This is a genomic window from Pigmentiphaga daeguensis, from assembly GCF_039523035.1.
Taxonomy (GTDB): domain Bacteria; phylum Pseudomonadota; class Gammaproteobacteria; order Burkholderiales; family Burkholderiaceae_B; genus Pigmentiphaga; species Pigmentiphaga daeguensis.
Genome location: NZ_BAAAEN010000016.1, coordinates 1 through 54,559, shown reverse-complemented (window position 1 = coordinate 54,559; position 54,559 = coordinate 1). Strand labels below are relative to the sequence as shown.

Genomic DNA, 54,559 nt, shown 5'->3' with positions numbered 1-54,559 from the left:
GCTCCGGCGTCAGCGCATGCGAGTCCGGTTTCAGGCTGCGCAGGTTGAAGAACAGCTTGCGCTGGGCCTTGGTGGTCGCCACCTTGACCAGGCGCCAGTTCTTCAGGATGTACTCGTGGATCTCGGCCTTGACCCAATGGATGGCGAAGGAGACCAGCCGTACGCCGCGGTTGGGGTCGAAGCGCTTGACGGCCTTCATCAGGCCGACGTTGCCTTCCTGGATCAGGTCGGCGTGCGGCAATCCGTAGCCCAGGTATTGGCGGGCGATGGCCACCACCAGGCGCAGGTGCGACAGCACCAGTTCGCGGGCGGCGTTGAGGTCCTGCTTTTCCTGGTAGCGCAGGGCCAGGTCGTGTTCCTGCTCGGCCGTCAGCACCGGCAGGCGGTTGACGGCGCCGATATAGGCTTCGATCGTGCCAAGGGCGCCCGGGTTGGCGATGGCCAGGGCCAGCGCGCCCGGACCGCTTGTGGCGGGTGCGAGGACGTTGGACTGATTCGACGAACGTTTCATAAACGGCTTACCTCCATGTCTGAAGGTTAGCACTCTCGAACAAAGAGTGCTAATGGGTGTTTTTGATGGGTGCGATAAAGCGATTCGATCGCTGTGCAATGCAGCACGGCGAGCGGACCCGGTCGGGACGGCGCCGGAGGGGAGCCGATGGGGACCGGGCTTGGGCGGGCGATCAGGGTTTCATACTGCATAGACCATGAAATCGGCGTATCGTTCGCGGAAACCTGCATTTTCCGACCTTCTATATTGATGCGTCCCCAATAAACATGGCCCGCCTTCCCCGCCTGTACGCTCCGGATCTTCCCCATCTCGCCCAGGCCCGTTTCACGGTTCCCCTGTCGGCGGGGGGCGACGGCGGCGCCATGCTGGACCAGGTGGCCGCCTGGCTGGAGGCCGACGCCCGGCAGCACGGCGTGGCCGTTCATGGGTGGGCGCTTACTTTCGATCAACTGTTGCTGATGGCCACGCCCTCGGGCCCAGGCGGGATTTCGGCCGTGATCCAGTCCCTGGGACGCCGCCTGGCCGCCCGATTACATATAGGCAGGGTCTTTGCCGGCCGGTTCCGCTCCACGCTGGTCGAGCCGGGCGCCTGGGTGCTGCCCTGCCTGATCTGGCTCGAGACGGTCCCGCTGCGCCAGGGGCTGGCCGGCGATGCGGAATTGTGGCGCTGGTCCTCGGCCCCGGCGCACGTGGGGGCCGCGGCGGCGGGGCTGCTGCACGACCATGCCGACTATTGGGCCTGCGGCAATACGCCGTTCGACCGGCAGGCCAACTACCGCGCCAGAATGGCCGAGGGCGTGGCGCCCTCGGCGGCGCAGCGCATCGAACAGGCGCTATACGGCCAATGGGCCTTGGGTGGGCCGGCCTTCGTGCAGTCGCTCGAGGGCACCAGCAGCCGGCGCGCCGCGGCCAGCAAGCGGGGGAGGCCCCGGAAACAGCCGCGAGCAGAGGATGAAAACGCACGGTAATGGTGCGACCCCAATTTAATTTCCTCGATTTGTAGCCTGGATAATAATTGGGGACGTTCCCCTTTTTATTTTTCTTGCAGCCCCTGGTGCGCCGCAGTATCGTCGTTTTCCCCTGGCGCTGCTCCTGTGCGCGCCGGGTTCGGAATTCCCGATGTCCAGTACCCGGATTCGTGCCCGGCACGCGAGTCCTCCAGCGGAGCGCACCATGCCCCTATCCAGCCAGGATCACCTCTCGGCCCCGTCGTCCCGGACGGCCGTCATCGACGCTTCGCGCATCGGCCTGCCCGCGCCGCGCCAGCCGGACGCCCAGGGCCTGTACGACCCGTCCAACGAACACGACGCCTGTGGCGTGGGTTTCGTGGCCCACATCAAGGGCCAGAAAAGCCATTCCATCATCCAGCAGGGCCTGAAGATCCTCGAGAACATCGACCACCGCGGCGCGGTGGGCGCCGATCCCCTCATGGGCGATGGCGCCGGCATCCTGATCCAGATCCCCGATGCGCTGTACCGCGAGGAAATGGCCGCCCAGGGCGTGGTCCTGCCCGCTCCCGGGGAATACGGGGTGGCGATGGTGTTCCTGCCCCAGGAAATAGGGTCGCGGCTGGCCTGTGAGGCCGAGCTCGAGCGCGCCGTGCGCGCCGAGGGCCAGGTGGTGCTGGGCTGGCGCGACGTGCCCATCGACAAGGACATGCCGATGTCGCCCAACGTGAAGAGCATGGAACCGGTCATCCGGCAGCTCTTCATCGGCCGGGGCGGCGACGTCATGGTGCCCGACGCGCTCGAGCGCAAGCTGTATGTCATCCGCAAGATGGCCTCGCACGCCATCCAGAAGATGCACCTGAAGCACGGCAAGGAATACTTCGTGCCGTCCATCTCCAGCCGCACCGTGGTCTACAAGGGCCTGCTGCTGGCCGACCAGGTGGGCCGCTACTACCGCGACCTGGCCGACGCGCGCGCCGTCACGGCGCTGGCCCTGGTGCACCAGCGTTTCTCCACCAACACCTTCCCCGCCTGGCCGCTGGCCCACCCCTATCGCCTGATCGCCCACAACGGCGAGATCAACACGGTCAAGGGCAACTTCAACTGGCTGCGCGCCCGCGAAGGCGTGATGCAGTCGCCGGTGCTGGGCGAGGACCTGAAGAAGCTCTATCCCATCGTCTACGAAGGCCAGTCCGACACCGCCACGTTCGACAACTGCCTCGAACTGCTGGTCATGTCCGGCTATTCCATCTCGCACGCCATGATGATGATGATTCCCGAGGCCTGGGAACAGCATGCCGAGATGGACGAGGCGCGCCGTGCCTTCTATGAATACCATGCCGCGATGATGGAACCCTGGGACGGCCCGGCCGCCATCGCCTTCACCGACGGCCGCCAGATCGGCGCCACGCTGGACCGCAACGGCCTGCGCCCGGCGCGCTACATCGTCACCGACGACGACCTGGTCATCATGGCTTCGGAGTCGGGCGTGCTGCCGGTCCCGCAAAGCAAGATCGTCAAGAAGTGGCGCCTGCAGCCGGGCAAGATGTTCCTGATCGACCTGGAGCTCGGCCGCATCATCGACGACAAGGAACTGAAGGACCAGCTCGCCAACAGCAAGCCGTACCGCCAGTGGATCGAGCGCATCCGCATCAAGCTGGACACGCTGCCCGAACCCGTCCGCGAAGAGGTCGAGGAAGGCCGCTCGTCCGTGCCCATGCTCGACCGGCAGCAGGCATTCGGCTGGACGCAGGAGGACTACAAGTTCATCCTGCGCCCCATGGCCGCGCTGGGCGAGGAAACCACGGGCTCGATGGGCAACGACGCGCCGCTGGCCGTGCTGTCCAACAAGAACAAGAGCCTCTACAACTACTTCCGCCAGCTGTTCGCGCAGGTCACCAACCCGCCCATCGACCCCATCCGCGAAAACATGGTGATGTCGCTGGTGTCGTTCATCGGGCCCAAGCCCAACGTGCTCGACATCAACAACGTGAACCCGCCGCTGCGCCTGGAAGTGGCGCAGCCGGTGCTGGACTTCGCCGACATGGCGCAGATCCGCCACATCGAGCGCGTCACGAACGGCAAGTTCAAGAGCTTCGAGCTGGACATCACCTATCCGGCCGCCTGGGGCAAGGAAGGCATCCAGGCCCGGGTCGCGGCGCTGTGCGCCCAGGCGGTGGATGCCGTCAAGAGCGGCTACAACATCCTGATCGTGTCCGACCGGCTGGTCGACGCGAACCGCGTGCCCATTCCCGCGCTGCTGGCCACCTCGGCCGTGCACCAGCATCTCATCCGCGCCGGCCTGCGCACCAGCACCGGCCTGGTGGTGGAAACCGGCTCGGCGCGCGAGGTGCATCATTTCGCGCTGCTGGGCGGCTACGGCGCCGAGGCGGTGCACCCCTACCTGGCGATGGAGGCGCTGGCCCACGAGCACGAGCACGACGCCAAGGTGCCCGTGGACAAGGCCATCTACAACTACGTCAAGGCCATCGGCAAGGGCCTGCAGAAGGTCATGTCCAAGATGGGCATCTCGACCTACATGTCGTACACCGGCGCCCAGATCTTCGAGGCCGTGGGCCTGAACCGTCCGCTGGTCGAGCAGTATTTCCCGGGCACCGCCAGCAACATCGAGGGCATCGGCATCTTCGAGGTGGCCGAGGAATCCCTGCGCATGCACAAGGCGGCCTTCGGCAATGACCCGCTGCTGGACGGCGCGCTGGACGAGGGTGGCGAATACGCCTTCCGGATCCGCGGCGAAGAGCACATGTGGACGCCGGACGCCATCGCCAAGCTGCAACATTCCACCCGTGCGGACAACTACCGCACCTACAAGGAATACGCGCAGATCATCAACGACCAGAGCAAGCGCCACATGACGCTGCGCGGCCTGTTCGAGTTCAAGTTCGACCCTGCCCACGCCATTCCGCTGGCCGAGGTCGAGCCGGCCAAGGAGATCGTCAAGCGCTTCGCGACCGGCGCGATGTCGCTGGGGTCGATCTCGACCGAGGCCCACTCGGTGCTGGCGATCGCGATGAACCGCATCGGCGGCAAGTCCAATACGGGCGAGGGCGGCGAGGACGAACTGCGCTATCGCGCCGAACTGCAGCACGGCAAGGCCGGCATCAAGGACGGCGACACCCTGGCGTCGGTGCTGGGCGCCGACCGCGTGGTGGCCGACGTGCCGCTGAAGGCCGGCGATTCGCTGCGTTCGCGCATCAAGCAGGTGGCCTCGGGACGCTTCGGCGTATCGGCCGAGTACCTGGCCAGCGCCGACCAGATCCAGATCAAGATGGCGCAGGGCGCCAAGCCCGGCGAGGGCGGCCAGCTGCCCGGCCACAAGGTGTCGGAATACATCGCCAAGCTGCGCTTCTCGGTGCCGGGCGTGGGCCTGATCTCGCCTCCGCCGCACCACGACATCTATTCCATCGAGGACCTGGCCCAGCTCATCCATGACCTGAAGAACGCCAATCCCCAGGCATCCATCTCGGTCAAGCTGGTGTCCGAGGTCGGTGTCGGCACGGTGGCCGCGGGCGTGGCCAAGGCCAAGTCCGACCACGTGGTGATCGCCGGCCACGACGGCGGCACCGGCGCTTCGCCCGTGTCGTCGATCAAGCATGCCGGCACGCCGTGGGAACTGGGCCTGGCCGAGACGCAGCAGACCCTGGTGCTGAACCACCTGCGCGGCCGTATCCGCGTGCAGGCCGACGGCCAGATGAAGACCGGCCGCGACGTCGTGATTGGCGCGTTGCTGGGCGCCGACGAATTCGGGTTCGCCACCGCGCCGCTGGTGGTCGAAGGCTGCATCATGATGCGCAAGTGCCACCTGAATACCTGCCCGGTGGGCGTGGCCACGCAGGATCCCGTCCTGCGCGCCAAGTTCCAGGGCAAGCCCGAGCACGTCGTCAACTTCTTCTTCTTCATCGCCGAGGAAGTGCGCGAAATCATGGCCCAGCTGGGCATACGCAAGTTCGACGACCTGATCGGCCGTTCCGACCTGCTCGACATGCGTGCCGGCATCGAACACTGGAAGGCGCGCGGCCTGGACTTCAGCCGCGTGTTCCACCAGCCGCGCGTGGCGGCCGACGTGGCCCGCCTGCACGTGGATGAACAGGACCACGGCCTGGCCAAGGCGCTGGACCACCAGTTGATCGAGCGTGCGCGTCCCGCCATCGAGCGTGGCGAGAAGGTCTCGTTCATCACGACGGTGCGCAACGTGAACCGCACCATCGGCGCCATGCTATCCGGCATGGTGGCGCGCAAGTACGGCTACGAGGGCCTGCCCGACGACACCATCCACATCCAGTGCAACGGCACCGCCGGCCAGAGCTTCGGTGCCTTCCTGGCCCATGGCGTGACGCTGGACCTGGTGGGCGACGGCAACGACTACGTCGGCAAGGGACTGTCCGGCGGCCGCATCATCGTGCGCTCGCCCAATGATTTCCGCGGCCATGGGCCCGAGCACATCATCGTCGGCAATACCGTGCTGTACGGCGCGCTGTCGGGCGAGGCCTACTTCAACGGCGTGGCGGGCGAGCGCTTCGCGGTGCGCAACTCGGGCGCCGCGGCGGTGGTGGAAGGCGTGGGCGACCACGGCTGCGAATACATGACCGGCGGCACCGTGGTGGTGCTGGGCGAGACCGGCCGCAACTTCGCCGCGGGCATGTCGGGCGGCGTGGCCTACGTCTACGACCCGGACGGCGCCTTCCGTCTGCGCGCCAACATGGCCATGGTCGAGCTCGAGGAAGTCGTTCCCGCGGCGGTCCAGGAGAAGGAAGGTTCGCAGCGCCTGTGGCACAGCATGGTGCGGGGCGGCGAGCGGGATACCGACGAGGCCATCCTGCGCCGCCTGGTCGAGAACCATTTCCGCTACACCGGCAGCTTCCGCGCCCGCGACATCATGGATGCCTGGGAGACCGCCCGCACCCGGTTCGTCAAGGTCATGCCGACGGAGTACCGGCGCGCGCTGGGCGAAATGTGGGATGCCCGGAATCCGCAGAAGCTGGCCGCCTAGGCACGCCCTGCCGCCGGGAGGCGGCGTGAACCGTAATGAAGAATCGGAGCCGGCGCGGCGCACGCGCCGGCTCCAAACAGGATAGTCAGGAAAGAGCCATGGGTAAGGTCACCGGATTTCTGGAATACCAGCGTCTGCAGGAAGCCGCGGAAGCGCCTGAGCAGCGCGTCAAGCACTGGAAGGAATTCGTCCTCCATCTGAACACCGAGCAGGCCAAGCAGCAGGGTGCCCGGTGCATGGACTGCGGCATTCCGTTCTGCACGAACGGCTGTCCGGTCAACAACATCATTCCCGACTGGAATGACCTGGTGTACAGGCAGAACTGGAAGCAGGCGCTGGCGGTGCTGCATTCCACCAACAATTTTCCCGAGTTCACCGGGCGCATCTGTCCGGCGCCCTGCGAGGCGGCGTGTACCCTCAATATCAACAGCGATGCCGTCGGCATCAAGTCGATCGAGCACGCCATCATCGACCACGGCTGGGAGCACGGCTGGGTGGTGCCGGCCTCGCCCAAGGCCAAGACGGGCAAGAAAGTCGCGGTGGTCGGCTCCGGCCCCGCGGGGCTGGCCTGCGCGCAGCAACTGGCGCGCGCCGGCCACGACGTGACCGTGTTCGAGAAAAGCGACCGCATCGGCGGGCTGCTGCGCTACGGCATCCCCGACTTCAAGCTGGAAAAGTGGCAGATCGACCGCCGCATGGCGCAGATGGAGCAGGAAGGCGTCGTGTTCCGTCCCTCGACGTTCGTGGGGCGGCCCGAGGACGCCAAGGCGCTGGGCATCTCCGCCACCGTGAAGACGCCGCAGGAACTGCAAGCCGAGTTCGACGCCATCGTCGTGTCGGGCGGGGCGGAAACCCCGCGCGACCTGCCGGTGCCGGGCCGCGAACTGCAGGGCGTGCATTTCGCGATGGATTTCCTGCGGCAGCAGAACAAGGTGGTGGCGGGCGACAAGCTCAAGGACCAGATCATGGCCACCGGCAAGCACGTCATCGTGATCGGCGGCGGCGACACGGGCTCGGACTGCGTGGGCACCAGCAACCGCCATGGCGCGGCGTCCGTCACCCAGTTCGAGGTCATGCCGCAGCCCCCGGTATCCGAGAACAAGGAACTGACCTGGCCGTACTGGCCGCTGAAGCTGCGCACCTCCTCGTCCCACGAAGAGGGCGTGGACCGCGACTGGGCGGTGTCGACCAAGGCCTTCAAGGGCAAGAACGGCAAGGTGACCTCGCTCGTGGCCTGCCGCGTCGAGTGGGTGCGCGGCGACAACGGTCAGATGAAGATGGTCGAGGTCGAGGGCTCCGAGTTCGAGTTGCCCGCCGACCTGGTGCTGTTCGCCATGGGGTTCGTGTCGCCCGTGCAGCAGGTGCTGGAAGCCTTCGGTGTCGAGCGCGATGCCCGGGGCAACGCGCGGGCCAATACCGACGACTACCGCACCAACGTCGACAAGGTCTTCGCGGCCGGCGACATGCGGCGCGGCCAGTCGCTGGTGGTCTGGGCCATCCGCGAAGGCCGCCAGTGCGCGGCCTCGGTCGATACCTTCCTGATGGGGGCGACCGAGCTGCCTCGCTGACATTAATCCGCGCTTAAAAGCGCGGTGGCATCATGCCCCGAGTCGTCCGGCCGGACCTCGGGGCGTTTTTCATGTGGATACACCGGCGAGCCGGGCGTTTGTTGTAAAAACGTAAACCGGCGCGGGGCGCCGTGGTTCATAATCTGCACTCTTCCATGGGCCATGCCGGGCTTCGGCGCGCCATGGACAGGACGAGCATGCGCCGCCGGCAAATCGCGGCGTATGCGCCGGGGGACAAAACCCGCTGCTGCCTAAGGGTTAGCACGGTGCCCAGGCGTGCTGCTGTTAGAATCCCCCGCTGGATTCCCCTCGAACCCACCGGTTTTTTGCAAGCAACGCCCATCTTTTCAACTCTTCTTGCCTCTACATGCCTGATTCGGCACGATCTACGCATTCCCCCACCGATGTGGCGCTAGCCTTCGACGGCCTGTCGGTGGGCTATGGCGACCGTGTCATCCTGCGGGACGTCGACATGCAGGTCCGTCGCGGGCAGGTGGTGGCCATCATGGGCGGCTCCGGGTCGGGCAAGACCACGCTGCTGCGCGCGGCCACGGGCCAGTTGCCGCCCCAGGCGGGCAGGGCGTTTGTGCTGGGCGAGGATATCGGGCAGTTGTCGGGCGACCGCCTGTTCGATCTGCGCAAGCGCATGGGCGTGCTGTTCCAGCAGGGGGCGCTGTTCACGGACCTGGACGTCTATGAGAACGTGGCGTTCCCGTTGCGCGAGCACACCTCCATGACCGAACAGCAAATCCTGGAACGGGTGTTGTCCAAGCTGGACGCCGTGGGCCTGAAGGCGGCCGCCTTCCTGCGGACCTCGGAAATCTCGGGCGGCATGGCGCGCCGGGTCGCGCTGGCGCGGGCCGTGGTGCTGGAACCCGAGCTGATCCTGTACGACGAGCCGTTCGCCGGCCTGGATCCGATCTCCATGGGCGTGACCGCCCAGTTGATCCGGACCATGACCGACCGGCTGGGCTGCGCGTCGGTGCTGATCACGCACGATGTGCAGGAGTCCTTCCACATCACGGACCAGGTCTACCTGCTGGGGCGCGGGACCGTCGTCGCCGGCGGTACGCCGGCCGAACTGTCCGCGTCGCAGGATCCGTTCGTGCACCAGTTCCTCCACGGCGAGCCCGACGGCCCGGTGGCTTTCCAGTATCCCGAAACGCCTGCCTACCAGGCCTGGCTCGAGCGCCAGCGGAGGGTGCGCTGATGGCCCTGACCCGTTTCCTGATCTCGGTGGGCGCCGGCACGCGCGCGTCGCTGGTGGGCCTGGGCACGTTCGCCCGGTTCTTCGTCGAGCTGCTGTTCAAGAGCGGCACCGCGCTGCGCCGTCCGCGGCTGGTGGTGCAGCAGATCCACTTCATCGGCAACTATTCGCTGGTGATCATCGCCGTATCCGGCCTGTTCGTCGGCTTCGTGCTGGGGCTGCAGGGGTACTACACCCTGAACCGCTACGGTTCCGAGCAGGCGCTGGGCCTGCTGGTCGCGCTCAGCCTGGTGCGTGAGCTGGGCCCGGTCGTGACCGCGCTGCTGTTCGCCGGCCGAGCCGGCACCTCGCTGACCGCCGAAATCGGCCTGATGAAGGCGGGCGAGCAACTGTCGGCCATGGAGGTCATGGCCGTGGATCCCGTGCGCCGGGTGCTGGCGCCGCGCTTCTGGGGCGGCATCATCGCCATGCCGCTGCTGGCGGCGGTGTTTTCCGCGGTCGGTATCCTGGGCGGCTGGGGCGTGGGCGTGCTGCTCATCGGCGTGGATGACGGCGCCTTCTGGTCGCAAATGCAGAATGGCGTCGATGTCTGGAAGGACGTGGGCAACGGCGTGCTCAAGAGCATCGTCTTCGGGGTGGCGGTCACGCTGATCGCGCTCTACCAGGGCTATTACGCCAAGGCCACGCCCGAGGGCGTGTCGCGCGCGACCACGCGTACCGTCGTGGCCGGGTCGCTGGCGGTGCTGGGCCTGGACTTCCTGCTGACGGCCTGGATGTTCGGCAACTAAACAAGGCGCGGCGCCCGTCGGGCGGCCGTTGCAAGCAATTGGCTTAGGGACCCGCCGCGTGGGCGGGGTACCGGAGGAATACGAGATGTCGCGAGAAAAAGTCGATCTCTGGGTGGGAATATTCGTGCTGGTGGGCGCACTCGCCCTGGTCTTCCTGGCCTTGAAGGCAGGCAACCTGCTGAGCGTGCTGTCGGTGGGCAAGACCTATGCGGTGACGGCCAATTTCGACAACATCGGTGGGCTCAAGCCGCGCGCGGCGGTCAAGAGCGCCGGCGTGGTCGTGGGGCGGGTGTCCAGCATCGCGTTCGACGACAAGATGTTCCAGGGCGTGGTCACGCTGGACCTGGACGCGCGCTACCAGTTTCCCACCGATTCGTCCGCCAAGATCCTGACCTCGGGGCTGCTGGGCGAGCAGTACATCGGCATCGAACCGGGCGGCGACGACAAGAATTTCGCCCCCGGCGACAAGATCCGCTATACCCAGAGCGCGGTCGTGCTGGAGAACCTGATCAGCCAGTTCCTCTACAGCAAGGCTGCCGAGGGTGGTACCGGCAAGCCGGCGGAAGGCGGTTCCGCGGGCTCGGCAGAGCCCGCCGCGAAATGACGACGAGTGTATGAAGATGAATAAGAAAATCCTGGCATTGATGCTGGCGGCAGGGCTGGCGGGCTGTGCCACCGCCCCGGAAGGGCGGCCGGCCGACCCGCGGGATCCCCTGGAGGGATTCAACCGCAGCATGTACAAGTTCAACGACACGGTCGATCGCGCCGTGCTCAAGCCGGTGGCGCAGGGCTACGTGAACGTGGTGCCGTCGCCGGTGCGAAGCTGCGTGCGCAACATGTTCGCCAACGTGGGCGACGTGATGTCGGCCATCAACAGCTTCCTGCAGAACCGTGCGCCGGACGGCATCAACACCACCTTCCGCGTCCTGCTGAACACCACGATGGGCGTGTTCGGCTGCTTCGACCTCGCCACGCAGAACGGCCTGCCCCGCAACAAGGCCGATTTCGGGCAGACCCTGGGCGTCTGGGGCGTCGGCGCCGGCCCGTACCTGGTGCTGCCGCTGCTGGGGCCCAGCACCATCCGCGACGCGGGCGGCACGGCGGTCGATTTCCTGGCCGATCCGGTGGCCGTCGGCAATATCGACAACGTGCCCGTGCGCAACAGCGTCTACGGCCTGCGTGTCGTGAACGCGCGCGCCAACCTGCTCGAAGTGGGCAACTTGCTCGACCAGGTCGCCCTGGATCCCTACACCTTCACCCGCGATGCCTACCTGCAGCGGCGCGCCAGCCTGATCCGCGGCGCCAGTGGCGCGGAGGGGGCGTTGCCGGACTATTCTCTGCCCAACTACGACGACGATGACGATGCCGCGGCGCCCGCTCCGGCGTCGGGTGCACCGCAAAAGTAAGGATTTCCATGATTTCAAAAAACATGACGATGCCCGCGGCGGCCGCGCCCCGGATCCTGAACTGGCTGCTGGCGCTGGCCGCCGGCGTCATCCTGGCCATGGGCGCCATGCAGGCGGCCCGGGCGCAGGGCGCCGGTACGCCCGAGGCGCTGATCCAGCAGGTCACGGGCGAAGTGCTGGCCGCCATCAAGGCCGATCCGTCGGTGCAGTCCGGCAATCCGCAGCGCCTGCTGCAGCTGGTGGACCAGAAGATCCTGCCGTACGTCGACTTCGAAAAGACGACCCGGCTGGCCGCCGGCCGCTACTGGCGCCAGGCGACGCCCGAGCAGCAGAAGGCGCTGGTCAAGGAATTCCGCACTACCCTGGTGCGCACCTATAGCGGCGCGGTCTCGTCCGTGAAGCAGCAGACCGCGGTGGAACTGCGGCCCTCGCACTACCCGGCCGACGCCACCGACGTGGTGGTCAAGACCGTGATCAAGCAGCCGGCCGGCGATCCCATCCCCGTGGACTACCGCATGGAGAAGGCGGGCCAGGGCTGGAAGATCTACGACGTCAACGTGCTGGGCGTATGGCTGATCGAGAACTATCGCAACCAGTTCTCGCAGCAGATCGGCCAAAACGGCGTCGACGGCCTGATCAAGTCGCTGGCGGAGCGGAACGCTGCATTCAAATGACCCCCTACGCGCTGACGCGTGCCCCCAGGGGCGGCACTGGCGGACCGGCAAAGCCGGATCCGCGGTGCCCTGGGGTAGGCCGGGTAGTCAGCTCTTGCTGTTTCCGACCATCCTCTATAATGGGGAATTGCCCGGCGTTTGCCGGGATTTGCGCTTTTTAGGGGGCTGCGAGGCCCTCCCGGCGCGGTAGTGTTTTCTGATCAAGCCATGTCATCCGCCGTTCGCATCGAGCATGTTTCCAAGGTGTACCCCAGGCAGACCAGCCTGTGGCGGCGCGTGGGCGCTGGCCAGGCGGTGGATGGGTTCCAGGCGCTGAACGATGTCAGCCTGGACATCGCCCAGGGCGAATTCTTCGGGCTGCTGGGGCCGAACGGCGCGGGCAAGACCTCGCTGATCGCGATCCTGGCGGGCTTGTCGCGCGCGACCACGGGCCAGGTATCCATCTGCGGCTACGACGTCGTGTCCCAGTTCCGCGCCTCCCGCCGGGCACTGGGCGTGGTGCCGCAGGAGCTGGTGTTCGACCCGTTCTTCACGGTCCGCGAGACGCTGCGCATCCAGTCGGGCTATTTCGGGCTGCGCAACAATGACGACTGGATCGACGAGATCCTGGAAAACCTGGGCCTGACCTCCAAGGCCGACGACAACATGCGCGCGCTGTCGGGCGGCATGAAGCGGCGGGTGCTGGTGGCGCAGGCGCTGGTGCACCGGCCGCCCGTGATCGTGCTGGACGAGCCCACCGCCGGCGTGGACGTGGACCTGCGGCGTACGCTGTGGCAGTTCATCTCGCGCCTGAACCGCATGGGCCACACCATCCTGCTCACCACCCATTACCTGGAAGAGGCCGAGGAACTGTGCGGCCGCATCGCCATGCTCAAGGCCGGCCGCATCGTGGCATTGGATACCACGCGGGCGCTGCTGGCCAAGGTCGGCGGTTCGCGCCTGGTGCTGCACATGGGCGCATCGGGGTGGCCTGCGGGCAAGAGCCGCACCCTGGACGAGAAGCTGGTGCAGCGCCAGGACAACCGCGCGGTGCTGCGCCTGGACAACAGCACGGAACTGGAGTCCCTGCTGGCGCAGGTCCGCACGGCCGGCGGGATCATCGACGGCATCGAAGTGCTGCCCGCCGATCTCGAGGATGCTTTCCTGAACATCATGCACGGGGACTCCGCCTCGGCGTCGCTGGAGAAGGCGGCATGAGCGTCGTCGCACGGCCGCCCGAGAGCGGCGTTTCCACCACGGGTTCCGAGGCCGGCAAGCCGGCGGGCTTCGTCGGCCTGCAGCCCAACCTGAACGCGGGCTCCGGCTTCCTGACGTTGTTCTACAAGGAAATGCTGCGCTTCTGGAAGGTAGGATTCCAGACCGTGGGCGCGCCGGTGATGACGGCGGTGCTGTACCTGCTGATCTTCGCCCACGTGCTGGAAGGCCGCGTCACGGTGTATGGCACCGTGCCGTACACCGCCTTCCTGATCCCGGGGCTCATGATGATGAGCATGCTGCAGAACGCGTTCGCCAACTCCTCGTCGTCGCTGATGCAAAGCCGCGTCACGGGCAACCTGGTCTTCATGCTGCTGCCGCCGCTGACGCACTGGGAAGTGTTCTGGGCCTACGTGCTGGCCGCCATCGTGCGCGCCCTGTTCGTCGGGCTGGGAATCTACGCGGTGTCGCTGTTCTTCGCCGCGCCGCATTTCGCCGAACCGCTTTGGATGCTGGTGTTCGCGGTGCTGGGCAGCGGCATCATGGGCGTGCTGGGGCTGGTGGCCGGGATCTGGGCCGAGAAGTTCGACCAGATGGCGGCCTTCCAGAATTTCCTGATCATGCCGGCAACCTTCCTGTCCGGGGTATTCTATTCCGTGCACTCGCTGCCGCCGTTCTGGCAGGCGGTGTCGCACTGGAATCCGATCTTCTACACCATAGACGGCTTCCGCTACGGGTTTTTCGGGGTCTCCGACGTCACCCCCTGGCACAGCCTGGCGGTGGTCGCGGGGACGTTCCTGGTGGTGGCCGGGTTCGCGCTGCGCCTGTTGTCCACCGGCTACAAACTGCGTTACTGAAAGCATGACTCTTCCGACTCCGGAGCAGGTCCGGCAATACATCCTCGACGGACTGCCCTGTGAACATGTCGACGTGCAGGGCGATGGCCAGCACTTCGAGGCGGTCATCGTCAGCGCCGAATTCGCGGGCAAGCGCCCCATCGCGCGGCACCAACTGGTCTATGCCGCGCTGGGCGAACGCATGCGGGAAGAAATCCATGCCTTGTCGATGCGCACCCTCACTCCCCAGGAATTCAAGGCGGGCAATTAATGGATAAGCTGCAGATCACCGGCGGTCGCCCTCTGCGTGGCGAGGTCGAGGTGTCGGGGGCGAAGAACGCCGCGCTGCCTTGCCTGTGCGCGTCGCTGCTGACCGCCGATGCGGTCACGCTCGAGAACGTCCCCCAGCTCAACGACATCGGCACCACGCTGCGCCTGCTGCGCCAACTGGGCGTGAAGGCCGAGCGCGCCGGCCAGCCGGGCGACCGCGTCACGCTGGATGCCACCCGGGTCGAATCGCTGGAAGCGCCGTACGAGCTGGTCAAGACCATGCGCGCCTCGATCCTGGTGCTCGGGCCGCTGGTCGCGCGTTTCGGCGAGGCCCGGGTCAGCCTGCCCGGCGGCTGCGCCATCGGCCAGCGTCCCATCGACCAGCACATCAAGGGGCTGGCGGCGATGGGAGCCGAGATCAGCATCGAGCACGGCTTCGTCGTGGCCAGGGCCAAGCGCCTGAAGGGCGCCACCATCCGCACCGACATGATCACGGTGACCGGCACCGAAAACCTGATGATGGCGGCCGTGCTGGCCGAGGGGCTGACGGTGCTCGAGAACGCCGCGCGCGAGCCCGAGATCGTCGACCTGGCGGAACTGCTGATCAAGATGGGCGCCCGCATCAGCGGCCACGGCACGGACCGCATCGTCATCGAGGGCGTCTCGCGGTTGCACGGCACGACCCACCGGGTCATGCCGGACCGCATCGAAGCCGGCACCTTCCTGTGCGCGGTGGGCGCGGCGGGTGGCGAGATCGTGCTGCGCAACGCCGATCCGGCCAGCATGGGCGCCACGCTGGACAAGCTGGCCGAGGCCGGGCTGGCCATCGAGTGCGGTACCGACTGGGTGCAGGCGGGCATGAGTGGCCGGCCGCGCGCGGTGGGTTTCCGCACCCTGGAATATCCCGGCTTCGCGACCGACATGCAGGCCCAGCTGATGGCCCTGAATGCCATCGCAGAAGGAACCGCGGTCATCACCGAGACCATCTTCGAGAACCGCTACATGCACGTGCAGGAGTTGCGCCGGCTGGGAGCGGACATCGAGATCGACGGCCATACCGCCGTGGTCAAGGGCGTGGCCGGCCTGTCGGGCGCCACCGTCATGGCGACCGACCTGCGGGCCTCGGCCAGCCTGGTCATCGCGGGCCTGGTCGCCGACGGCCAGACCACGATAGACCGCATCTATCACCTGGACCGCGGCTACGAGCAGATGGAGCGCAAGCTGTTGCAGCTGGGCGCCGACATCCGCCGCGTGAGCGGATCCGGGGGGCAGGCACGATGAGCGCCTTCGCACCGGCCGATCCGAACACGCCCATCACCCTGGCGCTGTCCAAGGGCCGCATCTTCACCGAGACCATGCCCCTGCTGGCCGAGGCCGGCATCACGGTGGCCGAGGACCCGGAGAAGTCCCGCAAGCTGATCCTGCCGACCAGCGACCCCGGCGTGCGCATCATCATTGTGCGCGCCTCGGATGTCCCCACCTATGTCCAGTACGGCGCCGCCGACCTGGGGGTGGCCGGCAAGGACGTGCTGATCGAACATGCGGCCCAGCATCCGGGCGGCCTGTACCAGCCCGTGGACCTGCGCATCGGCAAGTGCCGGCTGTGCGTGGCCGTGCCCGAGGGTTTCGACTACGCCAGCGCGGTGCGCCAGGGCGCCCGCCTGCGCGTGGCGACCAAGTACGTGCAGGCCGCGCGCGAGCATTTCGCCGCGAAAGGGGTGCACGTCGACCTGATCAAGCTGTACGGGTCGATGGAGCTCGCGCCGCTGGTGGGGCTGGCCGACGTGATCGTCGACCTGGTATCCACCGGTGGGACATTGCGGGCCAACAACCTGGTCGCGGTCGAAGATATCATGGACATATCGTCTCGCCTGGTGGTCAACCAGGCGGCCCTGAAGACCCGGCGACACCGGTTGCAGCCTCTGATCGACGCCTTCGCGCGCGCCAGCCTGGCCATGCCGGCCTGATCTGGCGACATCCGCGGGGCGCTCGCCGCGCGGCCGGCCCGCCGCGCCATGCAGAGGCTGCGTCGTCCATCGCTCCCGCGCCGCCGGCGCGGGGCAGGGCTGCCTTCCGGAAACCGATTTTGCAGAGCTAGCGTATGTCCCTCATCAACCGACTCGATACCCGTAGCGACGACTTCCGAGCCCGCCTGCACGCGCTGCTGGCCTTCGAAGCGTCCGAGGACGCGTCCATCGAACGCGCCGTGGCCGACATCCTGCTGGACGTCCGCACCCGTGGCGATGGCGCGGTGCTGGAATACACCCGCCGCTTCGACCGCGTCCAGGCCGCGTTCATCCGCGAACTGGACATTCCCCGCGCCGACTGGATCGCGGCCCTGGAGGCGCTGCCGCGCGAGCAGCGCGCCGCCCTGGAGGCCGCCGCCGACCGCATCCGGGTCTACCACGAACGCCAGCGGGCCGAGACCTGGACCTACGCCGAGCCCGACGGCACCGTGCTGGGGCAGAAGGTCACCCCGCTCGACCGCGTGGGCCTGTACGTGCCCGGCGGCAAGGCGGCCTACCCGTCCTCGCTGCTGATGAACGCCATCCCGGCCAAGGTGGCCGGCGTGGGCGAGGTCGTCATGGTCACGCCCACGCCCGACGGCGTGCGTAATCCCATGGTGCTGGCCGCCGCCGCCATCGCCGGCGTCGACCGCGCGATCGCCATCGGCGGCGCCCAGGCGGTGGGCGCGCTGGCCTACGGCACGCCTTCCATCGTCCCGGTCGACAAGATCGTGGGCCCCGGCAATGCCTACGTCGCCGCCGCCAAGCGGCGCGTGTACGGCACGGTGGGCATAGACATGATCGCCGGCCCCAGCGAGATCCTGGTCATCTGCGACGGCGGGACGCCGGCCGACTGGATCGCCATGGATCTCTTCTCGCAGGCCGAGCACGACGAACTGGCCCAGGCCATCCTGCTGTGCCCCGACGCCGGCTACATCGCGCAGGTCGAGGCCGCCATCGCCCGGCTGCTGCCCACGATGCCGCGCGCGGACATCATCCGCACCAGCCTGGCCAACCGCGGCGCGCTGATCCTGGTGCGCGACCTGGAAGAAGCCTGCGCCATCGCCAACGACATCGCGCCCGAGCACCTGGAAATCTCCACCGCCGAGCCCGAGTGCTGGGCTGACCTGATCCGCCACGCCGGCGCGATCTTCATGGGCACCCACAGCTCGGAGTCGCTGGGCGACTACTGCGCCGGCCCCAACCACGTGCTGCCGACCTCGCGCACCGCGCGGTTCTCGTCGCCGCTGGGCGTGTACGATTTCCAGAAGCGATCCAGCCTGATCAAGGTCTCGGGCGCCGGCGCGCGGACCCTGGGGCGCGTCGCCGCCACCCTGGCCTATGGCGAAGGGCTGCAGGCGCACGCGCGCAGCGCCGAATACCGCCTGGACGACGGCAGCGCCTCGTGACGCCGCCGCCCATTCAACCCGACCATCCGGAAACGATCATGCGTACCGCCGAGATCACCCGCAACACCAACGAAACGCGCATCCGCGCGGTCGTCAACCTCGACGGCACCGGCAAGCAGAACCTGCAGACCGGCGTGCCGTTCCTGGACCACATGCTCGACCAGATCGTGCGCCATGGCCTGATCGACATCGACGTCGTGGCCGACGGCGACCTGCACATCGACGCGCACCACACGGTCGAGGACGTCGGCATCACGCTCGGCCAGGCCGTGGCCAAGGCGGTCGGCAACAAGGCCGGCATCCGCCGCTACGGCCATGCCTACGTGCCGCTGGACGAGGCGCTCTCGCGCGTGGTGGTGGATTTCTCGGGCCGCCCCGGCCTGGAGTTCCACGTTCCCTTCACGCGCGCGATGATCGGCCAGTTCGACGTCGACCTGACGCGCGAGTTCTTCCAGGGCTTCGTCAACCACGCCCTGGTGACGCTGCACATCGACAACCTGCGGGGCGTCAACGCCCACCATCAGTGCGAGACGGTGTTCAAGGCCTTCGGCCGGGCGCTGCGCATGGCGCTGGAAGTCGATCCGCGCGCCGGCGGCACCGTGCCCTCGACCAAGGGAGTCCTCTAGATGAGAACAGCCCCCACGCTCACTACGTTCGCTGCCCCCCGGGGCGGCGTGTCAGCCCCTTGGGGCGGCCCGGCGGAGCTGACATGACGCGCATAGCCATCGTCGACTACGGCATGGGCAACCTGCGCTCGGTCGCCCGGGCGCTGGAACACGTCGCGCCCGAGGCCGAGGTGCGCATCTGCAGCGATGCGGCTGGCGTGCGCGCGGCCGACCGGGTCGTGTTCCCGGGGCAGGGCGCCATGCCCGACTGCATGCGCTACCTCGAGGAAACCGGCCTGCGCGAGGCGGTGGTCGAGGCGTCCCGCAGCAAGCCCCTGTTGGGCGTGTGCGTGGGCGAACAGATGCTGTTCCAGCGCAGCGAGGAAGGGCCGGCCGACGGCCTGGGCATCTTCGAAGGGCAGGTCGTGCGCTTCGCCGGCCCGGCCTTCCAGGGGCCCGAACGGCTGAAGGTGCCCCACATGGGCTGGAACCGCGTGCGGCAGACCTTGTCCCATCCCCTGTGGGACGGCGTGGCCGACGACACCTATTTCTACTTCGTGCACAGCTACTATGTGGCCCCCGCCGATCTAGGGGTAATTGCCGGTCAATCCGATTACGGGGTCGCCTTTACCTGCGCGGTAGCCAGAGATAACATCTTCGCAACTCAGTTTCACCCTGAGAAAAGCGCAGGGGCGGGCCTGCGTATCTACCAGAATTTCGTGCGGTGGAACCCGTGAGTCCCGTTAGCCGACAAGGCCCCCTTTTTCCGTCCCGCAGCCCAGTTAGCGCCACTGATTCGAACGACATCCTGATTCGCCATGCTCCTCATTCCCGCGATTGATCTCAAAGACGGTCGTTGTGTCCGCCTGCGCCAGGGCGATCTCGACGATGCCACCGTGTTTTCCGAAGAGCCCGCCGCCATGGCCGCCCACTGGCTGGAGCAGGGCGCGCGCCGCCTCCACCTGGTGGACCTGAACGGCGCCGTGGCCGGAAAACCCAAGAACGAGGCCTCCATCAAGGCCATCCTCGACGCCGTGGGCGATGACATCCCGGTGCAGATCGGCGGCGGCATCCGCGACCTCGACACCATCGAGCGCTACCTGGACAACGGCATTTCCTACGTGATCATCGGCACCGCCGCGGTCAAGAACCCCGGGTTCCTGCATGACGCGTGCAGTGCCTTCCCCGGCCAGATCATCGTCGGCCTGGATGCCAAGGACGGCAAGGTGGCCACCGACGGCTGGAGCAAGCTGACCGGCCACGACGTGACCGACCTTGCCAAGAAGTTCGAGGACTACGGCTGCTCGTCCATCATCTACACCGACATCGGCCGCGACGGCATGCTGTCGGGCGTCAACGTCGAGGCCACGGTCAAGCTGGCCCAGCACGTGCGCATCCCGGTCATCGCCTCGGGCGGCATCGCCAACCTGACCGATATCGAGCAGCTCTGCGCCGTCGAGGACGAAGGCGTGGAAGGCGCCATCCTGGGCCGCAGCATCTACGAGGGCACGCTGGATTTCCAGGCGGCGCAGGCTCGTGCCGATGAACTAGGTACCCCCCCTACGCCCTGACGGGCGCCCCCCAGGGGGCGATGCGGGTGGACCGGCGGAGCCGGATCCACCGCATCCTGGAGGAACAACCGCGCTGATCCGCGGTGCCCAAGGTGGGCTGCGTTCTTGGGAATGGGCGTATCGTAGTGGTTGGGCGGAGGGATTCTGCGCCCGGCAACGTGTGTTTTTGGAATTCTGTGATGTTGACGCGTCGTATTATCCCTTGTCTGGACGTGACTGCTGGTCGCGTGGTCAAGGGAATCAATTTCGTGAATCTGGTCGATGCCGGGGATCCGGTGGAGATCGCGCGCCGCTATGACGACCAGGGCGCGGACGAGATCACGTTCCTGGACATCACGGCGTCGAGCGATCAGCGCGACATCATCCTGTCCGTGATCGAACAGGTCGCCTCGCAGGTGTTCATTCCGTTGACCGTGGGCGGCGGCGTGCGGCAGGTGGCGGATGTGCGCCGGCTGTTGAACGCGGGCGCCGACAAGGTGGGCATCAATACCTCGGCCGTGACCAACCCCGACCTGGTGCGCGAGGCCTCCAGCCGCTACGGCGCCCAGTGCATCGTGGTCGCCATCGACGCCAAGCGGGTGTCGGGCGAGGGCGAGGCGCCGCGCTGGGAGGTCTTCACGCATGGCGGGCGCAACGCCACCGGGCTGGATGCCGTGCAATGGGCGCGCAAGATGGCCGAGTACGGCGCGGGCGAGATCCTGCTGACCAGCATGGACCGCGACGGCACCCGGTCGGGCTTCGACCTCGCGCTGACGCGCGCGGTGTCCGACGCCGTGGCCATTCCCGTCATCGCCTCCGGCGGTGTCGGTTCGCTCAAGGACCTGGCGGACGGCATCACCGAGGGCCATGCCGATGCGGTGCTGGCCGCCAGCATCTTCCACTACGGGCAACACACGGTGCAGGAGGCCAAGCGCTTCATGGCCGACCGCGGCATACGCATGAGGCTGGACGACTGATGGATACCGCACCCCGGACTCTCTCCACCGACCAGGAAGCCTGGCTGGACGCCATCGTCTACGACGACAACGGCCTGGTGCCCGGCATCGCGCAGGACGCCACGACCGACAAGGTCATCATGTTCGCCTTCCTGAACCGCGAATCGCTGCGCGAGACGCTGCGCACCGGCAACGCCACCTACTGGTCGCGCTCGCGCAACCGTCTCTGGCGCAAGGGCGAGGAATCGGGCCACGTCCAGCGCGTGCGCGAGATCCGGCTCGACTGCGACGGCGACGTGGTGCTGCTGCGGGTCGAACAGGTGGGCGGGATCGCCTGCCATACCGGCCGCGAGCGCTGCTTCTACCGCCGCCTGGAAACCGAGGGCGGCGCGCACTGGGTCGAGACCGACCCGGTGCTGAAGGACCCGGAGAGCATCTACAAATGAACGATTTCCTGGTGCAACTGGCCGACACCATCGCCAGCCGCCGGCCAGACCGGGGCGGCTCGCCCGAGACCTCCTACGTGGCCCGCCTGCTCAGCAAGGGGCCCGACGGCATCCTCAAGAAGATCGGCGAGGAAGCCACCGAGACCGTGATGGCGGCCAAGGACGGCGTGCCGGAAAAGATCATTTACGAGACAGCCGATCTCTGGTTTCATTGCCTCGTCATGCTGGAGTATTACGGTTTGCGTCCCGAACAGGTCGTCGCCGAGCTCGCGCGGCGCGAAGGCCTGTCGGGTTTGGATGAAAAAGCCGCCCGAGCCGGCAATGCCCCGAAACAATGAGATGAGCGACAACTGTATTTTCTGCAAGATCGCGCGTGGGGAAATCCCCTCGCGCAAGGTCTACGAAGACGACGAGATCTTCGCCTTCCACGACATCAATCCCATCGCGCCGGTACACTTCCTGGTCATTCCCAAGCGGCACGTTCCATCGCTGCAGGACGTGGCCGCGAGCGACGTGCCGCTGTTGGGTAGAATGCAGGTTCTGATTCCCCGCCTGGCGCTCGAACAGGGCTGCCGCCCCGGCCCGGAAGGGGGATTCCGTCTGATGGCCAACAACGGCGCGGACGGTGGACAGGAAGTGCCGCACCTGCACTACCACGTGATAGGCGGTCCCCGCCCCTGGAAGCGCGACTGAGCCGGGCGATTTCCGCCTCTATTGACTGGACGATTTTCCGCCGCAAGGCGTGGAGCATGTAATGGGTAGCTTTAGCATTTGGCACTGGCTGGTTGTCCTGGTGATCGTGGTTCTGATCTTCGGCACCAAGAAACTGAAGAACCTCGGGCAAGACCTGGGCGGCGCCGTGAAGGGATTCAAGGAAGGGATGAAGGAAGGCGGCGACGCCGCGGCCTCCAACCCGGAAACCACGTCCGCCGACCCCAAGCGCGTCTCCGCCGACACCATCGACGTGGAAGCCAAAGAAAAAGAACGGACCTGACAGGGGTTTCCCCTCCAGATCCATCATCAACACGAAGGCGCCCCGCGCCAAGATAACCGACCCACTCCAGGGCACCGCGGATCCGGCTCTGCCGGTCCGCCAGTGCCGCCCCCTTGAGGGGGCGCCCGTCAGGGCGTAGGGGGTGTTCCCATAGGCGCTGAATGTTCGACGTCAGCTTTACCGAGCTTCTCACCATAGGCGTGGTGGCGCTCATCGTTATCGGGCCCGAGCGGCTGCCCAAGGTGGCGCGTACCATCGGCCACCTGCTGGGCCGGGCGCAGCGCTACGTCAACGACGTCAAGAGCGACATCCGCCGCGAGATGGAGCTCGAGGAATTGCGCAACCTGCGCAAGGAAATGGAAGACGCGGCCCGTTCGCTCGAGACCACGGTCAAGACCAACGTCGAGGAACTGCACAAGGGGCTCAACGAGGTCCAGCAGACCGTCGAGGGGGCCGCCCGCGACGTGAAGGATGCGGCGACGGGGACACAGGAGCCGGCCGCCCCCGCCGAGGCGTCCGCGCTCGACGCGCCGGCCGCCCAAGCTGCTCCGGCGGTCGAGGCGCCCTTCACGGGACCGGCCGCCGGGCCCGCCGCTCCGGCGGCCTCGTCCGCGCAGCCGGAGGGGGCCGAACCGGCCGCCGCCCAGGAAGCGCCGTCCGAGCAGGACCTCGCGCAGGGCTCGCTGTTTCCGCCGGACCTGTTGCCGTCGTCCGCCGATCAACCCGCCGCCGGCCAGCCGGCCGAGGCTTCGACGGTACGTGAAAGAACGTGACTGACAAAGACGTATCGCAGGAAGACAGCTTCATCTCCCACCTGGTGGAGCTGCGCGACCGCTTGCTGAAGGCCATCATCGCGGTCGTGGCCGTCTTCATCGTGCTGTTCCTTTATCCCGGCGCCTCGGCGATCTACGACGTGCTGGCCCAGCCCATGCTGGCGACCCTGCCGCCCGGCACGCGCATGATCGCCACCGGCGTCATCACGCCCTTCATGGTGCCGGTCAAGGTCACGCTGCTGGCGTCCTTCGTGCTCGCGCTGCCCTTCGTGCTGTACCAGGCCTGGGCCTTCGTCGCGCCGGGCCTCTACCAGCACGAGAAGAGGCTGGCCCTGCCGCTGATCGTGTCCAGCACCGTGCTGTTCCTGTCCGGCATGGCCTTCTGCTATTTCGTGGTCTTCAAGACCGTTTTCCACTTCATCGCCACCTTCGCGCCGCAGTCGATCACGCCGGCGCCTGACATCGAGGCCTACCTGAACTTCGTCATGACGATGTTCCTGGCCTTCGGCCTGACCTTCGAGGTGCCGGTGGCGGTGGTGCTGCTGGTCAAGACCGGGGTGACCACGGTGGCCAAGCTGTCCGCGGCGCGCGGCTACGTCGTCGTCGGCGCGTTCGTGCTGGCGGCCGTCGTCACGCCGCCGGATGTTGTCAGCCAGTTCTTGTTGGCGGTACCTTTATGCGTGCTCTACGAACTGGGCCTGGTGGCGGCCCGCTTCGTCAAGAGCCGGGAATCGGATTCGACCGCCATCGAGAAAGTCTGAACCCGCCGTGCCCCGGTGCCGCCCGCGCGGCCGGGGCGGGGGTTCGGTTCCAGAACAAGCACAACGGGGGACCTTCATGTTTTCCTTGAACAAACTGGCCCTGGCCGTGGGCCTTGGCGTTTTCGCCGCCGCCGCGCAGGCCGACATCACCGTGGGCGTCAACGTCTCGGCCACGGGCCCGGCCGCCTCGCTCGGCATTCCCGAGAAGAACACCTTCGCCCTGATGCCCAAGACCATCGCGGGCCAGAAGGTCAACTACATCGTGCTGGACGACGCCAGCGACACCACGACGGCGGTCAAGAACGCCCGCCGTTTCGTGACCGAGGACAAGGTCGACGTGATGGTCGGTTCGACCATCACGCCGAACTCGCTGGCAATGGTCGACGTTGCCGCCGAAACCGGTACCCCGGTGGTGTCCATGGCCGCCTCGGCCGTCATCGTCGAACCCCAGGACGTCAAGAAGCGCTGGGCCTTCAAGACGCCCCAGAACGATGCCGAGATGGCCAAGGCCATCGTCGAGCACATGCAGGGCCAGAAGATCAAGTCGGTGGCCTTCATCGGCTTCGCGGACGCCTACGGCGAGGGCTGGTACCAGGAATTCTCGAAGGCGGCCCAGGCCGCCGGCATCAAGGTGCTGACCAACGAGCGCTATAACCGTACCGATACGTCGGTGACCGGCCAGGTGCTGAAGATGATCGCCGCCAAGCCCGACGCCGTGCTGATCGCCGGTGCCGGCACCCCTGCCGCGCTGCCCCAGAAGACGCTGAAGGAGCGCGGCTACCGCGGCACGTACTACCAGACCCACGGCGTGGCCAACAACGACTTCCTGCGCGTGGGCGGCAAGGACATCGAAGGCACCTTCCTGCCCGCGGGTCCGGTGCTGGTGTCGGCCCAGTTGCCGGCGGACAATCCGGTCAAGGCCTCGGCCACCGAGTACGTGCAGAAGTACGAGGCGACCTACGGCAAGGGCTCGGTGTCCACCTTCGGCGCCCACGCCTGGGATGCCGGCAAGCTGATCGAGGCGGCCGTCCCCGTCGCCCTGAAGAAGGCGCAGCCGGGCACGCCGGAGTTCCGCGCGGCCCTGCGCGACGCGCTGGAGAACGTCAAGAACGTGGCGGGCGCGCACGGGGTATTCAACATGAGCCCCACGGACCACGTCGGCCTGGACAACCGTTCCCGCGTCATGGTCGTGATCGAAAACGGTGGCTGGAAGCTGATCAAGTAATTTTCTGGTGGACCAGGGCGGATCTCCGGCCCTGCCGGAGCTGACATGGATTTACAGATCGCCCTTTTCCTGATCCAGGACGGTGTCGTCAACGGCGCCATCTATGCGTTGCTGGGGATGGCGCTGGTGCTGGCCTTCACGGTCACGCGCGTGATCTTCATTCCCCAGGGCGAGTTCGTCGCCTGGGGGGCCCTGACCCTGGCGGGCTTGCAGGCCGGCCAGTTGCCGGGAACGGTCTGGCTGCTGGCCATGGGCGGGTGCGCCGTCATGCTGGTGGAGCTGTGGACCGCGTGGCGGCGCCAGGACTGGCGTGCCGTTCCGCGGGCCGCCGGCTGGAACCTGCTCTATCCCGCATTGATCTTCGCCGCCGCGCGTTTCGTCGATTTCCAGCAAATGCCGCTGGCCGTGCAGATCCTGTTCGCGCTGCTGGTGGTGGTGCCGATGGGCCCCATGGTCTGGCGCCTGGCCTTCCAGCCGGTGGCCGAGAGCAGCGTCCTGGTGCTGCTGATCGTCTCGGTGGCGGTGCACGTGGCCATGGTGGGGCTGGGGCTGCTGTTCTTCGGCGCCGAAGGAGCGCGCACTTCGCCGTTCACCGATGGCGGCATCGAGCTGGGTGGCATTCCGGTCTCGGCCCAGACGCTGTGGGTGATCGGTTCGTCGATCGCCCTCATCCTGGCGCTGACCGTGCTGTTCGGCCGGACGCTGTATGGCAAGGCCCTGCGCGCCACGGCGGTGAACCGGGTCGGCGCCCGCCTGATGGGCATTCCGACCAGCCTGGCCGGCAAGCTCTGCTTCACGCTGTGCGCCTTGATCGGAGCGTTCTCGGGCATCCTCATCGCGCCCATCACGACCATCTACTACGACACCGGCTTCCTGATCGGCCTGAAGGGCTTCGTCGCCGCCATCATCGCCGGCCTCGCCAGCTATCCGCTGGCCGCCGCCGGCGCGGTGCTGGTGGGCCTGCTGGAGGCCTTTTCGTCGTTCGCGGCCAGCGCCTACAAGGAAGTCATCGTGTTCACGCTGATCATCCCGGTGCTGATCTGGCGCTCGCTCGCCTCGCGTCACGTGGAGGAAGAATGATGCGGCTGCGCCCCATCTGGTTCGTCGGCGCCGGCCTTGTCCTGCTCGTCGCCGCCGTGTTCGGGATGTCCGAGTTCACCGTCACGCTGCTGAACTACATCGGCTTGTACGCGCTGGTGGCGCTGGGGCTGGTGCTGCTGACCGGCGTGGGCGGGGTGACTTCTTTCGGCCAGGCGGCCTTCGTCGGCCTGGGCGCCTACACCAGTGCCTGGCTATCCATCGCCACGCTGCCGCCAGCCTTCGCGTGGCTGGGCGGCTCGCCCTGGTTGGGGTTGCTGGCCGGCCTGGTGGTCACCGCGGTGGCCGCGTGGGTGCTGGGCGCGATCGCGCTGCGCCTGTCCGGGCACTATCTGCCGCTGGGCACCATCGCCTGGGGGCTGAGCCTGTACTTCCTGTTCGGGACGCTGGATTTTCTGGGGGGCCATACCGGGCTGTCCGGCCTGCCGCCCATTTCGATCCTCGGGCTGGACCTGTCCAAGGGCCGGCACCTGTTCTGGCTGATCTGGGCGATCCTGCTGCTGGCCATGCTGCTGGTCAGCAACCTGCTCGATTCGCGCGAGGGACGGGCCATCCGGGCGTTGAAGGGCGGCATGGTGATGGCCGAGTCGATGGGGGTGAACACCGCCCGCTCGCGCATCGCGATCTTCATGATCGCGGCCCTGCTGGCATGCGTCTCGGGCTGGCTGTATGCGCACATGCAGCGCTTCGTGAATCCCACGCCTTTCGGCCTGCATATCGGCATCGAATACCTGTTCATGGCCGTCATCGGCGGAGCAGGGCAGGTGTGGGGCGCGCTGGTCGGCGCCGGCCTGGTCACCATGCTCAAGCAATGGCTGCAGGACCTGCTGCCCGGCCTCCTGGGCGCCTCGGGCAATTTCGAGAGCATCGTCTTCGGCATCCTGCTCGTGGTCGCCTTGCAGCGCGCGCCGGACGGGCTCTGGCCCGTGATCGTCCGCCTGGCCCGGCGCTGGCTGCCGCTGGCCGAGTCCCGGCGCACCGTCGACGAGCAAGCGCGGCCGCTGGCGCGGCGTGCCCAGCCGGCGCACGGCGAAGTCGTATTGGAGGCCCGGGGCCTGACCAAGCGCTTCGGCGGGCTGGTGGCCAACAACGACATCAGCTTCACCGTCCCCGCCGGCGGGGTGCTGGCCCTGATCGGCCCCAACGGCGCGGGCAAGAGCACCATGTTCAACCTGCTGTCCGGCGTGGACGACCCCACCTCCGGGAAGGTGGTCTTCCGCGGGCGGGACGTGACGGGCCGGCCCTCGCGCGAGATCGCCGCGCTGGGCATGGGCCGCACGTTCCAGCACGTGCGCCTGCTGCCGCAGATGACCGTGATCGAGAACATCGCGCTGGGCGCCCACTTGCGGGAGCGTCCGGGCCTGCTGTCGGGCCTGGTGCTGGGCGGCCTGCACCTGGAACGCCGCGAGGAGGCGCGCCTGTTGGCCGAGGCGGCGCGGCAGGCCCGGCGCGTGGGGCTGGGCGACGCCCTGCACGTGGCGGCCGGTTCGTTGCCGCTGGGCAAGCAGCGCATGCTGGAGATCGCCCGCGCGCTGTGCGCCGATCCCTGCCTGCTGTTGCTGGACGAGCCGGCGGCCGGCCTGCGCTACCTCGAGAAGCAGGCCCTGTCCGACACCCTGAAGGCGCTGCGCGCCGAAGGCATGGCCATCCTGCTGGTCGAGCACGACATGGATTTCGTCATGGGCCTGGCCGACCGCGTGGTGGTGATGGAGTTCGGAGAGAAGATCGCCGAGGGCTTGCCCGAGGACGTGCAGCGCGATCCGCGCGTGCTGGAAGCGTATCTGGGAGGTGTGGAATGACGGGGTCGGCGGCAATGGCCGCGCCGCTGCTCGAGGTCTCGGGCCTGTCGGTGTCCTACGGCAAGGTCGAGGCGCTGCATGGCATAGACCTGGCGGTGCCGGCGGGCACCATCGTGACGGTGATCGGCCCCAACGGCGCGGGCAAGACCACCTTGCTGTCGGCCATCATGGGACTGCTGCCGGCGCGTGGTGCCATCAGCCTGGAGGGCCGTCCACAGCGCCGCGTGGACATCGAGCAGATGGTCGCCGCCGGCCTGAACCTCGTGCCCGAGAAACGCGAACTGTTCGGCGAGATGAGCGTCGAGGACAATCTGCTGCTGGGCGCTTTCCAGCGCTATCGCTCGGGCCATCGCGACCAGGCCGCGTCGATGGAGGAAGTCTACGGGCTCTTCCCCCGGCTCAAGGAACGCCGCCGCCAGCTGGCTGCCACCCTGTCCGGCGGCGAGCGCCAGATGCTGGCCCTGGGGCGCGCCCTCATGGCCAAGCCCCGCCTGCTGCTGCTGGACGAGCCATCGCTGGGGCTCGCGCCGCGCATCGTCAAGGAAATCTTCCTCATCATCGCCGAACTGCGGCGCCGCGGCGTGGCCATCCTGCTGGTCGAGCAGAACGCGCGCGCGGCCTTGCAGACGGCCGACTACGCCTATGTGCTGGAGACCGGCCAGGTGGTGCTGGCCGGCCCGGCCCGCGAGCTGGCGGACGATCCGCGCGTGGTCGAGAGCTACCTGGGCCTGGGCCGCAAGTAGGTCCGGGCCGGCGTCAGGGTTGCTGGGCCTCGCGCCTGGGCTTGGGCCGCGTGCCGATGGTCACGCTGGCTTCCATTTCCTGTCCGCCACGGACGATCTTGATGGACACCTTCTCGCCCGGCGGCAACTGGGCGATGGCGTTCAGCATCGTGGTGGTGTCCAGGATGGCCTTGCCCGCGACCGATACCACGATGTCGCCCGTGCGTATGCCGGCCTTGGCCGCCGGCCCGCCGCGCACCACGCCGGCGATGATGACGCCTTCCTTGCGCGACAGCTTGAAGGCGTCGGCCAGCTCGGCCGTCAGGTCCTGCGGCTCGACGCCGATGTAGCCCCGCGTGACCGTGCCGGTCGTGATCAGTTGCTCCATCACCTGGCGCGCCGTGCTGACCGGGATCGCGAAGCCTATGCCCAGCGAGCCGCCCGAGCGGGAATAGATGGCGGTGTTGATGCCGACCAGGTTGCCCTGGGCGTCGATCAGCGCGCCCCCGGAATTGCCGGGGTTGATGGCGGCGTCGGTCTGGATGAAGTTCTCGAAGGTGTTGATGCCCAGGTGGGTGCGGCCCAGCGCCGAGACGATGCCCATGGTCGTGGTCTGGCCCACGCCGAACGGGTTGCCGATGGCCAGCACCACGTCGCCCACCTGGAGATCCTCGGCCCGGCCGAAGGTGACCGAGGGCAGGTTGGGCAGCGCCAGCTTCAGTACCGCCAGGTCGGTCTCGGGATCGGACCCGACCAGGGTGGCCTTGCCCTTGCGGCCATCGGCCAGCGCCACTTCGATCTCGTCCGCCGCCTCGATCACATGGTTGTTGGTCAGGATGTAGCCTTCCGGGCTGACGATGACGCCCGATCCCAGGCTGGAGACCGGTTCGGGGTTGGTGTCGGGTTCGCCGAAGAAACGCCGGAATACCGGATCGTCGGAGAACGGATAGGCAGGCTGCTGGGGCGTGTCCTTGCTGGTGAAGATGTTCACCACGGCCGGCGCCGCCTTGTGGGTGGCCGCCGCATAGGACGCGGTCGCGCCGCCTTCGCCGGTCGGCGAGGGCGAGGCCTCGAAGAACGGGACGACGATGGCGTTATTGCTGCCCGGGCCCCCGCGGCGTGGCAGCCATTCGGGGCGCAGGGTGGCGACGATGAATAAAATGGCCAGACAGACGGTGGTGGTCTGGGCAAAGATCAGCCATAGTCGGCGCATGTGCAAAATACTTTTCCCTAGCTTAGGAGATTGACAATGATCGCAGGCGAGCGGGCCTCAGCGCAAACCCATGCACCAGCGGGGGGCGCGGGCGGCGTCAGCGCCGAGGAACTCGCGTCCTGGCTGGCCGCCGAACTGCAGGTCGCCCGCTTCCGCGACTACTGTCCGAACGGATTGCAGGTCGAGGGACGGCCCGTGGTCCGGCATATTATCGCCGCCGTCACCGCATCCGAGGCCGCCATTCGGCATGCCATCGCCGCCGGGGCGGACGGCCTGCTGGTCCACCACGGCTGGTTCTGGAAGAACGAGGACCCCCGCGTGCGGGGCACCCGCCGCACCCGCCTGTCGCTGGTCCTGGGCCATGACCTGAACCTGTTCGCCTACCACCTGCCCCTGGATGCCCACCCCCGGTGGGGCAACAACGCACAACTGGCCGAGGTGCTGGGCCTGGCCCCCCACTTCGTGGAGGGCGTGCCCCAGACCGCCGGCCATGACGGCCTGATCTGGCTGGGCCAGGCCCCCGGCCTGGCCACGGTGGGCGACCTGGCGGCCCGCATCGCGCAGCGCCTGCAGCGCGAACCCATGCTGATCGGCGACCCCTCCCGTCCCGCGGGCCGCATCGCCTGGTGCACCGGCGCGGCCCAGGGCATGCTCCAGGACGCCATCGACGCCGGCGCCCAGACCTACATCACCGGCGAGATCTCCGAACCCACCGTCCACCTCGCCCGCGAAACCGGCACCGCCTTCCTGGCCGCCGGCCACCACGCCACCGAACGCTACGGCGTCCAGGCCCTGGGCCGCGCCATCGCCGACCGCTTCGGCATCCGGGTGGATTTCATCGACATCGACAACCCGGTCTGAGGGGGGGGGAAGCCCACCCCCTACCCGCTTACGCGGGCCCCCTCAAGGGGGCGATGCGGGTGGACCGGCGGAGCCGGATCCACCGCATCCTGGGTCTAGTGGGACCCTCGTGGGTCGTAGCACCGTTGCTATTGCCAGCTGCCAGCGGTAGCAACCGTGCTTCTATCCAAGATAGTTTCCCTAGACCCAGGAAACCGCGGATCTGGCTCCGCCAGTCCGCCGGTTTCGCCCCCTGGGGGGCGCCCGCAGGGCGTAGGGGGGGGCTACCTCTTCAGCAGATCGCGGATTTCGCGCAGCAGTTCGACGTCTTCCGGTGTCGGCGCGGGCGCCGGCGGCGGGGCTTCCTTGGTGAAGCGGGCCTGGGCGCGGTTCATGGCCTTGACCATCCAGAAGATGACGAAGGCCAGCAGCACGAAGTTGATCAGAATAGTCAGGAAATTGCCCCACCCGAGCAGGGTGGCGCCGGCCTTGCTGAGGGCGTCGTAGGTCTGCGGGCCGGTGTAGTCGGCCGGCGCCCGGAGTACGATGAACTTGTTGCTGAAATCGACGTTGCCGCCCAGGATGACGTTGACGATCGGCATGACGATGTCTTTGACCAGGGAGTCGACGATCTTGCCGAACGCCGCGCCGATGATCACACCGACCGCGAGGTCGACGACGTTGCCGCGCATCGCGAAATCGCGGAACTCCTTCATGATGCTCATGGACCACCTCCCGTTTGTTGTTGCGCGAGAGTATCTCTCATTTTTCTGCGTGGCGGTGAGCTCGGCCGTAACAGTGCGATGGCGAATGTGCTACGAAGTCTGTCGGGCCCTGTAGGCATTGCGTTATACTCGAAGGTTACTATAAGGCGCCGGTCCGCCAAGAGCGCCAATCTGCTTTCAAGTGCTAAGAGAAGAAGTAATCTTGAGGGTCAATCAATGAGTCAGGACAAAGTGGTAGACGCCGACCGCCGTTTCTGGGTCGGCACCACCTGTGCTGTCGGGGGAGTCGCGGCCGTAGGAGTGGCCGTTCCTTTCGTCAGCACGTTCGCCCCGTCCGAACGGGCGAAGGCGGCGGGTGCTCCGGTGGAAGTCGAAATTGGAGACATGCAGCCCGGTGAAATGCGCACCGTCGAGTGGCGCGGCAAGCCGGTCTGGATCATCCGCCGGACGCCCGAGCAGCTTGCCACGCTGAAGGAAGTCGACGCCCAGCTCGCCGACCCCAACTCCGAGCGCAACCCGAACGAAATCACGCCCGAGTACGCGCGCAACGAGTACCGCTCGATCAAGCCCGAGTACCTCGTCGCCGTCGGCATCTGCCCGCACCTCGGGTGCTCGCCCACCGCCCGGTTCGCCACCGGGCCCCAGCCCAACCTGCCGGCCGATTGGCACGGCGGCTTCCTGTGCCCCTGCCATGGGTCGACCTTCGACATGGCCGGACGGGTGTACAAGAACAAGCCGTCGCCCGACAACCTGACGATTCCTCCCTACGAGTTCGTGTCCGATACCAAGATCGTGGTCGGTGTCGACAAGAACAACAAGGCCTGAGCGTCAGTCATTCGCAGCGGGGGAGGCGATAACCGCGTCCTCCTGTCAAACGTAGCCATAGAAACACGTCGGCGTTGCGGCACCAAGCAGCGCAGCGCCGAACCCGCCGAGCAAAAGGAGCAGCAGCCATGGCTGGCGAGAAGAATGTCGAGACCACTGGCCTTCTGGGCTGGATCGACGCCCGCTTTCCGCTCACCTCGACCTGGAAAGCGCACCTGTCCGAGTACTACGCACCGAAGAACTTCAATTTCTGGTATTTCTTCGGCTCGCTGGCGCTCCTGGTGCTGGTCATCCAGATCGTGACCGGGATTTTCCTGGTCATGCACTACAAGCCCGACGCCGAACGCGCGTTCCAGTCGGTCGAATACATCATGCGGGAAGTGCCGTGGGGCTGGCTCGTCCGGTACATGCACTCCACCGGCGCCTCGATGTTCTTCGTCGTGGTGTACCTGCACATGCTGCGCGGGCTGTTCTACGGCTCGTACCGCAAGCCGCGCGAGCTGGTCTGGATCTTCGGCGTGGCGATCTTCCTGTGCCTGATGGCCGAGGCCTTCATGGGCTACCTGCTGCCCTGGGGCCAGATGTCCTACTGGGGCGCCCAGGTGATCGTGAACCTGTTCTCGGCCATCCCGTTCGTCGGTCCTGACCTGGCGATCCTGATCCGCGGCGACTACGTCGTCTCCGACGCGACCCTGAACCGCTTCTTCTCGTTCCACGTCATCGCCGTGCCCCTGGTGCTGCTGGGCCTGGTCGTGGCGCACGTCATCGCGCTGCACGAAGTCGGCTCCAACAACCCCGACGGCGTCGAGATCAAGGCCAAGAAGGACGCCAACGGCGTTCCGCTCGACGGCATCCCGTTCCATCCCTACTACTCCGTGCACGACCTGTTCGGTGTGGCGATCTTCCTGATGATCTTCAGCGCGATCGTCTTCTTCGCGCCGGAGATGGGCGGCTACTTCCTCGAGTACAACAACTTCATCCCGGCCGATCCGCTCAAGACCCCGCCGCACATCGCGCCGGTCTGGTACTTCACGCCGTTCTACTCGATGCTGCGTGCCTGCACCGACGACTTCACCTGGGTGCTGGCGTTCGCCGCGGTCGCGGCGGCGGTGTGGTTCCTGCTCAAGAGCCGCGTCAGCGGCGTCGCCAAGATCGCCATCGTCGTGGTGCTGCTGGCCATCGCCGTCCTGCTGCGCGTCTGGGACGCCAAGTTCTGGGGCGTGCTGACGATGGGCGGCGCGGTGGTCATCCTGTTCTTCCTGCCCTGGCTCGATCATTCGCCCGTGAAGTCCATCCGCTACCGTCCCGGTTGGCACAAGTGGATCTACGGCATCTTCATCGTCAACTTCCTGGTGCTGGGCTACCTGGGCACGCAGCCGCCCAACGACGTCTTCAACCTCATCTCGCAGATCGGCACGGTCCTCTACCTCGGCTTCTTCCTGTTGATGCCGTTCTGGAGCCGGCTCGGCACGTTCAAGCCTGTGCCCGAACGTGTCACTTTCTCCGCCCACTGAGGATGTTCACCGGGCCGGCGGCGGTTGCGCCGGCCCGACAGACTAACGGATATCACGATGAAGAAGCTGCTCGGTCTACTGATTCTGATGCTTGCCTGCACTGGGGTGCAGGCAGCCGAAGGCGGGTATCACCTCGAGAAGGCGCCCTCGCGCCTGAACGACCTGCCGGCCCTGCAAAACGGGGCCAAACTGTTCGTCAACTATTGCCTGAACTGTCATGCCGCCTCGTCGATGCGGTACAATCGGCTCAAGGACATCGGCCTGACCGACGAACAGATCAAGGACAACCTCCTGTTCACGGACGGCAAAGTCGGCGACATGATGACCGTTGCCATGAGCGCCAAAGAGGCGAAGGAATGGTTCGGCGCCGCGCCTCCCGACCTGTCGGTCATTGCCCGGGCGAAATCCGTCAACGCGGGACCGTCGGGCGCCGATTACCTCTACACCTACCTGCGTACGTTCTACCGCGACGATACCCGGCCCACGGGCTGGAACAACCTGGTCTTTCCCAACGTGGGCATGCCTCATGTCCTGTGGGAACGCCAGGGTCCGCGCGAACTCACCACCGTCGCCATGCACCGGGGCGAAGGCGAGCACGGCTGGGAGCGTGTCACGACGACCTACGACGTGAATGGCGCTGCCACCGTCAAGCATGAGCCGGTTGCCGACTACCATGGCCACGAAACGATGGAAACGCGTTTCACGGCCAAGGATGCGGCCCGGGTGCAAGCGTACGACAACGACGTGGCCGATCTGGTCGCGTTCATGTCGTGGATGGCCGAGCCCGTGCAGCAGCATCGCGTGCGGCTGGGGGTGTGGGTGCTGATTTTCCTGGCTTTCTTCACGGTCATCACCTGGCGCCTGAACGCCGTGTACTGGAAGGACGTCAAGTAGTTCTCGAACTACCTGTCCGGGGCCAGCATCCTCTTGGATGGCTGGCCCTTTAACGTTTTTACATACCCTCTCGGAGGCCCCGCCATGATGGTGCTTTACTCCGGAACCACGTGTCCGTTTTCCCAACGCTGCCGTTTCGTGTTGTTCGAAAAGGGCATGGATTTCGAAATCCGCGACGTCGACCTCTACAACAAGCCCGAGGACATCGCCGTCATGAACCCGTACGGCCAGGTGCCCATCCTGGTCGAGCGCGATCTGGTGCTGTACGAGTCGAACATCATCAACGAGTACATCGACGAGCGCTTCCCGCATCCGCAGCTGATGCCCGCCGATCCGGTGATGCGCGCTCGCGCGCGGCTGTTCCTGTTCAACTTCGAGAAAGAACTGTTCGTGCACGTCGGCACGCTGGAAGCCCGGGAAAGCCGCGCCGACGAGAAGGCGCTCGAACAGGCGCGCCAGCAGATCCGCGACCGGCTTTCGCAGCTCGCGCCGATCTTCCTGAAAAACAAGTTTATGCTTGGCGAAGAGTTCTCGATGCTGGACGTGGCGATCGCGCCGCTGCTCTGGCGCCTGGACCACTATGGCATCGAGCTGCCGAAGAACGCCGCCCCCCTGCAGAAGTATGCCGAGCGCATCTTCTCGCGGCCGGCGTACATCGAGGCGCTGACGCCGTCCGAAAAGGTCATGCGCCGCTGATGCGCAGCGCACGGATCATCCGCCGGCCCCGCGCGGCGGCCCTTGCTGTCCGGGCCGTGCGCGAGCCGCGGCATGCCGCGCGAGGGATGCAACCATGAGCGAAATCTCCACCAAGCCTTACCTGATCCGCGCGCTGCACGAGTGGTGCACCGACAACGGCTACACGCCGCACCTGGCGGTGACCGTCGACGAGCGGGTAGTGGTGCCCCGCGAGCACGTCAAGAACGGCGAGATCGTCCTGAACGTCGGCAGGCTGGCCACCCACAAGCTGCAACTGGGCAACGAGTTCATCGAGTTCCAGGCGCGCTTTGGCGGCGTGGCGCGCCAGATTTCCGTCCCGGTGGATGCGGTCACGGCCATCTACGCCCGCGAGACCGGACATGGCATGGCCTTCGAGGCGGGACCGCCCGCAGGCACGGGCGCCGCGCCCGACAGTCCGGTCGTCGACGACGCCGCTGCCGCCGAGCCCCAGGAGAACGTGTCGGGCAGCCGTCCGCAACTGTCCGCCGTACCGGCGGGCGAGACGCCTCCGGCCTCGTCCGACGAAGGGCCGGACGATACGGATCCCGCGCCCTCGGGCGGCCCCGATCGTGGCCGGCCGAAGCTGACCGTCATCAAGTAAGTCCTCTCCGAGCCGGCGGGGCAACTGCCCCGCCCGCGCTCTCCCGCTTTCACGCGACGCATAACGAAACTCGGAAACATTCGTTAGCGGCCGCGGCGGCCGTCGTTATTCTGGCTCTCTTTCGCGAGACGAATGACGATGAACGCATTGCTCAAACCGCTGCATCGGCCCGCGGACACCGAGCTGCACCAACCCCGCATCCTCGCCCCCGAGCTGTATCGCTACGACGAGGCGCGCCTGGGCGAAATCCGCATCCAGCCGTATTCCCCCATCGTGGGGGGACTGGTCCAGGGGTTCCGCTTCCAGCCCGAGGTCCGGACACCGGACGAAGTCCAGGCCTTCCTTTACCGCGCCCTGCTGGAGTACGGCTTCCTGTCGTTCGAGCCGGGATCGGTCGCGGCCGGCGACTTCGAGCCGTTCGCCGCCTTGTTCGGCTCGCCCCGGTTCGCCGGCAACCCCCAGGCGCCGCGCGTGGGCGGCGAGGCCAACGCCATCGATTCGGCGCGCAAGAAGACGCGCACCAACTATATCTGGCACATCGACCAGGCCTATCGCGAGCGTCCGCAGAAGTTCACGGCCCTGTACGCCGTGCAGGCGCCCCGGCACGGCGGCGGGACGCTGTTCTCGAACGCCACGGCGGCCTACCAACTGCTCGATCCACGCTTCGCGGCCTATCTGGACACGTTGACCATCCTGCACAACGCCGACCAGATGGGGCTGGTGTCCATGTCCTACGGCGATCCGGAGCGGCTGGCCCAGGCGCGGCTCGACACGCCACCGCTGGAGGTGCCGCTGGTGCGGGTGCATCCGGAAACCGGCGCGCGCCAGCTTTTCGCCTGCGAACTCTATGCGCAGCGGGTGCTGGGCGTGCCTCGGCTGGTCAGCGACCATCTGCTGGGCATCGTGTTCGAGTTCATCAAGTCGCCCGAAGTCTGCACCGAGTACCGCTGGGAGACCGGCGCCGCGCTGATCTGGGATAACCGTATCGTCCAGCATCGGGGCATCTTCAACTACGCGGGACAAGACCGCGTGCTGCATCGCGCGGTGCTGGACTGATAGTCATGAAAAACCTGAAAGAGCTGTTCCGCAAGGTCGGCACCGCGCTGGCCGTGGGGCTGGCGGTGAACGCCACGGTATCCTTCGCCCAGGCGGCCGAGCCGCTGCCCAGGCTGGCGGTCACGGTGTTCTCGCCGCCTTCGCAAAGCATATGGATACCGGTGCTGATCCAGAAGCTGGGGCTGGACCGCAAGCACGGGTTCGAACTGACCGTCACGCCCAAGCCTTCCAACGTGGCCTATACCGATTTCGCCACGGGCCGGGATCCAGTCTGCTTCTGCGCCGCGATCGCCGCGGTCAGCCGCTTCAAGCAGCAGGGCGCCGATTTCACGTTGCTGTGGAACATCTTCAATTTCGAGTCGGACATCGTCATCCGCGATCCCGCGATCACGGACATCAAGCAGCTCCAGGGCAAGGTGGTGCAGACCGACACCATCACGGGAAGCTGGGCGCTGTCGAAGTGGTTCCTGCAGGCCCGGGGCGTGGACCTGGGCAAGGTCACGATCAAGTCCTCGAGCGCGCGCGGCGCCGCGGGACTGGCCGAGCTGCAACTGGGGCGCATCGACGCCCTGCTGGTCAATCCCACCGAGGGCGCCGCCGCGGTCGCGCAGGGCAAGGGGGCGTTGCATGCGCTGCCGGTGTTCGACAAGGCCGTCTGGCAGAAGGCCTCGGGCACGGATTTCGTGCCGTCCATCACGCTGGGCGTGGCGTCGCCGTGGATCGCCCAGGCGCCCAACCAGGCGCTGATCCGCAAGTTCTACGCGGCCAACCGCGAAGCGGCGGCGTTCATCCGGCAAAAGCCGGCCGAGGCCGCCCGTCTGGTGTCCAAGGAGGCGCAGGTCGAGGTGGACGCATTGCAAGGCGTGCTGGAACGTTATCGCGACCTGACCCGCATCGAGCCCCTGCGCCGCCACATCAAGACCGTGGCGCTGCTGACCCAGAAGCTGTTGCCCGAGGGCGGCCAGTTGCCGCGCCCGCTGACCGACGCGGAACTCGATTCGCTGGTGTCCGCCTTCGACGTGGAAGGAAGGAATGAGTAGCCTGGCGGACCCTCGCGTAGCGGCACGCAGGCGCGGCGCGCGGCCGGCCGCCTGGCCGGCCGTGCCGTGGGAAGCCGCGCTGGCCATTGCCTTGATGCTGGGGGCGTGGGAATGGGCGTCGCATCATTCGACTCCCATGTTCTTCCCCTCGCTGGCACAGATAGCGGCCACCGGCGGCGATCTGCTGGCCTCGCCCGAAGGCTGGTCCGCCATCGCCATCACCTACGGACGCATCTGGGCGTACCTGCTGGCATCGTTCCTGGTGTCGTCCCTGCTGGGCGCGGCCGTGGCCGGCAACGTCCACGTCGAGCGCTTCCTGGTGCCGCTGGTCGAGCTCAAGCAGGGCATTCCGTCCCTGTGCTGGGTCATCTTCGCCATCCTCTGGTTCCGCGATGCCGAGGCGCGCATCGCCTTCGTGGTAGTCACCTCGGCGCTGCCCGCGTTCTTCTACCAGGCCCGCGACGCCCTGCGCGGCATCCCGCGCGACTGGGTGGACCTCGTGCAATCCATGCGGCCCACGCCTTGGCAGCGGGCGCGCATCCTGTGGTGGCCGGCGGTCCTGCCGTCGCTGCTGACGGTGTGGCGAATCAACATCGGCAATGCCACCCGCGTCACCATCATGGCCGAGCTGCTGGGCGGCATCACCGGCATCGGCCACCAGTTGCGCGTGTCGCAGGAGATGTTCCGCATGGACCAGACCATCGTCTGGACGGCCGTGCTGGTGGCCTTCGTCATCCTGAGCAATCAGGTGCTGAGCGGCCTCGAACGCCGCTTCCTGTCGTATCGCGGCCATGACGGAGTACGCAGCCATGCCTGACGCCATTGCATTCACCCAGGTCGAGAAGCGGTTCGGCAAGGGCCGCGCGCCGGCCATCGCCGACCTGAGTTTTTCCGTGTCCGCCGGCGAACACGTCTGCATCGTCGGCCGCACCGGCTGTGGCAAATCGACGGCGGTCAACCTGATCCTGGGCCTGGCGGAAGCTTCGGCCGGCCGGGTGCGAGTGCTGGGCGTCGATCCCCTGCGCGACTTCAACCGCCTGCGCGGCCGGATAGGCTGCGTCTTCCAGACCGATCGCCTGCTGCCTTGGCGCTCGGCGCTCGACAACGTGCTGGTGCCGCTGGAGATCCTGCGCGCCCGCTCGTCCGGCACCGAGGCGCAGGCCGTCGAACTGCTGCACAAGGTCGGCCTGGCTGGCCACGAACAGGCCTATCCCCAGCAACTGTCGGGCGGCATGCGCCAGCGGGTGGCGCTGGCGCGGGCGCTGATCACCCAGCCCGAGGTCATGATCGCCGACGAGGCCTTCGGCGCGCTGGACGAGGTGACCGCCGCCGCGTTGCGCGGCGACTTCCAGCGCATCGCGAAGGCGCGTGGCCAGACCGTCCTGCAGATCACGCATTCGCTGGACGAGGCGTTGTCCATGGCCGACCGCGTGCTGGTCTTCGACCGGCCCGGGCGGGTGGTGGGCGAGTTCCCGCGCGCGCAATGGGAAACGCCGGCCCAGCGGCAGGTGGTCCGGCAGGCGCTGCGGACACTGATCGCCGGCGAGGCGGAAATTGAAGCGGATGCCGGCACGGCCGGTGTGCGCCGGGCGGCCTGATGCCTCCAGCAGCCACCGCGGCGGCCGCGCCGCCCGAGCGCCTGTCGCCGCAGACCCGGCGCACCGCATGGATCGTCTCGTCCATTTTCTTCGTCGAACAGCTCGACGCGACCAGCGTGGCCTCGGCGCTGCCCGCGATGGCGGCGGACCTGAACTCGGACACGGTCACGCTCAGCGCCACCATTACCGCCTACCTGCTGGGGCTGACCATCCTGATTCCGCTGAGCGGCAGGCTGGCAGAACGTCACGGCGACAAGCGGGTGTTCGCCGGCGCGATCTGGCTGTTCCTGGCCAGCTCCATCGCCTGCGGCTTCGCGCCCAACGCCCTCGTCCTGATCGTGCTGCGCTTCGTGCAGGGCATGGCGGGCGCCCTGATGGCGCCGGTGGGCCGGCTGATCGTGCTGCGCACCGCCGCCAAGCACGAACTGGTCGAGGCGATGGCGCTGGTGATCCTGCTGGCCATGATCGCGCCGATGGTCGGCCCGTTCCTGGGCGGCCTCCTGACGACCTATGTGGGATGGCGCTGGATCTTCTGGATCAACGTGCCGCTGTGCCTGGGCGCGCTATGGCTGGTCCGGCGCTTCCTGCCCGCCACCGAAGGCCGGGGCCAGGGCGCTTTCGACCTGCGCGGCACGCTGCTGAGCGGCATCGGCTTCGCCTGCCTGATGTGGGGACTGATGGCGCTGGCTGAGGCCCGGGTCCGGACCGGGCCGGCCGTGGCGGCGCTGGCGGCCGGCGCACTGCTGGTGGCAGCCTATGTGCGGCATGCGCGGCGCACGGCCGAACCCGTGCTGGCCTTGGATCTGCTGACATTGCGCAGCTTTCGTGACGCGATGGCGGGCGGTTCGGTGTTTCGCATCGCCGTGGGTGGCGTGCCCTTCCTGCTGCCCGTGACCTTGCAGCAGCGCGACGGCTACAGCCCGCTCGAGGCGGGGCTGTTCGTGCTGGTCCCGGCCGTGGGAGGCTTCGCGATGAAGTTCTTCAGCGGCAAGATCCTGCGCCGGACCGGATACCGCAAGGGGTTGTTCCTGCATGGCGCGCTGGCGGCCGGCTGCCTGGCGGCGGCGGGATGGGTGCCGCCGCGCGAGGCCATGGTCGTGTACGCGGCCACGCTGTTCGGCTTTGGCTGGGCGCGCTCGTTGCAGATGAACGCCTACGGCACGCTGGCCTATGCCGACGTGGCGCGGCCCCGGCTGGCCGCCGCCACCAGCTTCTTCCTGGCCATCCAGAACCTGACCGTGGCCATGGGCGTGGCCGCGGCCGCGCTGCTGCTCCAGGGCGGGGCCGCGGCCGGCACGGGCGATGCCGCCTATTCCTGGGTCTACCTCGTCCTGGGCGCCGTCGCCCTGGCCAGTGCGGCCATGACGCTCGCGATGCCGCCGTCGGCCGGCCGGGACCTTCTGCAAGCCAAACGCTGATCCTTCACAAGGAATCCCCATGAGCACCGTTCTTCCCGCTTCCGATACGCTTTCCCCCTTCATCTCCGCTGAAACCCTGGCGGCGGCCCTGGCCTCGGGAAACGTGGCCGTGGTCTACGTCGCCCCCGATGCGGGCCCGCCGCCGGCCGAGCCGGTGCCGGGTTCCATCGAGACCGCGCTGCCGACGCACTACGCCGAGCCTGGCGATCCCGCCCGCGGCCGCCTGCCGCTGCCCGCGCCCGAAGCGGTCCGTCGCTGGACGGCCGAGGCCGGCCTGGACCCGGACGGCGACATCGTCGTCTATGACGCCGCCAATGGCTCGGCTGCCGCGCGCGCATGGTGGGTGCTGACCTGGGCCGGCCTGCCTCGCGTCCGCATCCTGGATGGCGGCCTGGGGGCATGGGCCGCCCGAGGCGCAGGCGCGGCGCCGCTTGCCGCGCCGGCTGCCGCGCCTGAACTGCCTTCCATCGATACGGACGTCATCGCCGCGGATCTCCCGGCATATCGCCTGTTCGATGCACGTACCGCGGCGGCCTATGCCGGCGACGGCAGGCAGCCGTCCCACTTGCCGGGCGCGGTCAGCAGTCCCGCCGGCATCTGGCAGGATGCGAACGGCCGCCTGCTGCCTTTCGCCCAGCGCGAGGCCCTGGCGCGCAAGCTCGGCCTGTTCGACGACGACGAGCGGCCGGTGGTGGCCTATTGCGGATCGGGCGTGGCGGCCGCGTACTGGATCGCCGCCGTGCAGGATCTGGGAGTGAAGGCGGCGCTGTACGCGGGCTCGTGGAGCGCCTGGTCCAGCGACCCGGCGCGTGTCGCGGCGGCCGCCCCGGCGTGACGGACATCGATTTCCATTACAATCCCGCCTTCTGCCGGTGTAGCTCAGTTGGTAGAGCAGCTCACTTGTAATGAGAAGGTCGAGGGTTCGATTCCTTTCACCGGCACCAGTGCCTTGTCATTTCCCCGGATAGGACAGCGTCCTGACAAGGCCGATTTGACATCTCGCGCTATCCGGTCCATAGTCCGCCAGCCACGACCTTCAAGAGTCGTAATCCAGTTCAGTCAAAGTCCACGATAGCGGTCTTCGTCGTTCCAATTTCTTCCTTGAGTGTCGTGAGTTGACGGGAAATCCGTTTTTTTATCACCAAGGAAATGACATGGAACAAACAGGCATCGTCAAGTGGTTCAACTCCGAGAAGGGCTTCGGTTTCATCGTGCCGGACGCGGGCGGCAAGGATCTGTTCGCGCACTTTTCGGAAATCCAGGGCAGCGGCCACCGCTCCCTGGAAGAGAACCAGCGCGTGAGCTTCATCGCCGGCCAGGGCGCCAAGGGCCCGGCGGCGACCAAGATCAAGGTGCTTTGAGCTTGCGCAAGCAGGCTGGCTGAAAGCCGACAGCTCCCCAGGGAGCTGTTTTCATTTGGACGGCCGCGGCCGTCATTTTTTCCGGGGATTGGGGCCGGGGTTGGCAGGGCGGCCCGCGATATGGCGGAACGTGATGCGGCCCTTGGTCATGTCGTAGGGGGACATCTCGAGCGTGACGTCGTCGCCCGCGAGTACGCGGATGTTGAATTTACGCATCTTTCCGCCGGAATACGCGGTGATTTCGAAGCCGTTTTCCAGCGTGACCCGGAACCGTGAGTCAGGCAGGACCTCGCTGACCACGCCACGCATTTCGATCAAATCTTCCTTGGGCAAACTGCTCGCTCCTAAATGGGTCTGGCGAAAAAGCCCGTGACCCGGGTGGGCCATGTTGCACTGTTTGCCGCAATTGGGCAACCGCCGCGATCCGGGCAGACCGCCGGGATCCCTGGCGGTATCATTAAGGGCAAACCCCGGATCACCGGGCGGGACGCCGCATTTCCCCCTTGGCATCCCCGACAAGCGCGACGCAAGAGACTCGATGACACGCACCGCACCGGCCTGGCTGATGCCAGTAGTGGCCATTTGCATTCTGCAGACCATTTCGTCGTTCCTGACCCGCCTCATTCCCATCATCGCGCCGGCCATGTCCGCGGAGTTCGGCTGGAGCGGCAGTTCCATCGGTTATCTGACCGCCAGCAACTCGATGGGCGGACTGGCCATCCTGCTCGCGGGCTCCGCGCTGCTCAAGCAGGTCGGCGGCATGCGCACCCTGCAACTGACGTTGTCGCTGGGGGCGGTTTGCCTGGCGTTCCTGCTGTATCCCAGCCTGGGCGTGGCGCTGGCCGCGTGCTTTGCCATGGGCCTGAGCAATGGCGCCGCCAACCCGGCCGGCAGCGAGGTCCTGCAAAGATTCTCCCCGCCGGGCAAGCGCAACCTGATGTTCTCGATCAAGCAGGCCGGCGTGCCGCTGGGCGGCGTGATGGCGGGGCTGCTCGTGCCTGCCGTGGTGGCGCTGGCGGGCTGGCGCATCGCCCTGTTGGCCTGTGCGGTGGTCGTGTTGCTGCCCATTGTGCTGACCTGGCGGCTGAGCGCGGGGCTGGACGAGGTCCCCGAGCGGACGGGGCGCGCCTTTCCGATGCCGACGTGGCGGTCGCTGCGTACCCTGGGCGTGCCCCTGGCATCGCTGATGCACAACCGCGGCCTGCTGAAGATCTCCGTCGTGGGCAGCCTGTTCGCCGTGTCCCAGAGCTGCTGGTTCACGTTCACCGTGGTCTATCTGGTCGATGGGCTGGGTTATTCCCTGGGGCGGGCCGGCATGGTGTTCGCGGTGATGCAGGCGGGGGGCGTGGTCGGCCGTATCGCGCTGGGCTGGCTGTCCGACTATCTGCGGTCGGCCACCGCGGTGCTGTCGATCGCGGCCGTGCTGTCGGCGGTGACCACGGTGCTGCTGGGGCTCACCAGTCCGGCCTGGCCGCTGTGGGCGGCCATCGTGCTGGCCTTCGTCGCGGGATGCTCGGCCGCGAGCTGGAACGGCGTGCAGATCGCGGAAGTGGCGCGCCGCTCGCCGCCGCACATGATTTCGGAAACCGCCGCGGGGTCCAGCATCCTGGTCAACCTGACCAACATGGTGGCGCCCACGCTGTTCGCGATATTCGTCTCGGCCGGCGGGGGCTACGGCCTTGCCTTCATCTGCGCCGGGGCGTGTTCGCTGCTGGTGCTGGTCTGCCTGCCGCGCGAGCGGAGCGAGGTCGGCGCACAGGAACGCCCCGCACGCTAAGGGCCGTCCACGCGGCCACCGCGGTCAGCCCGCGGCATCCAGCCTGGCTCGCCGGGCTCGTGGCCGGGGCGCGACGCCCAGGCGCGGGTCGCGTTCCCGTGCGAGTTCCGCCAGCCTGGCCGCGACGGTTTCGAACTCCGCGTGGTCCTGCGGCAGGTACAGCCACTTGCCCAGCACCGCGTGGGGACGCAGCGCGGGCTCGTCGTCGATCAGCGCGGCGTGGCGGTCCTTGGACGTGCAGACCAGCAGGCCGCTCCAGGGATCGCCGCGGTCCGCCACCACGAGGCACAGCAGGTCGTCCAGGTAGGCGGCGATGCAGCCGAACATGCGCTTGCTGGAATAGCCCGCGTCCCGTTCCAGCGGCTCGAAGATCCACAGCAGCGAGTTGCGCGGCGCGGCGGCCTGGCGGCGGGGCGGCGCGAAAGGGAGGGAGCGGTCCTTGGGCATGAATGGGCTAGCTCGTCAGCAATGCCGGCAGCCTTCCCGCCGCCGTCTGTCCAGGATACAGGGTTTGCAGCGTGCGTCCCGGGCCCGCCATGTCGCGCGCCGGCATCAGTCCCGCTGCCGTTCGCACACCGCCTGCGCATCGGCATAGGGAACGACGGCTTCGGGGGTGGCCATCATGGTCGAGCCGCCCGCCGCATGCCACCGCCGGACGGTTTGCCCTTCCTGGTAGGCCACGGCATAGACCCGTCCCTGGCACAGGTCGTCCAGGCGCCGGTCGAGGCGGGCGCGCAGTTCGGCGGGGGATTCCCCGGGCTGGCCGACGACCCGGACGGCGCGCGCGTCCGGGCCCAGTTCCGTTTCGATCGCCTGCGGTTCGGCGGCGGCCGCGCCGGCGGCCAGGCAGCCGGCCCAGGCCAGCATGCGCCATGTCGTCCGTATCTCCATCCCACGTCTCCTTGTGCGGGTGCGGAGCAACGATACGTGGGCGCCGGTCCGCCGGCAAGCGGCGGGCTTACTCGTCGGCCTTGATCCCTTCCGCGCGGATCAGGTCACCCCACTTCTTGGCATCCTTGCTGCCCAGTTCGTCGAATTCCCTGGGCGTGGTGGGCGACAGTTCGACGCCGCTCGACTCGGCGTAGGCCTTCAGCTCGGGCGAAGCCAGGACCTTGCGGACCGCGGCGTTCAATTCGGCCACCTTGTCGGCCGGCGTGCCCTTGGGCGCATACAGGCCGTACCAGTTGTTGGCGTAGACGTTGGGCACGCCCAGTTCGTCGAAGGTGGGGACGTCGGGAAGCAGGGGCGAGCGCTTGGGCGCGGCGATGGCGAGCGCCTTGGCCTTGCCCGCCTTGATGTTCGACATCAGGCCGGAGATGTCGCCGATGAAGCCGTCGACCTGTCCCCCTATGGTGTCGGTAATGGCGGGCGCGGCGCCCTTGTAGGGCACGTGCAGGATGTTGGCCTTGGTCGACAGCTTCAACTGCACGATGGCCATGTGCGGCATGCTGCCCACGCCGGAGGAGGCCATCGTGACGCCCTTCTGCGTCTTGGCGCGCGCGACGAAATCCTTGGCGGTCTTGCTGGGATGGTTGGGGCCGACGATCAGCACTTCGGGCGTGGAAACCAGCAGCGAAACCGGCGCGAAATCCTTGGCAGGATCGTAGATCAGCTTGGGGTACAGGGCGGGGTTGATCGAGATCGCGCCCACCGAACTCAGGAACAGCGTCTGGCCGTCGGGCCGCGCGCGGGCCACCTGGCTGGCGGCGATGGCGCCGTTGCCGCCCGGCTTGTTCTCGATGACGACGGTCTGCTTGAGCTCTTTCTCGAGCTGGGTGGCGACGACGCGCGCCAGCGAGTCGGCGGGGCCCCCGGGCGGGAAGGCGACGACGATGCTGGTGACGGACTGGGCCTGCGCGCCGAAGGCGGCCAGGCCGAGAAGCGCCGCGGCAAGCGGCGCGAGAGCTTGGAAACGGATCGGATTGAACATGGTGTTCTCCTTTATCGTTTTTGAAGTCCGGGCGCGGGCGTTCAGCCGCCGGAGGCGCCCTGGGTGTTGACGAACAACGAGTAGATCGACGTGCTGGAAGCCATGAACAGGCGGTTGCGATGCTTGCCGCCAAAACAGAGATTCGCGCAGCGCTCGGGCAGGGCGATGCGGCCCAGGAGTGCCCCCCGCGGCGAGTAGACGCGGACCCCGTCGAGCTCGGGCGTGCCCATGCCCCAGCCGCACCAGAGGTTGCCTTCCACGTCCACGCGAAAGCCGTCGGGCGTGCCGTCGGCGGCGTCGAACAGCACGCGTTGCGGCCCCAGCCGGCGGCCGTCGTCCGAGACGTCGAACACCAGGATGTTGCGGGGCCGGGCACGCGATTCGATCACGTACAGCTGTTTCTCATCCGGCGAGAAGGCCAGGCCGTTCGGTCCGTTGACCGTGTCGCAGACCATATCGACCGCGCCGCTGTGCGGGTCGATGCGATAGATGGCCGCGGGGATTTCCTGCTCGGCCTTTTCGCCCTGGTAGTAGCCGACGATGCCGAAAGGCGGATCGGTGAACCAGATCGAGCCGTCGGATTTCACGACGACGTCGTTGGGCGAGTTCAGCCGCTTGCCCTGGTAGCGGTCGGCCAGCACGGTGATGCGGCCGTCGTGTTCGGTGCGGGTCACGCGCCGCCCCTGGTGCTCGCAGGTGACCAGCCGTCCCTGGCGGTCGCGCGTGTTGCCGTTCGCGTGGCCGGACACCGGCCGCCACACGTGCGTCTGGCCCGTGATCTCGTCCCAGCGCATGATGCGATCGTTGGGCACGTCGCTCCACAGCAGGTAGCGGGCGTCGCCGAACCACACCGGCCCTTCGGCCCAGCGGCATCCCGTGGCCAGGCGTTCGACGGCCGCCAGCGGCAGCACCAGTTTCTCGAAGCGCGGATCCAGCGCGATGACGGCCGGATCGGGATAGCGCACGGGGGCGTCAGTCGCAGCGCGCACTCATGCCTCCGTCGACCACGATTTCGGTGGCGGTGATGAAGCGGGCTTCGCTGGAAGCCAGGAACAGCGCGGCGTTGGCGGTGTCCAGGCCATCGCCCATGAAGGGCAGCGGGATGCGCGACTGCCGTTGCGCCAGCAGTTTTTCCACGTCGCCTCCCGCGCGTTGCCCGGCCAGCCGGACCTCCACCATCGGCGTATGCATCTGGCCCGGAATGACGGTGTTGCAGCGGATGTTCTTCTTCGCGTACTCCAGCGCCACGACGCGCGACAGCTGGATGACGCCTGCCTTGGCGCTGGCGTAGCCGACCTGGGCCGAGCCTGTCCAGCGCGTGCCGGAAGTCGATGCGATGTTGACGATGGCGCCGCCGCCTTGTTCCACCATCAGCGGCAGCACGTGGCGGCAACCCAGGTAGACGCTTTTCAGGTTGAAGTCGATCTGCGCGTCCCATGCCGCTTCGTCCAGGTCCACGGGGCCGCCCTTGCGCGAGCCGCCCACGTTATTGACCAGGATGTCCACGCCGCCCCAGGTGTCGACGCAGGCGCGGACCATGTCGCGCACCTCGTCCGACGAGGTGACGTCGCAGCGCCAGATGGCGATCTCGCCGCCGATCTCGCGCACGCGGGCCACGGTTTCCTCCATGGCGGCGGGGTCGCGGTCCACCGCGAACACGCGCGCGCCTTCCTGCGCGAAACGGTAGGCGATGGCGCGGCCGTTGCCCCAGCCGGGGCCGACGCTGCCCGCGCCGGTGACGATCGCTATCTTGCCTTGCAGGCGGCCAGTCATGGTGTGTCTCTCGTATCTGATGATGGTTGGAAATGAATCAGCGCCCGAACTCGACGGTGCTGCCGTCGGGCGTGGGAATCTCGAAGACGCTCAGCGTCATCGAGATCAGCGTGTAGTAGCCGGCCATGCCGACCAGGTCCACGACACCGTCCTGGCCCAGCACTTCGACGGCTTCCTGGTAGAGCGCGTCCGGGACCTGCCGCGTTTCCACCAGCTCGCGCACGAAACGGTAGACGACCGATTCGTCGCGCTGGGTGAACACGGGCATGGTTCCCGCGCGGATCTGCTCGGCCACGTCGGCGTCCAGGCCCGCCTTCAGCGCGATGGGGTGGTGCGCCCACCATTCGAAGGGGGCCCGCCACAGCGCGGCCATGGTCAGGATGGCCAGTTCGGACAGGCGCGGGGGCAGGCTGGAGTCGTAGCGGCAATACTGGCCCAGGGCCTGGGCGTGCTCGGCCAGGCCGGGGCGGTGCAGCCAGATCGCCAGCGGGCCGCGCACCTTGCCGCGCGGGCCCGACGCGATGGCGTCGTAGACGCGGCGCTGGTGTTCGGACATCTGTTCGACGTCGGGGGGATTCAGTCTAGGCATGGTCAGGTCTCCTGGTGTCCTGGTCGAAGTGGAACACGCGCCGTGTCATTGCGCGAACCGGAACAACTCGTGAGGGTTGTCCGCCAGGATGCGTCGGCGCGTGGCGGCATCGGGGCACAGCCGCAGGAAGGTGTTCAGCAGTTCGCCATCGTCGGGCATGTCGCCGCGCACGTTCGGATGGGGCCAGTCCGTGCCCCACAGCAGGCGCTCGGGCATGGCTTCCAGCAGCGCCGACACCAGCGGCTCGGCGTCCTGGAACGGCCGCTTGCCGCTGCTGGACGTGCGGTCCAGCCCGGAAATCTTCACCCAGGCGCGAGGGTGGTCGCGCAGCGCGAGCAAGGCGCGGAAGGCCGCCCCCTGCGTGCCTTCGGCGGCGGCCACGCGGCCCATGTGGTCGATCACGAACGGAACGGGCAAGGTTCTCAGCCTGGGCAGCAGGCCTTCGAGCGAGGCCTGGTCCGAATGGATGCAGACATGCCAGCCGAAGGGCGCGATGCGCGGCACGACCTGCGCCAGTTCGTCCCAGCCGGCGTTGGCCAGGTGGGCCACGAAATTGAAGCGCACGCCGCGCACCCCGCGCCGGTCGAGTTCGGCGATGCGCGCCTCGTCGGCTTGCGGATCCAGCAGCGCCACGGCCCGGTATTGGCCCGCGCCGCGATCCAGCGCGTCGAGCGTGACCGACAGGTCGTAGCCGTGGCAGCCCGGATGCACGATGACGCCACGCTCGAATCCCAGCCGCCGATGCAGGTCGCGCAGCCGTTCGAAGGGCGCGTCGGGCGGCGTGTAGGGGCGGTCGTCCGCGTAGGGGAAGACGTCGGCGGGACCGAAGACGTGGAAGTGGGTGTCGCAGGCGTGCTTCGGCAGGGACTCGGCGGCAGGCGTGATCTCGGCCAGGGGAGGAGCGCAGTCGGGCATGGCGGGATAGCGGTGAACGTCAGCCCCGCATCATGCGCAAGCCCTCGGAGCCGAGCAATGCGCCCAGCCTGACTTCTGATATAGGAAAAACGTATACCATTGCGTCCATGGACCTTCGGCAAATCCGCTACTTCATCGTCGTCTGCGAAATGCGCAGCCTTTCCCGCGCGGGCGAGGTGCTGGGCGTCTCGCAGCCCTCGCTCAGCCGGCAGATCCAGTTGCTCGAAGCCGAACTGCGCCATCATCTGCTGGCGCGCACCGGCCGGGGCGTCGAACCCACCGAGGCCGGCCTGCGGTTCCTGGAGCACGCCAAGACGCTCGATGCCATGGCCCAGCACGCGCGCCAGGACATGCGCGCCTTTCGCGCCGCCGCCCAGGACAAGGTGCGGCTGGGCATGCCGCATCGCGTGGCGCGCCGCATGGCGCCACACATCGTGCAGTCGTTCCGCCGCCTGCACCCCGACGCCGCGCTGACGCTGGCCGAGGGCCTGAGTTCCGAGATGAACGAATGGCTGGTCAAGGGCAGGGTGGACCTGGCGCTGCTGTACGATCCGCCGTCCTCGTCCCTGCTGCGGTTCGAGTCCATCTACCGCGAGGATCTGGTGCTGGCCTATGGCAAGGCCTGCCGACCGGTGCCCCCGCCGCGCGTGCGCGCGCGCGACCTGGGCCGCTATCCGCTGGTGCTGCCCAGCGCGCCCAACACCATCCGTGCGCTGGTGGACCGCACCTGCCGCGAATTGAACGTGACGCTGGACGTCGTGGCCGAGGTGGACGTGGTGCACACCATCCTCGAGACCATGGCCGAGGAAGGCATGTTCACCATCATCCCGCGCTCGGCGCTGAGCGACATGGCGGGCCAGGACTTCCTGGCCTTCTCGTCCATCGTCGAGCCGGTCATCATGAACAACCTGACCCTGGCCACGCCCGCCAGCGGCCCGCTGCCTCCGCTGGCGGAGGCGACCGCGCAGATCATCCGCGGGCTGGAGATGAAGCGCTTCTTTGCGTAGCGGCGCGCTTTACGCCATCGCCTCCGGCCCGAAGAACTCGTAGCGTGTCTGCGCTTCCGGCACGCCCAACTCCTTCAGGTAGCGCCGCACGTTGCGCATGAAGGGCTTGGGGCCCAGGAAGTAGACGTCGACGTCGCGGTCCTGCGGCAGCCATTGCGCCAGTTGCTCCTTGGTCAGCAGGCCGACCGCATCGGGGCGCTGCGCCGTCTCGCCGGCCTCGTCGTAGCAATAGAAGCGCTTGAGCTGCGGAAACTTGCCGGCCGCGGCGTCCACGTAGTCGCGGAAGGCGTGGACCGCCTGGTTGCGGGCGCAGTGGATGAAGTGGATGGCGCGCGAGCTGCCCAGGGCGGCCTGCAGCATGGCCAGGGTGGGCGTGATGCCGACGCCGCCGCTGATCAGCACCAGCGGCTTGTCGCTGGCCTGCAGCGTGAAGTTGCCCGAGGGCGGGAAGAGTTCCAGTGTGTCGCCTTCGCCGATCTTGTCGTGCAGATGGTTGGAAACCACGCCGTCGCCTTGGCGCTTGACGCTGATGCGGTACTCGCGGCCGTTGGGCGGCGCGGACAGCGAGTAGTTGCGGCGCACTTCCTCGCCGTCGACGACCAGCTTCAGGCCGATGTACTGGCCGGGCTGGAAGTCCAGCAGGGCGCCGCCATCGGCGGGCACCAGGTAGAACGAGGTGATCTCGGCGCTTTCCTGTTCCTTGCGGGCGACGCGGAAGGTGCGCGCGCCGCGCCAGCCGCCGGCTGCGTTCTCCTGCGTGGCGTAGCACTGTTCCTCGGCGCCGATCAGCAGCGTGGCCAGTTGCTGGTAGGCGGCACCCCAGGCCTCGATGACTTCGTCGGTGGCGACGTCGGGGCCGAGCACTTCGCGGATGGCGCGCAGCAGGCAGGTGCCGACGATGGGATAGTGTTCGGGCAGGATCTGCAGCCCGACGTGCTTGTTCACGATGCGGCCGACCAGCCCGCCCAGGGGCGTAAGGTCGTCGATGTGGCGCGCATAGGCCAGCACGCCGTTGGCCAGCGCGCGCGGCTGGTCGCCGCTGGCCTGGTGGGCCTGGTTGAACAGGGGCCGGACCTCCGGGTACTCGGCCAGCATCAGGCGGTAGAAATGGGTGGTCAGGGTTTCGCCGCCGGTTTCCAGCAGCGGGACAGTGGCCTTGATGATGGCTCGTTGTTGAGCGGACAGCATGGTATCTCCTGCAAGAGCGGCCGGCCGGAAAGGGGGCGGCCTTCGCTTCCCTCTTTCAAGATGCATGCCAGGCCGATTCTCGCGGCACTGCGCCATTTTTCGCGGGGGCGAGTCATATTGACCTATAATTTTCATGTGTCTTTATGACCTATTGTTAGTCAGAATGACTGCAAATGCCCTGCTGCATGCCCTTGTTCCATTGGTGGATGACCTGGCGCGCGACCTTGCCGAAGGGGAGCGTTACCGGCGTCTGCTGGAAGCCGTGCGCACCTTGGTTCCTTGCGATGCAGCAGCCCTGCTGCGGCTGGACGGCGAATGGCTGGTGCCGCTGGCGGTCGATGGCCTGAGCAGCGACACGCTGGGCCGCCGTTTCAAGGTGGACGAACATCCCCGTTTCCAGTTGCTGCTCCAGTCCGACGGCCCGACGCGCTTCCCGGCCGGCAGCCGCCTGCCCGATCCCTACGACGGACTGGTCGAAGGGATGGAAGGCGAGCAATTGGAAGTGCACGACTGCCTGGGCTGTGTGCTGCGGGTGGGCGAGCGCCCCTGGGGCCTGCTGACGCTGGACGCGCTGGAGGCCGGGCGTTTCTCGGCGCACGACCTGGACGCCTTGCAGGCGTTCGCCAGCCTGGCCGCCGCCACGGTCAGCGTGGCCGACCGGTTGCAGCAACTGGCCTCGCGCGCCAGCGACGAACACCAACGCGCGGAAATCTACCGCGCCGCGGCGGCGGAAGCCGCGCCGCGTCCGCTGCTCGGGCACAGCGCCGTCATCCGGCGCCTGCTGGACGAAGTCCGTGCGGTGGGCGCCAGCGACCTGACCGTGCTGGTGACGGGCGAGACCGGCGTCGGCAAGGAGTTGGTGGCGCAGGCGCTGCATGCGGCTTCGCCGCGCGCGGCCCGGCCGCTCGTCAGCATCAATTGCGCGGCGCTGCCCGAGGCCCTGGTGGAGAGCGAGCTGTTCGGCCACGTCAAGGGCGCGTTCTCGGGCGCGGTGGGCGACCGGCGCGGCAAGTTCGAACTCGCCGATGGCGGCACCCTGCTGCTGGACGAAGTGGGCGAGCTGCCGCTGCCGGTGCAGGCCAAGCTGCTGCGGGTGCTGCAAAGCGGCCAGTTGCAGCGCCTGGGCTCGGACCGCGAGCATCATGTGGACGTGCGGCTGATCGCGGCCACCAACCGGGACCTGGCCGAGGAGGTCCGCAAGGGACGCTTCCGCGCCGACCTCTACCACCGCCTGAGCGTCTACCCGCTGCGGGTGCCGCCCCTGCGCGAACGGGGCCGCGACGTGCTGCTGCTCAGCGGCGCTTTCCTGGACGAGAACCGCTCGCGCCTGGGACTGCGCAACCTGCGCCTGTCCGCCGAGGCGCAGGCGGCCCTGCTGGCCTACGACTGGCCGGGCAACGTCCGCGAACTGGAGCACCTGATCAGTCGCAGCGCGTTGAAGGCGCTGTCCCGGCAGGCCAAGCGCCCGGCCATCCTGACGCTGACAGTGGCGGACCTTGGGCTGGAGGAAAGGCATGCGGCGCAGCCCGCTCGCGCGCACGATGATCCGGCCGCCGCCGCCCGCGTGTCGGCGCAGCCGCTGAAGCAGGCGGTCGAGGACTACCAGCGCAGCCTGATCGCCGCCGCCCTGCGCCGCCATGGCGACAACTGGTCGGCGGCCGCGCGCGAGCTGGGCGTGGACCGGGCCAACCTGGCGCGCCTGGCTGCCAGGCTGGGTCTGCGGCCTGCGGCATCGGAGCCCTGACGGGGCCTGGGGCGCAAGCGGAAAAGGAGAGGAGTGCCGTGAGCAAGCGGCTGGCGGAGCTCGAGCGCGAGCATGGCGTGGCGTTGCTGCGGCGGACCGGCCGGGGCGTCGAGCCGACGGCGGCGGGCGAGGCGCTGTACCGCCATGCGACCTCGCTGCTGTCGGCCGCGCGTCAGTTGGAGCGGACCCTGGCGAGTCATGCGCAACATGTCGCGCCGGCCGGCCGATGAGAGTGTCATGACTGCCTCCTATGTGCTGTTCTAGTCAGGCCATCATAGGAAGCGGCCTCGCGGCCGGGTTGAAAATCAGGAACGGAAATGGTTCCCGGATTTCATGCCGGTACGGCGGTCAGTGATCCGAGGCGAAACGCTCGGCCAGGACCTCGGTCGTGCGCATCAGGTGCAGCTTGAGCAGCGCCACGGCCTTGGAGGCCTGTCCCGACAGCGCGGCCTTCATGATGGCCTCGTGCTCGCTGATCACGTCCTGCGCCAGTTGGCGCTGCGACAACGGATGGACCAGGCGGATGCGCCGATAGCGCTCGGAATGGTTGACCAGTTGCTCGTTGATCCGCAGCAGCCATTTGGACCTGGCCGCCGACAGCAGCGCCCGGTGGAATTCGCGGTGCGCGGCTTCCCAGTAGTCGGCGCCATCGTGTTCGGACGGACTGTTGGGCAAGGGCGCCTTCGAAAGCTTGTACCAGGCGGAGGTGACGGCGGCTCCCCAGTTGTCGTCGCCATGGGCGATGGCGTCCTCGAACAGCATGCTTTCGATGGCGATGCGCGCCGACATGAGGTCGTCCAGGTCCGCCCGCGACAGCGGCGCCACGCGGAAGCCGCGCTGGCCTTCGTTGTTGACCAGGCCTTCGCCCGACAGCTGCAGCAAGGCCTCGCGAATGGGACTCAGGCCCAGATCGTAGCGCTTCTGGAGATCGGCCAGCTTGAGCTTTTCTCCCGGAGCCAGCTCGCCGGAAATGATGTCGGTAGTCGTCCCTGAATAATCCCCGCAGCCCGCATAAACACTGGATATTAGGGCGATATCCGATGGTCGGAACTCCTAGTTTGTTGTCCAATGGAGGCTG

Annotated in this window: 58 protein-coding genes and 1 tRNA gene (1 of these 59 cut by a window edge); 46 read left to right on the top strand and 13 right to left on the bottom strand. The window is 67.5% G+C overall.

Annotation, left to right across the window (positions count from 1 at the left end; all coding sequences use genetic code 11):
- On the bottom strand, nt 1-511 hold the 5' portion of the coding sequence (gene rpoH / locus ABD104_RS19105; RefSeq protein WP_087838624.1) for an RNA polymerase sigma factor RpoH. 404 nt of this gene lie to the left of the window's left edge; 511 of the gene's 915 nt are visible here — the first part of the coding sequence; the start codon lies at nt 509-511; the stop codon falls past the left edge of the window.
- Between the two features lie 266 nt (nt 512-777).
- Here rpoH and ABD104_RS19100 point away from each other — a divergent pair, with 266 nt between their 5' ends.
- The 28 genes from ABD104_RS19100 (at nt 778) to ABD104_RS18965 (ending at nt 28,777) form a co-directional block, all read left to right on the top strand.
- Complete coding sequence (locus ABD104_RS19100) at nt 778-1,479, top strand: hypothetical protein (RefSeq protein ID WP_087838623.1); 702 nt, start codon at nt 778-780, stop codon at nt 1,477-1,479.
- Between the two features lie 205 nt (nt 1,480-1,684).
- On the top strand, nt 1,685-6,469 hold the full coding sequence (locus ABD104_RS19095) for a glutamate synthase-related protein (protein ID WP_132980586.1): 4,785 nt from the start codon (nt 1,685-1,687) through the stop codon (nt 6,467-6,469).
- A 98-nt stretch (nt 6,470-6,567) separates the two neighbouring features.
- Nucleotides 6,568-8,037, top strand: coding sequence for a glutamate synthase subunit beta (locus ABD104_RS19090; RefSeq protein WP_087838621.1), 1,470 nt, complete (start codon nt 6,568-6,570; stop codon nt 8,035-8,037).
- A gap of 367 nt (nt 8,038-8,404) precedes the next feature.
- Nucleotides 8,405-9,247 carry an ABC transporter ATP-binding protein gene (locus tag ABD104_RS19085; protein WP_087838620.1) on the top strand — a complete coding sequence of 281 codons (843 nt, stop codon included), beginning with the start codon at nt 8,405-8,407 and terminating at the stop codon, nt 9,245-9,247.
- On the top strand, nt 9,247-10,032 hold the full coding sequence (gene mlaE, locus ABD104_RS19080; protein ID WP_343928033.1) for a lipid asymmetry maintenance ABC transporter permease subunit MlaE: 786 nt from the start codon (nt 9,247-9,249) through the stop codon (nt 10,030-10,032). The genes ABD104_RS19085 and mlaE overlap by 1 nt, the downstream gene beginning before the upstream one ends.
- Before the next feature lie 85 nt (nt 10,033-10,117).
- The gene (mlaD, locus tag ABD104_RS19075; protein WP_087838618.1) at nt 10,118-10,636 is read left to right on the top strand and encodes an outer membrane lipid asymmetry maintenance protein MlaD; all 519 of its coding nucleotides are present in this window, start codon (nt 10,118-10,120) and stop codon (nt 10,634-10,636) included.
- A gap of 16 nt (nt 10,637-10,652) precedes the next feature.
- Nucleotides 10,653-11,438: an MlaA family lipoprotein gene (locus ABD104_RS19070; RefSeq protein ID WP_087838745.1), complete on the top strand. Its 786-nt coding sequence runs from the start codon at nt 10,653-10,655 to the stop codon at nt 11,436-11,438.
- A 29-nt stretch (nt 11,439-11,467) separates the two neighbouring features.
- Entirely contained in the window at nt 11,468-12,112 is a 645-nt protein-coding gene (locus ABD104_RS19065) for an MlaC/ttg2D family ABC transporter substrate-binding protein (protein ID WP_087838744.1), read from the top strand.
- A gap of 207 nt (nt 12,113-12,319) precedes the next feature.
- A complete protein-coding gene (locus tag ABD104_RS19060) occupies nt 12,320-13,309 on the top strand; it encodes an ABC transporter ATP-binding protein (RefSeq protein WP_087838617.1) in 990 nt (329 codons plus the stop codon).
- Complete coding sequence (locus ABD104_RS19055) at nt 13,306-14,163, top strand: ABC transporter permease (protein WP_087838616.1); 858 nt, start codon at nt 13,306-13,308, stop codon at nt 14,161-14,163. The genes ABD104_RS19060 and ABD104_RS19055 overlap by 4 nt, the downstream gene beginning before the upstream one ends.
- A 4-nt stretch (nt 14,164-14,167) precedes the next feature.
- Nucleotides 14,168-14,413, top strand: a complete 246-nt coding sequence (locus ABD104_RS19050) for a BolA family protein (RefSeq protein WP_087838615.1) — start codon at nt 14,168-14,170, stop codon at nt 14,411-14,413.
- Nucleotides 14,413-15,693, top strand: coding sequence for a UDP-N-acetylglucosamine 1-carboxyvinyltransferase (gene murA, locus ABD104_RS19045; RefSeq protein ID WP_087838614.1), 1,281 nt, complete (start codon nt 14,413-14,415; stop codon nt 15,691-15,693). The genes ABD104_RS19050 and murA overlap by 1 nt, the downstream gene beginning before the upstream one ends.
- Nucleotides 15,690-16,379, top strand: coding sequence for an ATP phosphoribosyltransferase (gene hisG, locus ABD104_RS19040; RefSeq protein WP_087838613.1), 690 nt, complete (start codon nt 15,690-15,692; stop codon nt 16,377-16,379). Before murA ends, hisG begins: the two co-directional genes overlap by 4 nt.
- Nucleotides 16,380-16,513: 134 nt before the next feature.
- A complete protein-coding gene (gene hisD / locus ABD104_RS19035) occupies nt 16,514-17,827 on the top strand; it encodes a histidinol dehydrogenase (protein ID WP_343928032.1) in 1,314 nt (437 codons plus the stop codon).
- A gap of 38 nt (nt 17,828-17,865) precedes the next feature.
- Complete coding sequence (gene hisB, locus ABD104_RS19030; RefSeq protein WP_087838611.1) at nt 17,866-18,453, top strand: imidazoleglycerol-phosphate dehydratase HisB; 588 nt, start codon at nt 17,866-17,868, stop codon at nt 18,451-18,453.
- An 83-nt stretch (nt 18,454-18,536) separates the two neighbouring features.
- Nucleotides 18,537-19,169, top strand: coding sequence for an imidazole glycerol phosphate synthase subunit HisH (gene hisH, locus ABD104_RS19025; RefSeq protein ID WP_087838610.1), 633 nt, complete (start codon nt 18,537-18,539; stop codon nt 19,167-19,169).
- Nucleotides 19,170-19,250: 81 nt separating this feature from the next.
- The gene (hisA, locus tag ABD104_RS19020) at nt 19,251-20,003 is read left to right on the top strand and encodes a 1-(5-phosphoribosyl)-5-[(5-phosphoribosylamino)methylideneamino]imidazole-4-carboxamide isomerase (RefSeq protein ID WP_087838609.1); all 753 of its coding nucleotides are present in this window, start codon (nt 19,251-19,253) and stop codon (nt 20,001-20,003) included.
- A 176-nt stretch (nt 20,004-20,179) separates the two neighbouring features.
- Nucleotides 20,180-20,959 carry an imidazole glycerol phosphate synthase subunit HisF gene (gene hisF, locus ABD104_RS19015; protein WP_087838608.1) on the top strand — a complete coding sequence of 260 codons (780 nt, stop codon included), beginning with the start codon at nt 20,180-20,182 and terminating at the stop codon, nt 20,957-20,959.
- A complete protein-coding gene (gene hisI, locus ABD104_RS19010; protein ID WP_087838607.1) occupies nt 20,959-21,384 on the top strand; it encodes a phosphoribosyl-AMP cyclohydrolase in 426 nt (141 codons plus the stop codon). Before hisF ends, hisI begins: the two co-directional genes overlap by 1 nt.
- Nucleotides 21,381-21,722 carry a phosphoribosyl-ATP diphosphatase gene (locus tag ABD104_RS19005; RefSeq protein WP_087838606.1) on the top strand — a complete coding sequence of 114 codons (342 nt, stop codon included), beginning with the start codon at nt 21,381-21,383 and terminating at the stop codon, nt 21,720-21,722. Before hisI ends, ABD104_RS19005 begins: the two co-directional genes overlap by 4 nt.
- 1 nt (nt 21,723) lies before the next feature.
- The gene (locus tag ABD104_RS19000; protein WP_087838605.1) at nt 21,724-22,077 is read left to right on the top strand and encodes a histidine triad nucleotide-binding protein; all 354 of its coding nucleotides are present in this window, start codon (nt 21,724-21,726) and stop codon (nt 22,075-22,077) included.
- Nucleotides 22,078-22,138: 61 nt separating this feature from the next.
- Nucleotides 22,139-22,378: a Sec-independent protein translocase subunit TatA gene (tatA, locus tag ABD104_RS18995; RefSeq protein WP_087838604.1), complete on the top strand. Its 240-nt coding sequence runs from the start codon at nt 22,139-22,141 to the stop codon at nt 22,376-22,378.
- Between the two features lie 161 nt (nt 22,379-22,539).
- The gene (gene tatB / locus ABD104_RS18990) at nt 22,540-23,151 is read left to right on the top strand and encodes a Sec-independent protein translocase protein TatB (protein WP_087838603.1); all 612 of its coding nucleotides are present in this window, start codon (nt 22,540-22,542) and stop codon (nt 23,149-23,151) included.
- Nucleotides 23,148-23,912: a twin-arginine translocase subunit TatC gene (gene tatC / locus ABD104_RS18985; RefSeq protein ID WP_087838602.1), complete on the top strand. Its 765-nt coding sequence runs from the start codon at nt 23,148-23,150 to the stop codon at nt 23,910-23,912. The genes tatB and tatC overlap by 4 nt, the downstream gene beginning before the upstream one ends.
- Nucleotides 23,913-23,988: 76 nt before the next feature.
- Nucleotides 23,989-25,137 (top strand): ABC transporter substrate-binding protein, encoded by a 1,149-nt coding sequence (locus tag ABD104_RS18980; protein ID WP_087838743.1) that lies wholly within the window; start codon nt 23,989-23,991, stop codon nt 25,135-25,137.
- A 45-nt stretch (nt 25,138-25,182) separates the two neighbouring features.
- The gene (locus ABD104_RS18975; RefSeq protein WP_087838601.1) at nt 25,183-26,217 is read left to right on the top strand and encodes a branched-chain amino acid ABC transporter permease; all 1,035 of its coding nucleotides are present in this window, start codon (nt 25,183-25,185) and stop codon (nt 26,215-26,217) included.
- Nucleotides 26,214-28,034, top strand: coding sequence for a branched-chain amino acid ABC transporter ATP-binding protein/permease (locus tag ABD104_RS18970; RefSeq protein ID WP_425543350.1), 1,821 nt, complete (start codon nt 26,214-26,216; stop codon nt 28,032-28,034). The genes ABD104_RS18975 and ABD104_RS18970 overlap by 4 nt, the downstream gene beginning before the upstream one ends.
- Nucleotides 28,035-28,048: 14 nt before the next feature.
- Entirely contained in the window at nt 28,049-28,777 is a 729-nt protein-coding gene (locus ABD104_RS18965) for an ABC transporter ATP-binding protein (protein ID WP_087838599.1), read from the top strand.
- A 13-nt stretch (nt 28,778-28,790) separates the two neighbouring features.
- On the opposite strand, the gene ABD104_RS18960 is transcribed toward ABD104_RS18965, so the two are convergent.
- On the bottom strand, nt 28,791-29,969 hold the full coding sequence (locus ABD104_RS18960) for a S1C family serine protease (protein ID WP_087838598.1): 1,179 nt from the start codon (nt 29,967-29,969) through the stop codon (nt 28,791-28,793).
- A 36-nt stretch (nt 29,970-30,005) separates the two neighbouring features.
- Between ABD104_RS18960 and ABD104_RS18955 the strand changes: the two genes are divergently transcribed.
- The gene (locus ABD104_RS18955) at nt 30,006-30,830 is read left to right on the top strand and encodes a Nif3-like dinuclear metal center hexameric protein (protein WP_087838597.1); all 825 of its coding nucleotides are present in this window, start codon (nt 30,006-30,008) and stop codon (nt 30,828-30,830) included.
- A gap of 263 nt (nt 30,831-31,093) precedes the next feature.
- Here the strand turns inward: ABD104_RS18955 and mscL are convergent, their stop codons facing one another.
- Entirely contained in the window at nt 31,094-31,534 is a 441-nt protein-coding gene (gene mscL / locus ABD104_RS18950) for a large conductance mechanosensitive channel protein MscL (RefSeq protein ID WP_087838596.1), read from the bottom strand.
- A gap of 216 nt (nt 31,535-31,750) precedes the next feature.
- Between mscL and petA the strand changes: the two genes are divergently transcribed.
- The 13 genes from petA (at nt 31,751) to ABD104_RS18885 (ending at nt 42,558) form a co-directional block, all read left to right on the top strand.
- Complete coding sequence (gene petA, locus ABD104_RS18945; protein ID WP_087838595.1) at nt 31,751-32,359, top strand: ubiquinol-cytochrome c reductase iron-sulfur subunit; 609 nt, start codon at nt 31,751-31,753, stop codon at nt 32,357-32,359.
- Nucleotides 32,360-32,487: 128 nt separating this feature from the next.
- Nucleotides 32,488-33,873, top strand: a complete 1,386-nt coding sequence (locus ABD104_RS18940; protein WP_087838594.1) for a cytochrome b — start codon at nt 32,488-32,490, stop codon at nt 33,871-33,873.
- Nucleotides 33,874-33,924: 51 nt separating this feature from the next.
- Entirely contained in the window at nt 33,925-34,767 is an 843-nt protein-coding gene (locus ABD104_RS18935; protein ID WP_176400721.1) for a cytochrome c1, read from the top strand.
- An 84-nt stretch (nt 34,768-34,851) separates the two neighbouring features.
- Nucleotides 34,852-35,463 (top strand): glutathione S-transferase N-terminal domain-containing protein, encoded by a 612-nt coding sequence (locus ABD104_RS18930; protein WP_087838592.1) that lies wholly within the window; start codon nt 34,852-34,854, stop codon nt 35,461-35,463.
- 94 nt (nt 35,464-35,557) lie between these two features.
- A complete protein-coding gene (locus ABD104_RS18925) occupies nt 35,558-36,085 on the top strand; it encodes a ClpXP protease specificity-enhancing factor (RefSeq protein ID WP_343928031.1) in 528 nt (175 codons plus the stop codon).
- Between the two features lie 138 nt (nt 36,086-36,223).
- Nucleotides 36,224-37,141, top strand: coding sequence for a TauD/TfdA dioxygenase family protein (locus ABD104_RS18920; protein WP_165963339.1), 918 nt, complete (start codon nt 36,224-36,226; stop codon nt 37,139-37,141).
- A 5-nt stretch (nt 37,142-37,146) separates the two neighbouring features.
- The gene (locus ABD104_RS18915) at nt 37,147-38,181 is read left to right on the top strand and encodes an ABC transporter substrate-binding protein (RefSeq protein ID WP_343928030.1); all 1,035 of its coding nucleotides are present in this window, start codon (nt 37,147-37,149) and stop codon (nt 38,179-38,181) included.
- Nucleotides 38,174-38,998 carry an ABC transporter permease gene (locus ABD104_RS18910; RefSeq protein WP_343928029.1) on the top strand — a complete coding sequence of 275 codons (825 nt, stop codon included), beginning with the start codon at nt 38,174-38,176 and terminating at the stop codon, nt 38,996-38,998. Before ABD104_RS18915 ends, ABD104_RS18910 begins: the two co-directional genes overlap by 8 nt.
- Complete coding sequence (locus ABD104_RS18905) at nt 38,991-39,779, top strand: ABC transporter ATP-binding protein (RefSeq protein WP_165963340.1); 789 nt, start codon at nt 38,991-38,993, stop codon at nt 39,777-39,779. Before ABD104_RS18910 ends, ABD104_RS18905 begins: the two co-directional genes overlap by 8 nt.
- Complete coding sequence (locus ABD104_RS18900) at nt 39,779-41,197, top strand: MFS transporter (RefSeq protein ID WP_087838586.1); 1,419 nt, start codon at nt 39,779-39,781, stop codon at nt 41,195-41,197. The genes ABD104_RS18905 and ABD104_RS18900 overlap by 1 nt, the downstream gene beginning before the upstream one ends.
- 19 nt (nt 41,198-41,216) lie before the next feature.
- A complete protein-coding gene (locus ABD104_RS18895; RefSeq protein ID WP_132980600.1) occupies nt 41,217-42,032 on the top strand; it encodes a sulfurtransferase in 816 nt (271 codons plus the stop codon).
- A gap of 33 nt (nt 42,033-42,065) precedes the next feature.
- Nucleotides 42,066-42,141: transfer RNA gene (locus tag ABD104_RS18890), tRNA-Thr, on the top strand.
- Nucleotides 42,142-42,351: 210 nt separating this feature from the next.
- Nucleotides 42,352-42,558, top strand: a complete 207-nt coding sequence (locus ABD104_RS18885) for a cold-shock protein (protein WP_087838584.1) — start codon at nt 42,352-42,354, stop codon at nt 42,556-42,558.
- Between the two features lie 72 nt (nt 42,559-42,630).
- Here ABD104_RS18885 and infA read toward each other — a convergent pair whose 3' ends face one another.
- The gene (infA, locus tag ABD104_RS18880; RefSeq protein WP_132980601.1) at nt 42,631-42,891 is read right to left on the bottom strand and encodes a translation initiation factor IF-1; all 261 of its coding nucleotides are present in this window, start codon (nt 42,889-42,891) and stop codon (nt 42,631-42,633) included.
- A gap of 205 nt (nt 42,892-43,096) precedes the next feature.
- Between infA and ABD104_RS18875 the strand changes: the two genes are divergently transcribed.
- The gene (locus tag ABD104_RS18875) at nt 43,097-44,335 is read left to right on the top strand and encodes an MFS transporter (RefSeq protein ID WP_132980602.1); all 1,239 of its coding nucleotides are present in this window, start codon (nt 43,097-43,099) and stop codon (nt 44,333-44,335) included.
- 24 nt (nt 44,336-44,359) lie between these two features.
- Here the strand turns inward: ABD104_RS18875 and ABD104_RS18870 are convergent, their stop codons facing one another.
- The 7 genes from ABD104_RS18870 to ABD104_RS18840 all read right to left on the bottom strand — a co-directional run bounded on the left by ABD104_RS18870 (nt 44,360) and on the right by ABD104_RS18840 (nt 49,542).
- Nucleotides 44,360-44,782 carry a hypothetical protein gene (locus ABD104_RS18870; RefSeq protein ID WP_087838581.1) on the bottom strand — a complete coding sequence of 141 codons (423 nt, stop codon included), beginning with the start codon at nt 44,780-44,782 and terminating at the stop codon, nt 44,360-44,362.
- A 105-nt stretch (nt 44,783-44,887) separates the two neighbouring features.
- Nucleotides 44,888-45,226 (bottom strand): hypothetical protein, encoded by a 339-nt coding sequence (locus ABD104_RS18865; RefSeq protein ID WP_087838580.1) that lies wholly within the window; start codon nt 45,224-45,226, stop codon nt 44,888-44,890.
- 67 nt (nt 45,227-45,293) lie between these two features.
- Nucleotides 45,294-46,265 (bottom strand): Bug family tripartite tricarboxylate transporter substrate binding protein, encoded by a 972-nt coding sequence (locus ABD104_RS18860; protein ID WP_343928028.1) that lies wholly within the window; start codon nt 46,263-46,265, stop codon nt 45,294-45,296.
- 41 nt (nt 46,266-46,306) lie between these two features.
- Nucleotides 46,307-47,254: an SMP-30/gluconolactonase/LRE family protein gene (locus tag ABD104_RS18855; RefSeq protein ID WP_343928027.1), complete on the bottom strand. Its 948-nt coding sequence runs from the start codon at nt 47,252-47,254 to the stop codon at nt 46,307-46,309.
- Nucleotides 47,238-48,038: an SDR family NAD(P)-dependent oxidoreductase gene (locus ABD104_RS18850; protein ID WP_087838577.1), complete on the bottom strand. Its 801-nt coding sequence runs from the start codon at nt 48,036-48,038 to the stop codon at nt 47,238-47,240. The genes ABD104_RS18855 and ABD104_RS18850 overlap by 17 nt, the downstream gene beginning before the upstream one ends.
- Nucleotides 48,039-48,075: 37 nt before the next feature.
- Nucleotides 48,076-48,627: a carboxymuconolactone decarboxylase family protein gene (locus ABD104_RS18845; RefSeq protein ID WP_343928026.1), complete on the bottom strand. Its 552-nt coding sequence runs from the start codon at nt 48,625-48,627 to the stop codon at nt 48,076-48,078.
- A gap of 45 nt (nt 48,628-48,672) precedes the next feature.
- Nucleotides 48,673-49,542 (bottom strand): amidohydrolase family protein, encoded by an 870-nt coding sequence (locus ABD104_RS18840; RefSeq protein ID WP_087838575.1) that lies wholly within the window; start codon nt 49,540-49,542, stop codon nt 48,673-48,675.
- Between the two features lie 107 nt (nt 49,543-49,649).
- On the opposite strand from ABD104_RS18840, the gene ABD104_RS18835 reads away from it, so the two are divergent.
- Entirely contained in the window at nt 49,650-50,549 is a 900-nt protein-coding gene (locus tag ABD104_RS18835; RefSeq protein WP_087838574.1) for a LysR family transcriptional regulator, read from the top strand.
- A gap of 9 nt (nt 50,550-50,558) precedes the next feature.
- On the opposite strand, the gene hmpA is transcribed toward ABD104_RS18835, so the two are convergent.
- Nucleotides 50,559-51,737 carry an NO-inducible flavohemoprotein gene (gene hmpA, locus ABD104_RS18830; RefSeq protein WP_087838573.1) on the bottom strand — a complete coding sequence of 393 codons (1,179 nt, stop codon included), beginning with the start codon at nt 51,735-51,737 and terminating at the stop codon, nt 50,559-50,561.
- A 163-nt stretch (nt 51,738-51,900) separates the two neighbouring features.
- On the opposite strand from hmpA, the gene norR reads away from it, so the two are divergent.
- Together norR and ABD104_RS18820 are read left to right on the top strand one after the other, a co-directional pair.
- Entirely contained in the window at nt 51,901-53,481 is a 1,581-nt protein-coding gene (norR, locus tag ABD104_RS18825) for a nitric oxide reductase transcriptional regulator NorR (protein WP_343928025.1), read from the top strand.
- 38 nt (nt 53,482-53,519) lie between these two features.
- Nucleotides 53,520-53,711: a LysR family transcriptional regulator gene (locus ABD104_RS18820; RefSeq protein WP_176400714.1), complete on the top strand. Its 192-nt coding sequence runs from the start codon at nt 53,520-53,522 to the stop codon at nt 53,709-53,711.
- 118 nt (nt 53,712-53,829) lie between these two features.
- Here the strand turns inward: ABD104_RS18820 and ABD104_RS18815 are convergent, their stop codons facing one another.
- Nucleotides 53,830-54,453: a GntR family transcriptional regulator gene (locus ABD104_RS18815; RefSeq protein WP_343928053.1), complete on the bottom strand. Its 624-nt coding sequence runs from the start codon at nt 54,451-54,453 to the stop codon at nt 53,830-53,832.
- Nucleotides 54,454-54,559: the final 106 nt, after the last annotated feature.

What these genes read in the sequence shown, in the direction of transcription:
- ABD104_RS18955 (WP_087838597.1), top strand. Translation starts at nt 30,006, where the DNA reads ATGATCGCAGGCGAGCGGGCCTCAGCGCAAACCCATGCACCAGCGGGG.
- hmpA (WP_087838573.1), bottom strand. Translation starts at nt 51,737, where the DNA reads ATGCTGTCCGCTCAACAACGAGCCATCATCAAGGCCACTGTCCCGCTG.
- ABD104_RS19065 (WP_087838744.1), top strand. Translation starts at nt 11,468, where the DNA reads ATGCCCGCGGCGGCCGCGCCCCGGATCCTGAACTGGCTGCTGGCGCTG.
- ABD104_RS18885 (WP_087838584.1), top strand. Translation starts at nt 42,352, where the DNA reads ATGGAACAAACAGGCATCGTCAAGTGGTTCAACTCCGAGAAGGGCTTC.
- ABD104_RS18975 (WP_087838601.1), top strand. Translation starts at nt 25,183, where the DNA reads ATGGATTTACAGATCGCCCTTTTCCTGATCCAGGACGGTGTCGTCAAC.
- ABD104_RS18925 (WP_343928031.1), top strand. Translation starts at nt 35,558, where the DNA reads ATGAGCGAAATCTCCACCAAGCCTTACCTGATCCGCGCGCTGCACGAG.
- ABD104_RS18850 (WP_087838577.1), bottom strand. Translation starts at nt 48,038, where the DNA reads ATGACTGGCCGCCTGCAAGGCAAGATAGCGATCGTCACCGGCGCGGGC.
- mscL (WP_087838596.1), bottom strand. Translation starts at nt 31,534, where the DNA reads ATGAGCATCATGAAGGAGTTCCGCGATTTCGCGATGCGCGGCAACGTC.
- ABD104_RS18900 (WP_087838586.1), top strand. Translation starts at nt 39,779, where the DNA reads ATGCCTCCAGCAGCCACCGCGGCGGCCGCGCCGCCCGAGCGCCTGTCG.
- ABD104_RS19090 (WP_087838621.1), top strand. Translation starts at nt 6,568, where the DNA reads ATGGGTAAGGTCACCGGATTTCTGGAATACCAGCGTCTGCAGGAAGCC.
- hisA (WP_087838609.1), top strand. Translation starts at nt 19,251, where the DNA reads ATGCTCCTCATTCCCGCGATTGATCTCAAAGACGGTCGTTGTGTCCGC.
- ABD104_RS18870 (WP_087838581.1), bottom strand. Translation starts at nt 44,782, where the DNA reads ATGCCCAAGGACCGCTCCCTCCCTTTCGCGCCGCCCCGCCGCCAGGCC.
- ABD104_RS18960 (WP_087838598.1), bottom strand. Translation starts at nt 29,969, where the DNA reads ATGCGCCGACTATGGCTGATCTTTGCCCAGACCACCACCGTCTGTCTG.
- ABD104_RS19055 (WP_087838616.1), top strand. Translation starts at nt 13,306, where the DNA reads ATGAGCGTCGTCGCACGGCCGCCCGAGAGCGGCGTTTCCACCACGGGT.
- hisB (WP_087838611.1), top strand. Translation starts at nt 17,866, where the DNA reads ATGCGTACCGCCGAGATCACCCGCAACACCAACGAAACGCGCATCCGC.
- ABD104_RS19085 (WP_087838620.1), top strand. Translation starts at nt 8,405, where the DNA reads ATGCCTGATTCGGCACGATCTACGCATTCCCCCACCGATGTGGCGCTA.
- ABD104_RS18980 (WP_087838743.1), top strand. Translation starts at nt 23,989, where the DNA reads ATGTTTTCCTTGAACAAACTGGCCCTGGCCGTGGGCCTTGGCGTTTTC.
- ABD104_RS19095 (WP_132980586.1), top strand. Translation starts at nt 1,685, where the DNA reads ATGCCCCTATCCAGCCAGGATCACCTCTCGGCCCCGTCGTCCCGGACG.
- ABD104_RS18895 (WP_132980600.1), top strand. Translation starts at nt 41,217, where the DNA reads ATGAGCACCGTTCTTCCCGCTTCCGATACGCTTTCCCCCTTCATCTCC.
- ABD104_RS18965 (WP_087838599.1), top strand. Translation starts at nt 28,049, where the DNA reads ATGGCCGCGCCGCTGCTCGAGGTCTCGGGCCTGTCGGTGTCCTACGGC.
- hisG (WP_087838613.1), top strand. Translation starts at nt 15,690, where the DNA reads ATGAGCGCCTTCGCACCGGCCGATCCGAACACGCCCATCACCCTGGCG.
- hisH (WP_087838610.1), top strand. Translation starts at nt 18,537, where the DNA reads ATGACGCGCATAGCCATCGTCGACTACGGCATGGGCAACCTGCGCTCG.
- ABD104_RS18845 (WP_343928026.1), bottom strand. Translation starts at nt 48,627, where the DNA reads ATGCCTAGACTGAATCCCCCCGACGTCGAACAGATGTCCGAACACCAG.
- ABD104_RS18905 (WP_165963340.1), top strand. Translation starts at nt 38,991, where the DNA reads ATGCCTGACGCCATTGCATTCACCCAGGTCGAGAAGCGGTTCGGCAAG.
- ABD104_RS18970 (WP_425543350.1), top strand. Translation starts at nt 26,214, where the DNA reads ATGATGCGGCTGCGCCCCATCTGGTTCGTCGGCGCCGGCCTTGTCCTG.
- ABD104_RS19100 (WP_087838623.1), top strand. Translation starts at nt 778, where the DNA reads ATGGCCCGCCTTCCCCGCCTGTACGCTCCGGATCTTCCCCATCTCGCC.
- ABD104_RS18835 (WP_087838574.1), top strand. Translation starts at nt 49,650, where the DNA reads ATGGACCTTCGGCAAATCCGCTACTTCATCGTCGTCTGCGAAATGCGC.
- norR (WP_343928025.1), top strand. Translation starts at nt 51,901, where the DNA reads ATGACTGCAAATGCCCTGCTGCATGCCCTTGTTCCATTGGTGGATGAC.
- ABD104_RS18840 (WP_087838575.1), bottom strand. Translation starts at nt 49,542, where the DNA reads ATGCCCGACTGCGCTCCTCCCCTGGCCGAGATCACGCCTGCCGCCGAG.
- ABD104_RS18930 (WP_087838592.1), top strand. Translation starts at nt 34,852, where the DNA reads ATGATGGTGCTTTACTCCGGAACCACGTGTCCGTTTTCCCAACGCTGC.
- ABD104_RS18860 (WP_343928028.1), bottom strand. Translation starts at nt 46,265, where the DNA reads ATGTTCAATCCGATCCGTTTCCAAGCTCTCGCGCCGCTTGCCGCGGCG.
- ABD104_RS19000 (WP_087838605.1), top strand. Translation starts at nt 21,724, where the DNA reads ATGAGCGACAACTGTATTTTCTGCAAGATCGCGCGTGGGGAAATCCCC.
- ABD104_RS19070 (WP_087838745.1), top strand. Translation starts at nt 10,653, where the DNA reads ATGAATAAGAAAATCCTGGCATTGATGCTGGCGGCAGGGCTGGCGGGC.
- hisD (WP_343928032.1), top strand. Translation starts at nt 16,514, where the DNA reads ATGTCCCTCATCAACCGACTCGATACCCGTAGCGACGACTTCCGAGCC.
- tatB (WP_087838603.1), top strand. Translation starts at nt 22,540, where the DNA reads ATGTTCGACGTCAGCTTTACCGAGCTTCTCACCATAGGCGTGGTGGCG.
- ABD104_RS19060 (WP_087838617.1), top strand. Translation starts at nt 12,320, where the DNA reads ATGTCATCCGCCGTTCGCATCGAGCATGTTTCCAAGGTGTACCCCAGG.
- ABD104_RS19005 (WP_087838606.1), top strand. Translation starts at nt 21,381, where the DNA reads ATGAACGATTTCCTGGTGCAACTGGCCGACACCATCGCCAGCCGCCGG.
- ABD104_RS18865 (WP_087838580.1), bottom strand. Translation starts at nt 45,226, where the DNA reads ATGGAGATACGGACGACATGGCGCATGCTGGCCTGGGCCGGCTGCCTG.
- ABD104_RS18915 (WP_343928030.1), top strand. Translation starts at nt 37,147, where the DNA reads ATGAAAAACCTGAAAGAGCTGTTCCGCAAGGTCGGCACCGCGCTGGCC.
- ABD104_RS18875 (WP_132980602.1), top strand. Translation starts at nt 43,097, where the DNA reads ATGACACGCACCGCACCGGCCTGGCTGATGCCAGTAGTGGCCATTTGC.
- ABD104_RS18920 (WP_165963339.1), top strand. Translation starts at nt 36,224, where the DNA reads ATGAACGCATTGCTCAAACCGCTGCATCGGCCCGCGGACACCGAGCTG.
- mlaE (WP_343928033.1), top strand. Translation starts at nt 9,247, where the DNA reads ATGGCCCTGACCCGTTTCCTGATCTCGGTGGGCGCCGGCACGCGCGCG.
- ABD104_RS18940 (WP_087838594.1), top strand. Translation starts at nt 32,488, where the DNA reads ATGGCTGGCGAGAAGAATGTCGAGACCACTGGCCTTCTGGGCTGGATC.
- tatA (WP_087838604.1), top strand. Translation starts at nt 22,139, where the DNA reads ATGGGTAGCTTTAGCATTTGGCACTGGCTGGTTGTCCTGGTGATCGTG.
- hisI (WP_087838607.1), top strand. Translation starts at nt 20,959, where the DNA reads ATGGATACCGCACCCCGGACTCTCTCCACCGACCAGGAAGCCTGGCTG.
- ABD104_RS18910 (WP_343928029.1), top strand. Translation starts at nt 38,174, where the DNA reads ATGAGTAGCCTGGCGGACCCTCGCGTAGCGGCACGCAGGCGCGGCGCG.
- petA (WP_087838595.1), top strand. Translation starts at nt 31,751, where the DNA reads ATGAGTCAGGACAAAGTGGTAGACGCCGACCGCCGTTTCTGGGTCGGC.
- murA (WP_087838614.1), top strand. Translation starts at nt 14,413, where the DNA reads ATGGATAAGCTGCAGATCACCGGCGGTCGCCCTCTGCGTGGCGAGGTC.
- mlaD (WP_087838618.1), top strand. Translation starts at nt 10,118, where the DNA reads ATGTCGCGAGAAAAAGTCGATCTCTGGGTGGGAATATTCGTGCTGGTG.
- ABD104_RS19050 (WP_087838615.1), top strand. Translation starts at nt 14,168, where the DNA reads ATGACTCTTCCGACTCCGGAGCAGGTCCGGCAATACATCCTCGACGGA.